The organism is Comamonas guangdongensis (assembly GCF_041079535.1).
GTDB lineage: Bacteria > Pseudomonadota > Gammaproteobacteria > Burkholderiales > Burkholderiaceae_C > Comamonas > Comamonas guangdongensis.
Genome location: NZ_JBFYGN010000005.1, coordinates 1 through 57,341 on the forward strand (window position 1 = coordinate 1; position 57,341 = coordinate 57,341).

General features: G+C 60.6%; 54 protein-coding genes and 1 pseudogene (1 of these 55 running past the window's edge). 27 read left to right on the top strand and 28 right to left on the bottom strand.

The features are described 5' to 3' along the window. Positions 1–234 precede the first annotated feature (234 nt). The 4 genes from AB6724_RS05555 (at position 235) to AB6724_RS05570 (ending at position 5,017) form a co-directional block, all read left to right on the top strand. A complete protein-coding gene (locus tag AB6724_RS05555; protein ID WP_369337510.1) occupies positions 235–1,644 on the top strand; it encodes an aminotransferase-like domain-containing protein in 1,410 nt (469 codons plus the stop codon). Between the two features lie 181 nt (positions 1,645–1,825). Continuing rightward, entirely contained in the window at positions 1,826–2,962 is a 1,137-nt protein-coding gene (locus tag AB6724_RS05560; RefSeq protein ID WP_369337511.1) for an acyl-CoA dehydrogenase family protein, read from the top strand. 73 nt (positions 2,963–3,035) lie between these two features. Next, positions 3,036–3,740, top strand: a complete 705-nt coding sequence (locus tag AB6724_RS05565; RefSeq protein ID WP_369337512.1) for a c-type cytochrome — start codon at positions 3,036–3,038, stop codon at positions 3,738–3,740. Next, positions 3,740–5,017: a c-type cytochrome gene (locus tag AB6724_RS05570; RefSeq protein ID WP_369337513.1), complete on the top strand. Its 1,278-nt coding sequence runs from the start codon at positions 3,740–3,742 to the stop codon at positions 5,015–5,017. Before AB6724_RS05565 ends, AB6724_RS05570 begins: the two co-directional genes overlap by 1 nt. A 184-nt stretch (positions 5,018–5,201) precedes the next feature. Here AB6724_RS05570 and AB6724_RS05575 read toward each other — a convergent pair whose 3' ends face one another. Continuing rightward, complete coding sequence (locus AB6724_RS05575) at positions 5,202–6,767, bottom strand: MFS transporter (protein WP_369337514.1); 1,566 nt, start codon at positions 6,765–6,767, stop codon at positions 5,202–5,204. A 134-nt stretch (positions 6,768–6,901) separates the two neighbouring features. Between AB6724_RS05575 and AB6724_RS05580 the strand changes: the two genes are divergently transcribed. Continuing rightward, entirely contained in the window at positions 6,902–7,846 is a 945-nt protein-coding gene (locus AB6724_RS05580) for a LysR family transcriptional regulator (protein ID WP_369337708.1), read from the top strand. 1,416 nt (positions 7,847–9,262) lie between these two features. Here AB6724_RS05580 and AB6724_RS05585 read toward each other — a convergent pair. Then, positions 9,263–9,412, bottom strand: a complete 150-nt coding sequence (locus AB6724_RS05585; protein WP_369337515.1) for a hypothetical protein — start codon at positions 9,410–9,412, stop codon at positions 9,263–9,265. 75 nt (positions 9,413–9,487) lie between these two features. On the opposite strand from AB6724_RS05585, the gene AB6724_RS05590 reads away from it, so the two are divergent. Continuing rightward, positions 9,488–10,402: a lytic transglycosylase domain-containing protein gene (locus AB6724_RS05590; protein ID WP_369337516.1), complete on the top strand. Its 915-nt coding sequence runs from the start codon at positions 9,488–9,490 to the stop codon at positions 10,400–10,402. A gap of 6 nt (positions 10,403–10,408) precedes the next feature. On the opposite strand, the gene AB6724_RS05595 is transcribed toward AB6724_RS05590, so the two are convergent. Continuing rightward, the gene (locus AB6724_RS05595; protein ID WP_369337517.1) at positions 10,409–11,407 is read right to left on the bottom strand and encodes a DNA-binding protein; all 999 of its coding nucleotides are present in this window, start codon (positions 11,405–11,407) and stop codon (positions 10,409–10,411) included. Positions 11,408–11,910: 503 nt separating this feature from the next. Here AB6724_RS05595 and AB6724_RS05600 point away from each other — a divergent pair. After that, complete coding sequence (locus tag AB6724_RS05600) at positions 11,911–13,017, top strand: site-specific integrase (protein ID WP_369337518.1); 1,107 nt, start codon at positions 11,911–11,913, stop codon at positions 13,015–13,017. Between the two features lie 97 nt (positions 13,018–13,114). On the opposite strand, the gene eda is transcribed toward AB6724_RS05600, so the two are convergent. The 6 genes from eda to AB6724_RS05630 all read right to left on the bottom strand — a co-directional run bounded on the left by eda (position 13,115) and on the right by AB6724_RS05630 (position 19,273). Continuing rightward, positions 13,115–13,750: a bifunctional 4-hydroxy-2-oxoglutarate aldolase/2-dehydro-3-deoxy-phosphogluconate aldolase gene (gene eda / locus AB6724_RS05605; protein WP_369337519.1), complete on the bottom strand. Its 636-nt coding sequence runs from the start codon at positions 13,748–13,750 to the stop codon at positions 13,115–13,117. After that, a complete protein-coding gene (gene edd, locus AB6724_RS05610) occupies positions 13,741–15,582 on the bottom strand; it encodes a phosphogluconate dehydratase (RefSeq protein WP_369337520.1) in 1,842 nt (613 codons plus the stop codon). The genes eda and edd overlap by 10 nt, the downstream gene beginning before the upstream one ends. A 154-nt stretch (positions 15,583–15,736) precedes the next feature. After that, the gene (locus AB6724_RS05615) at positions 15,737–16,738 is read right to left on the bottom strand and encodes a TRAP transporter substrate-binding protein (RefSeq protein WP_369337521.1); all 1,002 of its coding nucleotides are present in this window, start codon (positions 16,736–16,738) and stop codon (positions 15,737–15,739) included. Positions 16,739–16,856: 118 nt separating this feature from the next. After that, complete coding sequence (locus tag AB6724_RS05620; protein WP_369337522.1) at positions 16,857–18,137, bottom strand: TRAP transporter large permease; 1,281 nt, start codon at positions 18,135–18,137, stop codon at positions 16,857–16,859. A 24-nt stretch (positions 18,138–18,161) separates the two neighbouring features. Continuing rightward, positions 18,162–18,671 carry a TRAP transporter small permease gene (locus AB6724_RS05625; RefSeq protein ID WP_369337523.1) on the bottom strand — a complete coding sequence of 170 codons (510 nt, stop codon included), beginning with the start codon at positions 18,669–18,671 and terminating at the stop codon, positions 18,162–18,164. 17 nt (positions 18,672–18,688) lie between these two features. Beyond that, positions 18,689–19,273 (bottom strand): gluconokinase, encoded by a 585-nt coding sequence (locus AB6724_RS05630; protein WP_369337524.1) that lies wholly within the window; start codon positions 19,271–19,273, stop codon positions 18,689–18,691. 255 nt (positions 19,274–19,528) lie between these two features. On the opposite strand from AB6724_RS05630, the gene gntR reads away from it, so the two are divergent. Then, positions 19,529–20,611: an HTH-type transcriptional regulator GntR gene (gntR, locus tag AB6724_RS05635; protein ID WP_369337525.1), complete on the top strand. Its 1,083-nt coding sequence runs from the start codon at positions 19,529–19,531 to the stop codon at positions 20,609–20,611. 81 nt (positions 20,612–20,692) lie between these two features. Here gntR and AB6724_RS05640 read toward each other — a convergent pair whose 3' ends face one another. From AB6724_RS05640 to scpA, 8 genes are all read right to left on the bottom strand, one after another. Continuing rightward, on the bottom strand, positions 20,693–20,986 hold the full coding sequence (locus AB6724_RS05640; protein WP_369337526.1) for a YciI family protein: 294 nt from the start codon (positions 20,984–20,986) through the stop codon (positions 20,693–20,695). Between the two features lie 18 nt (positions 20,987–21,004). Further along, the gene (locus AB6724_RS05645) at positions 21,005–21,457 is read right to left on the bottom strand and encodes a YiiD C-terminal domain-containing protein (protein WP_369337527.1); all 453 of its coding nucleotides are present in this window, start codon (positions 21,455–21,457) and stop codon (positions 21,005–21,007) included. 16 nt (positions 21,458–21,473) lie between these two features. Continuing rightward, the gene (locus AB6724_RS05650; RefSeq protein WP_369337528.1) at positions 21,474–21,938 is read right to left on the bottom strand and encodes a VOC family protein; all 465 of its coding nucleotides are present in this window, start codon (positions 21,936–21,938) and stop codon (positions 21,474–21,476) included. A gap of 75 nt (positions 21,939–22,013) precedes the next feature. Next, positions 22,014–22,826 (bottom strand): YdcF family protein, encoded by an 813-nt coding sequence (locus AB6724_RS05655; RefSeq protein WP_369337529.1) that lies wholly within the window; start codon positions 22,824–22,826, stop codon positions 22,014–22,016. A 160-nt stretch (positions 22,827–22,986) separates the two neighbouring features. After that, positions 22,987–25,035, bottom strand: a complete 2,049-nt coding sequence (gene accC, locus AB6724_RS05660; protein WP_369337530.1) for an acetyl-CoA carboxylase biotin carboxylase subunit — start codon at positions 25,033–25,035, stop codon at positions 22,987–22,989. Positions 25,036–25,190: 155 nt separating this feature from the next. Continuing rightward, entirely contained in the window at positions 25,191–26,726 is a 1,536-nt protein-coding gene (locus AB6724_RS05665) for an acyl-CoA carboxylase subunit beta (protein WP_369337531.1), read from the bottom strand. Positions 26,727–26,808: 82 nt separating this feature from the next. Then, positions 26,809–27,813 carry a methylmalonyl Co-A mutase-associated GTPase MeaB gene (gene meaB, locus AB6724_RS05670; RefSeq protein ID WP_369337532.1) on the bottom strand — a complete coding sequence of 335 codons (1,005 nt, stop codon included), beginning with the start codon at positions 27,811–27,813 and terminating at the stop codon, positions 26,809–26,811. Between the two features lie 37 nt (positions 27,814–27,850). Next, entirely contained in the window at positions 27,851–30,028 is a 2,178-nt protein-coding gene (gene scpA / locus AB6724_RS05675) for a methylmalonyl-CoA mutase (protein ID WP_369337533.1), read from the bottom strand. Between the two features lie 122 nt (positions 30,029–30,150). Between scpA and AB6724_RS05680 the strand changes: the two genes are divergently transcribed. The 4 genes from AB6724_RS05680 (at position 30,151) to AB6724_RS05695 (ending at position 36,504) form a co-directional block, all read left to right on the top strand. Then, positions 30,151–30,786, top strand: a complete 636-nt coding sequence (locus AB6724_RS05680; protein ID WP_369337534.1) for a GntR family transcriptional regulator — start codon at positions 30,151–30,153, stop codon at positions 30,784–30,786. Between the two features lie 153 nt (positions 30,787–30,939). Further along, the gene (locus tag AB6724_RS05685; RefSeq protein WP_369337535.1) at positions 30,940–32,484 is read left to right on the top strand and encodes an MHYT domain-containing protein; all 1,545 of its coding nucleotides are present in this window, start codon (positions 30,940–30,942) and stop codon (positions 32,482–32,484) included. A gap of 80 nt (positions 32,485–32,564) precedes the next feature. Next, positions 32,565–34,502, top strand: a complete 1,938-nt coding sequence (locus tag AB6724_RS05690) for an AMP-dependent synthetase/ligase (protein ID WP_369337536.1) — start codon at positions 32,565–32,567, stop codon at positions 34,500–34,502. Positions 34,503–35,337: 835 nt separating this feature from the next. Next, complete coding sequence (locus tag AB6724_RS05695; RefSeq protein ID WP_369337537.1) at positions 35,338–36,504, top strand: GGDEF domain-containing protein; 1,167 nt, start codon at positions 35,338–35,340, stop codon at positions 36,502–36,504. A 78-nt stretch (positions 36,505–36,582) separates the two neighbouring features. On the opposite strand, the gene AB6724_RS05700 is transcribed toward AB6724_RS05695, so the two are convergent. Genes AB6724_RS05700 through AB6724_RS05710 form a run of 3 tightly spaced genes read right to left on the bottom strand, consistent with a single transcriptional unit; the run spans position 36,583 to position 38,302 of the window. Further along, positions 36,583–37,371: an anti-sigma factor family protein gene (locus AB6724_RS05700; RefSeq protein WP_369337538.1), complete on the bottom strand. Its 789-nt coding sequence runs from the start codon at positions 37,369–37,371 to the stop codon at positions 36,583–36,585. A gap of 13 nt (positions 37,372–37,384) precedes the next feature. Continuing rightward, positions 37,385–37,912 carry an RNA polymerase sigma factor gene (locus tag AB6724_RS05705; RefSeq protein ID WP_369337539.1) on the bottom strand — a complete coding sequence of 176 codons (528 nt, stop codon included), beginning with the start codon at positions 37,910–37,912 and terminating at the stop codon, positions 37,385–37,387. Continuing rightward, the gene (locus tag AB6724_RS05710) at positions 37,913–38,302 is read right to left on the bottom strand and encodes a COG4315 family predicted lipoprotein (RefSeq protein ID WP_369337540.1); all 390 of its coding nucleotides are present in this window, start codon (positions 38,300–38,302) and stop codon (positions 37,913–37,915) included. Positions 38,303–38,983: 681 nt separating this feature from the next. On the opposite strand from AB6724_RS05710, the gene AB6724_RS05715 reads away from it, so the two are divergent. The 14 genes from AB6724_RS05715 (at position 38,984) to AB6724_RS05780 (ending at position 51,220) form a co-directional block, all read left to right on the top strand. Continuing rightward, positions 38,984–39,292, top strand: a complete 309-nt coding sequence (locus AB6724_RS05715) for a hypothetical protein (protein WP_369337541.1) — start codon at positions 38,984–38,986, stop codon at positions 39,290–39,292. Positions 39,293–39,401: 109 nt separating this feature from the next. Then, complete coding sequence (locus AB6724_RS05720) at positions 39,402–40,058, top strand: FABP family protein (protein WP_369337542.1); 657 nt, start codon at positions 39,402–39,404, stop codon at positions 40,056–40,058. Between the two features lie 110 nt (positions 40,059–40,168). Then, a complete protein-coding gene (locus AB6724_RS05725) occupies positions 40,169–40,579 on the top strand; it encodes a DNA breaking-rejoining protein (protein WP_369337543.1) in 411 nt (136 codons plus the stop codon). A 101-nt stretch (positions 40,580–40,680) separates the two neighbouring features. Further along, a complete protein-coding gene (locus tag AB6724_RS05730) occupies positions 40,681–41,361 on the top strand; it encodes a hypothetical protein (protein WP_369337544.1) in 681 nt (226 codons plus the stop codon). A gap of 1,179 nt (positions 41,362–42,540) precedes the next feature. Then, entirely contained in the window at positions 42,541–43,995 is a 1,455-nt protein-coding gene (locus tag AB6724_RS05735) for a KAP family P-loop NTPase fold protein (RefSeq protein ID WP_369337545.1), read from the top strand. Positions 43,996–44,312: 317 nt separating this feature from the next. After that, positions 44,313–44,657, top strand: coding sequence for a Rha family transcriptional regulator (locus AB6724_RS05740; protein WP_369337546.1), 345 nt, complete (start codon positions 44,313–44,315; stop codon positions 44,655–44,657). A gap of 60 nt (positions 44,658–44,717) precedes the next feature. Beyond that, entirely contained in the window at positions 44,718–45,101 is a 384-nt protein-coding gene (locus AB6724_RS05745; protein WP_369337547.1) for a hypothetical protein, read from the top strand. Positions 45,102–45,633: 532 nt separating this feature from the next. After that, positions 45,634–47,112 carry a metal-dependent hydrolase family protein gene (locus AB6724_RS05750; RefSeq protein WP_439329831.1) on the top strand — a complete coding sequence of 493 codons (1,479 nt, stop codon included), beginning with the start codon at positions 45,634–45,636 and terminating at the stop codon, positions 47,110–47,112. A 381-nt stretch (positions 47,113–47,493) separates the two neighbouring features. After that, positions 47,494–47,946: a universal stress protein gene (locus tag AB6724_RS05755; RefSeq protein WP_369337549.1), complete on the top strand. Its 453-nt coding sequence runs from the start codon at positions 47,494–47,496 to the stop codon at positions 47,944–47,946. A gap of 237 nt (positions 47,947–48,183) precedes the next feature. Then, entirely contained in the window at positions 48,184–48,636 is a 453-nt protein-coding gene (locus tag AB6724_RS05760; RefSeq protein ID WP_369337550.1) for a universal stress protein, read from the top strand. A gap of 51 nt (positions 48,637–48,687) precedes the next feature. Next, positions 48,688–49,140, top strand: coding sequence for a universal stress protein (locus AB6724_RS05765; protein ID WP_369337551.1), 453 nt, complete (start codon positions 48,688–48,690; stop codon positions 49,138–49,140). A 101-nt stretch (positions 49,141–49,241) separates the two neighbouring features. Continuing rightward, complete coding sequence (locus AB6724_RS05770; RefSeq protein ID WP_369337552.1) at positions 49,242–49,700, top strand: universal stress protein; 459 nt, start codon at positions 49,242–49,244, stop codon at positions 49,698–49,700. 1,165 nt (positions 49,701–50,865) lie between these two features. After that, the gene (locus AB6724_RS05775) at positions 50,866–51,015 is read left to right on the top strand and encodes a hypothetical protein (protein WP_369337553.1); all 150 of its coding nucleotides are present in this window, start codon (positions 50,866–50,868) and stop codon (positions 51,013–51,015) included. After that, positions 50,990–51,220 (top strand): hypothetical protein, encoded by a 231-nt coding sequence (locus tag AB6724_RS05780; protein ID WP_369337554.1) that lies wholly within the window; start codon positions 50,990–50,992, stop codon positions 51,218–51,220. Before AB6724_RS05775 ends, AB6724_RS05780 begins: the two co-directional genes overlap by 26 nt. A gap of 48 nt (positions 51,221–51,268) precedes the next feature. Here the strand turns inward: AB6724_RS05780 and AB6724_RS05785 are convergent, their stop codons facing one another. Together AB6724_RS05785 and AB6724_RS05790 are read right to left on the bottom strand one after the other, a co-directional pair. After that, positions 51,269–51,487 carry a hypothetical protein gene (locus AB6724_RS05785; protein ID WP_369337555.1) on the bottom strand — a complete coding sequence of 73 codons (219 nt, stop codon included), beginning with the start codon at positions 51,485–51,487 and terminating at the stop codon, positions 51,269–51,271. Between the two features lie 20 nt (positions 51,488–51,507). Beyond that, positions 51,508–51,738: a hypothetical protein gene (locus tag AB6724_RS05790; RefSeq protein ID WP_369337556.1), complete on the bottom strand. Its 231-nt coding sequence runs from the start codon at positions 51,736–51,738 to the stop codon at positions 51,508–51,510. 177 nt (positions 51,739–51,915) lie between these two features. On the opposite strand from AB6724_RS05790, the gene AB6724_RS05795 reads away from it, so the two are divergent. After that, the gene (locus AB6724_RS05795; RefSeq protein ID WP_369337557.1) at positions 51,916–52,404 is read left to right on the top strand and encodes a hypothetical protein; all 489 of its coding nucleotides are present in this window, start codon (positions 51,916–51,918) and stop codon (positions 52,402–52,404) included. On the opposite strand, the gene AB6724_RS05800 is transcribed toward AB6724_RS05795, so the two are convergent. From AB6724_RS05800 to AB6724_RS05825, 6 genes and pseudogenes are all read right to left on the bottom strand, one after another. Beyond that, positions 52,405–52,653 (bottom strand): type 1 periplasmic-binding domain-containing protein, encoded by a 249-nt coding sequence (locus AB6724_RS05800; protein WP_369337558.1) that lies wholly within the window; start codon positions 52,651–52,653, stop codon positions 52,405–52,407. Positions 52,654–52,708: 55 nt separating this feature from the next. Continuing rightward, positions 52,709–53,179 carry a Rha family transcriptional regulator gene (locus tag AB6724_RS05805; protein ID WP_369337559.1) on the bottom strand — a complete coding sequence of 157 codons (471 nt, stop codon included), beginning with the start codon at positions 53,177–53,179 and terminating at the stop codon, positions 52,709–52,711. A 296-nt stretch (positions 53,180–53,475) separates the two neighbouring features. Continuing rightward, a complete protein-coding gene (locus AB6724_RS05810) occupies positions 53,476–54,561 on the bottom strand; it encodes a hypothetical protein (RefSeq protein WP_369337560.1) in 1,086 nt (361 codons plus the stop codon). Beyond that, a complete protein-coding gene (locus tag AB6724_RS05815) occupies positions 54,551–56,077 on the bottom strand; it encodes a DUF3696 domain-containing protein (RefSeq protein WP_369337561.1) in 1,527 nt (508 codons plus the stop codon). Before AB6724_RS05815 ends, AB6724_RS05810 begins: the two co-directional genes overlap by 11 nt. 170 nt (positions 56,078–56,247) lie before the next feature. Further along, entirely contained in the window at positions 56,248–56,586 is a 339-nt protein-coding gene (locus tag AB6724_RS05820; RefSeq protein ID WP_369337562.1) for a Mor transcription activator family protein, read from the bottom strand. Positions 56,587–56,637: 51 nt separating this feature from the next. Beyond that, positions 56,638–57,341 (bottom strand): annotated as a pseudogene (locus AB6724_RS05825) (terminase gpA endonuclease subunit); it runs 532 nt beyond the window's last position.

Consider the following 57,341-nt stretch of genomic DNA (forward strand, 5'->3'; position numbering starts at 1 on the left):
GCCATGCAGGCGGATTGCCATAGTGCTTTCTCCTGTTCTGAGTTGAAGAATGCACCATGACTTCCTGGGACCGTACACTTAAGATGGCTATATGTCCGTTATGCTGAGTCACAGTACCGCCGAGCGGAGTTCACTGCGCTGGAGCTGAAATCCGGCCTCCAGGTCCCCAAGCCGGTTGCTGAAGGCCATGTGCGAGCAAACATTCTTGATTTACGACAGCGAAGGCGTGGGACGGTGAAGCGCTACGAACAATTGGCCGGCAATATCGCAGATTCCATTGCCAATGGAACGCTGCCTCCAGGCGCAAAGCTTCCATCGGTACGGCAGACCTGCGCCAGCCGCGGTGTCAACCCTTCCACCGTTTTCCAGGCCTACTATCTGCTCGAAGCCCGCGGCCTGGTTCAGGCTCGGCCACGCTCGGGCTACTACGTAGCTACTGGTGCGACCAGCGTACCCGAGCCCGACTATTCACGGCCGAGCGGGGAGCAACAGGACGTCGAAGTGTCGGAGCTCGTGTTCCAGGTACTGGCGCACATGCGCGATCGGGAGTTGGCACCGCTCGGTTCTGCGTTTCCTGATCCCTCGCTTTTCCCGCTCCAAAGACTGGCCATGGCTCAGAGCAAGGCCATGCGCAGGCTTGATCCATGGCGCACGGTTGAGCACCTGTCGCCTGGGTATCCGGAATTGCGCAGGCAGATCTCGTTGCGCTATCTGGCGACGGCTTTTGCCATCGACTCGACCGAATTGGTAGTCACGAATGGGGCCATGGAGGCCCTCAATCTAAGCCTGGAAGTGGTAACCCGGCCCGGAGACCTGGTGGCAGTGGAGTCTCCGACGTTCTATGGCGCGTTGCAGGCACTGGAGCGACTCAATTTGCGCGCGATCGAGGTACCAACCCATCCGCGCACAGGTGTGGACGTCGCAGCATTGGCCGCCATACTGGAGAGACATCCGGTGAAAGCATGCTGGTTCATGCCGAACTTTCAGAACCCTCTGGGTAGCCTGATGCCGGACGCATCTAAGGAATCACTGGTAAGACTGCTGGCCGAGCGCCAGATCCCATTGATCGAAGACGATGTGTACGGAGAGCTCTACTTCGGGATGCACAAGCCGCGACCCGCCAAGGCATGGGACACCCAAGGACTGGTACTGCACTGCAGCTCGTTCTCCAAGACACTGGCGCCAGGCTACCGCATTGGTTGGGTGGCTGGAGGCCGCTTCGCGCCGGCCATTGCTCGACGCAAATTGATGAGTTCGCTGACGGCTGCCGTGCCTTCGCAGGAGGCATTGTTGCTTTACCTGGAGCAAGGCGGTTATGACAGGCATCTGCGAAGCCTGAAGGGGCGGCTGCAAGGTAATCAGGCCGTTGCTTTGCGCTGCATCGCCAATCACTTTCCAGCGGGAACGCGTGCATCGCCACCCGAAGGAGGGTATTTCCTATGGATCGAGTTGCCGGCGAGCATCGATGCGCTGGAACTGCACCGCCTCGCGCTATCCCAGCGGGTCAGCAGCGCGCCAGGCCATCTGTTTTCTGCCGACCACCGGTTCAAGCACCATCTTCGCATCAACTTCGGGCAGGCGGATCCCTTGGAGCTGGAAGCGGCTCTCAAGCTATTGGGGCGACTTTCGGTCTCCCTGGTGTAGCGGTCTTCGCCCCCGGAAGTCGATTCCAGCGCAGCGCTGATATGGGCAAATCAGCGAAATCTGCTGCTTTCTTTCCAGGCGGCTTCCGGCCACAGTGGCACAACTCGGCGAGGCACGCGCTGCCTTGAACTCGCCATTCGTCACATCTGCAGCCCAATAGCTGCTTACATCGCGATACTCTATGCCCGGCCCTGCCACGACCTCATATCCGGAATTCAATCCCACCTCGAAAGCCCTCAAGGCGCAGAGCCGTCGAGCCTTCGCTGAGCCTGCCGACTGGCTGAAGGAACTGGCAGAGCCTCTGGATCAAGGGCCGCCAGCCACCGATTTACTGCAGAAATTTGCTTCTGAGGGACTGACAGGTATTGGCGTTCCGCAGGAGTTTGGAGGTGACGGCGGCTCCTGGGCCGACGCGGTCGAATCCATTGCCGAGCTGGCGGAGCAGTCGCTGACGGCTTCTTTTGTCCTCTGGAGCCACAGAACCTATATCGAATGTGTTGTCCGCAGTAACAACCCCGTCCTGCGCGCCAGGGAGCTCCCGACGCTACTGGCGGGAGAGTGGGCAGGGGCGGTTGGCATGTCCAATGCCATGAAGTTCGTCTGCGGGTTCGAGCCACTGGAGGTCATGGCCAAGCCGGCGGAGCAGGAAAGCGGGCTCGCGTGGCGCGTGAATGGCGTCCTCCCCTGGGTCACCAATCTTCGGGCAGGTGGCTTCAGCGTCGCAGCTGCGGCCCAACCCGCAGCACCCGGCCCGGTACCGGTATTTGCCTTTCGCTCCGATATGCCGGGCGTTTGCCGAGGCCAGGATCTTGCATTGATGGGCCTTCGGGGTAGCGACGTTGCCGAGATCCAGCTGGCTGAGGTCCCTGTTGGGGTCGAGAACAGACTGCATGACAACCTGACCGTCTGGCTGCCACAGGTGAGGCCCCAGTTCCTGGGATTTCAGTGCGGCATGTCCATAGGTCTGGCGAGGGCCAGCATTGCCGCGGCCCGCGAGCACGCAGGCCGCCGCGCCGTGCTTCAGTGGCCGCTGACCGAACTGCACCGAGACCTCGAAAGCGATGCAGGGAGGCTGCTCTCTGGCTTGCAGCGCGGCATATTCAGCAGCGACCCGGCGGCCTTGTTCCGTTTGAGGATCGCGCTCGCGCGTCATGTGCAGCAGGCCCTGTACCTTGAACTTCAGGCCTGGGGTGGCCAGGCCTATCTGGAAGGCAAGGCGCCCGGGTTTGCGCGGCGCTGGCGCGAGTCGGCGTTCATCCCGGTGATCACGCCAAGCCTCGCGCAACTCGAGATGCAACTGAGTCTGCTCAAGCAATGAGCATCTGATATGGTCTAAAGCGAAAAAACTGCCTCTTCCCGGTGCCAGGTTGGCACGCAATGATCAGCAGGTCATGCCCAGTCATACCCTTCGACTCATCGCTCTCCCGGTCGCGATTTTCTGCGCAGCGGGTTCGGCATTTGCGCAGCCGTCACAGCCAGACATGGAGCCGCGCGTGGCTGCATGTACCGCCTGTCACGGAAAAGAGGGGCGAGCCACCAAGTCTGGATATTTCCCGCGCCTGGCAGGCAAACCAGCGGGCTATCTTTTTGAGCAGTTGCGCAACTTTCGCGATGGACGTCGTCAGCAGATCTATATGAATGGACTGCTGGCGAATTTGTCAGACGCCTACCTGCGCGATATGGCCGAGTACTTCGCGGGTCTGGACTTTCCGTATCCACCGCCAGAACCGTCATCGGCCCCTGGAGAGCAGTTGGCCCGTGGCAAATCCCTCATATTCCACGGCGATCCGTCACGCGAAATCCCTGCTTGCGCGAGCTGTCATGGCGAGGCTCTGACCGGTGTCCAGCCTGGGATTCCCAGCCTGCTTGGCCTACCGCGCGTATATGTGGCGGCCCAGCTTGGGGCCTGGGTTGCGGGCCAGCGTCGCGCGATGGCTCCCGATTGCATGGCCGATGTGGGGCGCAAGCTCACGAGAGAGGATATCCACGCCGTGGTCAGCTGGCTGGAGGTGCAGCCCGTGCCGCAGGATAGCAGGCCGGCGCCATCCCCTCCGGGGAAGCTGCCTGCGCCCTGCAGCGCCATGGGGGGCCACTGATGAAGGCGAACCGCAGGCATATCTACGTGCTGCTGGCGTTTGCCACGGTGTTGGCGGTGCTCGCCGCGGTGGTGGTCATGCTCAATACGCTCGGCGAAGCGAGGATCGCCGATAGCGCCAAACCGCTCCCTGCTTCTCAGCAGTTGATTGAGCGTGGCCGTTATCTGGCACTGGCGGGCAACTGCGCGGGTTGCCACACGGAGCGCGGAGGCGCTGCATACGCAGGTGGACGGAGCATCAGCACGCCCTTTGGCATCATCTACACCAGCAACCTCACGCCCGACCCACGTGCTGGAATTGGCTTGTGGAGCGCTGATCACTTCTGGCGAGCCATGCACAACGGCCGCTCACGTGACGGGAGGCTGCTATATCCCGCGTTTCCCTATACGAGTTATACCCAGGTCACGCGGGAGGACTCGGATGCGATCTACGCCTGGCTGCAGACTTTGCCACCGGTTTCTCAGGGCAATAGGGCTCATGCCTTGGATTTCCCATACAACACGCAAGCAGCTCTGGCCGTATGGCGCGCGCTTTTTTTCCGCCCTGGCGCGTATGAGGCGCAGGCTCGGCGCTCGCCGGACTGGAACCGAGGTGCCTACCTTGTCGGAGGACTTGGCCATTGCATAGCGTGTCACGGATCGCGCAACGTCCTTGGGGCAACAAACAGCGGACGAGGCCTAGGTGGTGGTCCCATACCTGGCCAGAGCTGGTATGCGCCAGCGCTCGATGACCCGGCGGAGGCTGGCACATCGCATTGGCAGACCAGCGACATCGTCGCGCTGCTGAAAACAGGCATTACAGCTAGCGCAACGGTATCGGGCCCGATGGCCGATGTGGTCTATCAAAGCACTCAGTACCTCGACGATGCCGACTTGCATGCCATAGCCGTGTACCTCAAGGACCTGCCCGACCATGCCCAGGCCAGGCAGGAGGCAATACCGGTGCAAAGCGGCTCAGCCCTCATGCAGCGTGGCGACAAGGTCTATTCCAAGCAATGCGCCTCCTGCCACGGAGAGCAGGGCGAAGGGAAGGTTGGCATGTTTCCGGCCCTGGCCGGTAATCGCGCCGTCAAATTGGGCAATCCGGCCAATCTCATACAGATGGTTCTCTTTGGCGGATACGCGCCATCCACAAAAGGCAATCCGCGACCCTACGGCATGCCGCCATTCGGGCACGTGCTCACCGACGAAGACGTCTCCGCGGTACTGACCTATGTGCGTGGCAGCTGGGGAAACAATGCTCCGGAAGTCTCGCTGCTCCAAGTCGTGCGACGTTGACGTCTGTATACAGGCCTTCCAGCCGATGGATTAACCATGTCGGGAATCAGTATCACCAACGGCTGTTGATGATGCTGATTCTGTTTTATTGAATGCTGCGCCTCAGCCATCGTTGATTGGTGGCGCATTTCAAGCTCTGCTACAGCCCGGCGTTCTTGCCCGCGCCCTTTGGCCGCCGCAAGGTTCACCGGACCTTTCTGCCACCCGAAAAGAGAACAAAGCTGCCCAGTGCCAGCAGCCACACGGCGATGGCGGCATAGAGCATCACGCCGCCAAAGCTGTGTACCAGTGCCTCGCGGGCAATGTCTGCTAAAGCCTGTGCCGAAGTGGCGGCACCGGCGCCTGCCTGCAGGGCTTGCAGATTGCCAGAGGCAATGCCGTTGGCCATCTCGCGTAGCGATGCGGCATCGACGGGACCGCTCAACACAGCTTGCAGATGCTGCTGCACACCACGCACCAGCAGAAAGCCCATCATCGCGATATTGATCGACAGCGTGATCATGCGGGCGCTCATGTCTATGCCCGACGCCATGCCGGCGCGTGCGCTGGAGACCGAGCCCGTGGTGGTATTGGTCACCGGGGTGTTGGTGATGCCCAGCCCCGCGCCGGCAATCAGGCAGCCCGGCAGCACGTAAAGCCAGTGGATGTGGGCAAGCTGGCTGCCAGCGAGCATCAGAACGAATCCAAGTCCGATGGCGAACAGCCCCAGCGGAATGGCGATACGCGGACCATGGCGCATGGCGATGCGTTCACCAACCACCGGGAACACCAGCGTGGGAAGCGTGTAGGCCAGCAGCGAGACACCAGCGGCCGCGACATCCTGACCCAGCGCACTCTGAAAATAGATGGGCAGGTAGATGATGAATGCCCAGAAGCTGAAGTTCATGCCCATGGAGCCCAGCAGCGCGCCTGAGAAATTGCGCACCCGAAAGACGGAGAAGTCGAACATGGGATGCTGGACACGCAGTTCCACCCATAGAAAGGCTGCAAAACTCAGCAGACCTGCGGCGATGGCTGCCAGCGCTGGCATGCTGCCAAAACCGCTGTCGGAGCCTTGTGTCACAAAGAAGGCCAGGCCGAACACCGCGAGAGACAGCGTGACGATGCCCGCAAGGTCCAGCGTACCGGCCTCTGGGTCACGCGACTCCTGTACGGCGATGGCGGCCAGAAAGAAAGTCAGCGCGGCAATGACAACGTGTACCCAGAACACCCAGCGCCAGTCCGCCAGGGCGACGATCATGCCGCCGATCAGAGGGCCAAAGCCCAGGCCTATACCGAGCATGATTCCCCAGGTGCTGAAGGCTCGGCTGCGCTCGGTGCCTTGCGGGAACTGGTGCGAGAGGACGGACACCAGGCAAATCAGCATGGCGCCGCCGCTGGCGCCCTGAAATACGCGGCTGGCAATCAGCAAAGGCGTGTTCCATGCCAGGCCGCACAGCAGCGATGCAAGTGCGAACAGGGCTGTGGAGATCAGAAAGACCCGCTTGCGGCCAAATCGGTCCGCCAGTGTTCCGGTGGCCATGAGCACCGAGACGCAGGCGATGGTGTAGGCATTCATGATCCACTGAATGCCCTTGAAGTCGCTGTGCAGCACGGACTCCAGTGTGGGCAGGATTACCGGCACGCTTGAGATTTCAAGGCTGAACATCAGCGCGGCCAGACAGACCGACAGCAGCGCGATGCGGTTGCGCCGGGCCGGAGCCAGATTCAGGCGGCTTGTGTTCAATAGATCGATGTCATTCGAGGGCATGGTTGCACACTCCAGAAAAAGGGAAGCGGCGTTCTTGCGTAGAACGTTCAATGCGAGTCTATGGGAATAAAATTCCCGAATTCGAGCGATAAATTCCCGGTTTTGACGCCTGAAAGGAATCAATAGAGATGACTGTGCAAGACCCTCTGGAAGGTGTCTCCACCTTTGTACAAGTGGTGGAGGCCGGTGGTTTCGCCCCCGCCGCCGAGCGGCTTGGCGTGACGCGCTCTGCCGTGGGCAAGGCCGTGGCCAGGCTGGAGGCTCGTCTGGGGACGCGGCTTTTGCAGCGCAACACGCGCAGCCAGGCCCTGACCGAAGAGGGGCAGATCTACTACGAGCGCTGCACCCGTGCACTGAAGGAACTGGATGCCGCCGAGGCGGACCTGGACAGCGGCCGCATGGAGCCCAGCGGCCGCCTGCGGGTCAGCGTGCCCGAAGGCTTCGGGCAACTGTGCGTGGCCCCCATACTGCTGAATCTGACGCGTCTGTATCCGCAGCTGAACATCGATCTGTCGTTTGGCGACCGTACGGTGGACCTGATCGAGGAGGGCTTTGACCTGGCCATACGCATAGGTCCGCTGCATGACAGCGGCACCTTGTCCGCGCGTCTGCTGGGCACCCAGCACATCAGCATCGGAGCCTCCCCGGCCTATCTGGCGCGCCACGGCACGCCCAGGAGTCTGGAGGAGCTCGATGGCCATGCCGTCATAGGCTATTCGCGCTCGGGAGTCGTCGCACCGTGGAATGCTTTGCCTGCGGCTGGGCGAGGAGGCAACTCAGGCCACCGCCCGCAAGTGCTCTCCCAGATCAGCATGGACGATATCCAGGCCATTGCCGCAGCTGCCGTGGCGGGCTATGGCATTGCCTGGGTACCCTGCTGGCTGTTGAGCAGCTATGTCAAGCGTGGTGAGCTGGTACATATCCTGCCCGGTTACCGTGCCCGTTCCTACGAGATTCATGCCCTCTGGCCGCAGACACGGCAATTACGCCGCAAGCTGCGGGTGGCCATTGACGCACTGGTGGCCGAGATCCCGGCTTTGCTGAATGCCGATGATGATGCTGCGCCATTAGTTCGATGACGAGATCCGTTCCCATTCTTTGAATAGAAGACGCATTGAACGACGCTGCCCAGCAAGACCTGGTGACGGCCAATCATCAGCTGGTCAGCGTAAATGCTCCTGCTTGGTTTCACATCAAAGCAATGGCTCCAAAGATAATTTCTCCAAAGCCTAGATTCATCAAGCTTGATTAGCGAATTTGGGTCCGCTCACGCTTGCGTGCGCGGATTTTTGGTGGTGCGGAGTGCGCAGGGGAGGGTGTCGTGGGGCACTATGATCCAGGGAACTGGCAACGGGAAAATCCGTTCACTAGTGGACGTAATAAAATGAGCTTTTTTACAAAGCTCTTTCTCGCGATTGTCGTGCTTTTGGTAGGCACACTTGTATACAGATATCAGTCAGAGATATTGCGCTTTTTAGTTGGGCCTCCTCGGGCGGCTCCTCAACGACCTGCGTTTCGGCCGCCACCAGAGCCGGTGGCTGTTGCTCCGAAAGTCTTGGTACCTGAAAAGCCTCGCACCGAAGCCGCAGGCCAGATCTATCAGTGTGGGAATACCTACAGCACTACACCCTGCGAGGGTGGTAAGCAGATTGTGCAGCCAAGCGGCGGGCCAAGCTCGAGGGAGATTTATCTCTGCAAAGACTTTCAAGGCAGCCTTACATGGGAGAGCGTTCCTTGCTCAGCTAACGGGCGTTTTATAGATCGCATTGCGCGTGTTCCGACCAATGTCTCTTGGGAGGAGCAAGTGGCAATTGCGAGACAACAACGGGATAGGGCGCACGCAATTGCCGCTGAGCAAGTGGTCCCAGTCGCAACTCGTCCCACCGGGGGCAAAGCGAATGCTGGTGAGTGTCAAGCTCTAGATGAGCGTGTGAGTTGGCTGGATTCTTTGGGGCGAATTGGCGGTGGCGGTTACACCACGGATTGGATTCGTGACGAGCGTCGAAAAGCTCGCGACCGACAATTCAGGATTGGTTGTTAGCCAATTTGGAAAATTGGAGCGTTTGCGGGCGCGGTTTTATGGGCTGCAAGCTCCTTCTCCATGCTCAAGATTTGCTTGACAAGCCTATCGTTTTTGCGCCGGAGAGATTCGGCTCTTGCATAGTTCCCGGCTGCATGGTTATGAGCGACTGTATCGATGGTCGCGATACCCCAACGGGACTCCCAAAAAAGGGCTAAATGAACGGCGCGAGGAGCTTGTCCTTCGCGCCGATATTTCTTGATGGTTGAGGGCTTGAGGTCTAGCAGTCTGGCGAGCTGGTTGTCGTCGTAGCGAAGAACGTCAAGGATGTAGCAGAGTGAAGGCAAATGCGCAGGGTAAGGTGCCCTAAACATCACCGTCAATTCGGCATGCAACACCTTGGAGAGGTTGAGGCCAAAGGACGTACTGCTACAGCTATCATAGCACTAACGATTAAACATAATATACATCGTATCTAGTTAAACAGAAGCTCGGTATCCGGCGCCATGACCGCGATACCCGCCTCCAGCTTGCCCGTAGCTTCCGTGTCATGTACCGGAATCTGGCCATGGATCTGCACGCCTGCACGTAGTCGCGGCTGGTATTCCTTGAAATACTCCGCCATCGGCCAGCCATCAACGCAGGCCAATGTTCTTAAGTATTTGGAATCGGAACCATACCGTACTACAGTGGCAAATCCATGAAGACCAGAATCCTGCCGCTGCTCTCCCGGACTTCCGTCGCGATCATGCTGTGCACCGGCATGAAGCTGGTTTTCGCCCAGGGCGAGGATGGGCCGCCGAACTGGGATGACGAGCCTCCGGTGCTATCCCGCTGGATAGAGGAAGCTTATAGGGCCGAGCGGAGCCACCTGCCACGGCGGGCGGCGCAGCGCTATTGCGCGGCAGCGCGCTATGGCAGCCTCGAGGCGCAATACCGGCTGGGTCGCTTGCTATTGCTCGGGCGGGACGCGGTGGCGGACCCCGCCACCGCCACCACGCTGCTGGCCCTGGCGGCTCAAAGAGGTCACGAAAAGGCGCGGGTGCTGCTGGCAGGCAGGATGCCGGGTGACCGCCTGCCGGAGTGCCTGACCACGGGGGAAACCCCGGCGATGGAGCTCAAGGAGTCGGCCCAGGAAGTGGTTCCACACGAGGTGGTCGAGCGCTATGTCAGCGCCCTGCCTAAGGAAAAGCGGCGCATGGCGAAGTTGGTACAGCGTCTCGCCCCCCGGTTTGCCGTGGATCCACGGCTGGCACTGGCCTTTGTGCGCTCGGAATCGAACTTCGACGCCGGCGCGCTCTCACCTCGCAACGCGCAAGGCCTTATGCAGCTGATTCCCGAGACGGCCGAGCGCTTCGGTGTGCGCGATGTCTGGAGCCCGGAGCAGAACGCGCGCGGCGGCCTCGCCTATCTGCGCTGGCTGCTCAAACGATTCGAGGGCGATGTGGCCCTGACCTCGGCCGCATACAACGCGGGCGAAAAAGCCGTGGAGCAACACGGCGGCGTGCCCCCCTATCCCGAAACGCGCGAATACGTGCGGCGCATCCTCGGCTTCTACCGCGCCACACAGCACGAGCAGCCCAATCAATCCGAGCCGGCCGCCACCCGCCCCTAGGGCTTGTCAGCGCTGCGTGCGGCGATCGCGTACGCGCAACATGGATCGGCGTGCGGCCGACGGATTGGATTTGCGCGCACCCGCAGGAGACAAGGCCGCCGCTTCCTGCGTGCCGCTCCCCGCAGCCAGCCGCTGCTGGGCTTCCAGCAGGCTCTTGATATCGGCCGCACGTTCTTGCGCCAGGGCTGCGGCGTTCTGGGCCGCCTGCAGCTGAGTGTGCAGATTCAGGATCTCCTGCTCCGAGCGTTCAAGGCGCGTCTGCAGTTCCTGGTGCCTGGTTTCCGCTTTTCGTTCCTGATCCTGGGCAGACTTCTTGGCGTTGGCCAGCTCCTGGCGCGCGCGATCGACCTCGTTGAGCATATGGCGCTCGTTGCCCGCGTATTGCTCGGCCATTCTTTGACGCTCCAGCGCCGCGGCCTGAATCTCTTCGCCGTGCTTTTGCTGCAGCGCTTCTTTCTGCCTGGATGCCTGAGCCAGAGCTTCACGCAACTCTTCCATGCGGCCATCGCGGTCCTGCAGCTGTAGTTGCATCTCGTCGAGCCGGCGCGACAGATCCTGGGCCTGGCCCTGGGCTAGCTGCAGCGCCTGGTGCATGGCTTCCTTCTGGGCCTGCATCGTGGCTTCGCGCTGGGCCAATTGCTCCTTCTGGAGCAATTGCTCGGCTTCCGCAACCTGCAACGCGGCTTCGCGCTGGGCCAGGGCCGCAGTGGCGGACTGCTCGGCCTCTTCCTGGGCCGCACTCCATAGCTGCTGGGCCATGTGCAGCACGGGATCGGGCACCGACGCGGTGGCGGAGGGACTTTGCTCGCCGGCCACGCCCAGCCGCCTGCCCAGAGTCGCAAACCAGTTTTCCAGCATCGGGCTGACGGTATTGGGTGAGCCCCGCCCTATGTGCTGGCGCACTCTTTCGATGGTCGGGCGCAGGCCCTGAGCGATCAGGGCATCGGCCGCAGCCCAGACATCGGCTTCCTGGATGCCTCGGGACGTGGTTTTCGGCATATTCATGTGAACTATCTTTTTTACTGACGATAAGTGATTGTTATCGTGATTTATTTATTGATTATGTAATACATCAAACATAGCATGTATTAAATAATACATATGATGTTTTCATACAAATGGATTTGCTACATTACAGCCACTTTGGCATGAGGTGGCCGTCGGAAGTCCGGTTTTTTAGGGGGCAGGGCAAGAATTGGCGGGAACTCACAAGTGCAGCGCGAACTTGGTGCTTGCGCTTGGGATCTGTGCGATATCGATGCGGCCAAGCGGTGCTGGCCCTACCGCCTCCAAACACATGCTTGGCGCTTGGCGGGAACCTGTTGCCAGAGCCCGCGCATTCCTGCTTCCGTGCCGATTCGCACGCCTGCGCGATGGAGCGGATGGAGCCAACGGCATGACGCATGGCGACAAATGGGCCATGTCTGCCCGCCACGCGCATGGGCCTGAATTGCCTACACCGGCCCAGATGAGGAGATATGCGGAGTTGGAGCGGCGACAATCACGCCATGCCTTCCGATCAGCTACTGCCCTCTTCCCTGAGCGGCGACGTCGATACCGCCTTGCCGCTGCGCAGCCTCGCCTCCTCGCTGCCTTCCTCGGCCAAGGAAGCCATACGGGAGCTGATGCGCGAAGGCGAATCCAGCCATACCCGATCCAGCTACCAGAGCGCGATGCGCTACTGGGCGGCCTGGCATGTGCTGCGCTATGGCCAGGCCATGCAACTGCCCCTGCCGGTGCCGACGGTGCTGCAGTTCATCGTCGACCATGCCCAGCGCCAGAGTGCCAATGGGCTCACCCATGAAATGCCCGAAGAAATAGACCAGGCCCTGGTCGAGGCCGGCTACAAGGGCAAAAAAGGCCCGCCGGCGCACAACACCCTGGTGCACCGCATTGCCGTGCTGTCCAAGGCGCACCAGGTCCATGGCCTGGTCAACCCCTGCCAGGATGGAGCGGTGCGGGAGCTGATGTCGCGTACCCGCAAGGCCTATGCGCGCCGCGGCGAGCAGGCGCAGAAAAAGGATGCCTTGACCCGGGATGTGCTGGAACAGCTGCTGGCCACCTGCGACCACAGCCTACGCGGGCTGCGCGACAGAGCCTTGCTGCTGTTTGCCTGGAGCAGTGGCGGGCGCCGCCGCTCCGAGGTGACGGGTGCCGACATGCGCTATCTGCGTGCCGTCGGGCCCAACGATTTCATCTACACGCTGGCGCATTCCAAGACCAACCAGTCGGGCCTGGATGCACCGGAGAACCACAAGCCCGTCACCGGTCGCGCCGCTGCGGCCCTGAGCGCCTGGCTGGCCGCCGCACAGATCCACGAGGGGCCGATTTTTCGGCGCATACGCAAGGGCGGCCATGTGGCCGAGCCGCTGACTCCCGCGGCCGTGCGCAATATCGTGCAGCAGCGCTGCGCCCTGGCCGGCGTGGACGGCGATTTTTCGGCGCATTCGCTGCGCTCGGGCTTTGTGACCGAGGCCGGCCGCCAGAACGTGCCGCTGCCCGACACCATGGCGCTGACCGGCCACCACAGCGTCAATACCGTCATGGGCTATTACCGCGCCGACACGGCCTTGCAAAACCGCGCTGCCCGTCTGCTCGACGAACCCGAGCCTTGAATTCGATAGCTGCCAGCGCTGATCTATCCATGATTTCAGGCATATCTCTGCCTGAAAGCATTGATTGATTGGCGTCAGCAGCTATCAATGCATAGGCTCAACCACGCAGTGCCACAGCCTCGCGGGCCAGGGCCGTGATATGTGCCCAGTCGCCGTGCTCCAGTGCGTGCGTAGGCACCAGCCAGGATCCGCCCACGCAGACCACATTCTTGAGCGACAGGAAATCGGCGGCATTCGCCGGCGAGATGCCTCCCGTGGGACAGAAGCGCAGGTCGCCGAACGGCCCCTGCCAGGCCTTGAGCATGGCCGGGCCGCCGGCCTGCATGGCGGGAAAGAACTTGAGTTCGTTGAAGCCGTCGGCCTGAGCGGCCATGATCTCGCTGCTGGTGGCCACGCCTGGCAGCAGGGGCAGCCGCAGATCCCGGCAGGCCTGACCCAGGGCCTGGGTATAGCCGGGGCTGACGGCAAAACGCGCGCCCGCGGCTTGTGCGGCCCAGGCATCGGCGGCATTGCGCACCGTGCCAGCGCCGACGATGGCTTCGGGCACGGACTTGGCGATGGCGGCGATGCAATCCAGGCCCTGGGGCGTGCGCAGCGTCACCTCCAGCACGCGGATGCCGCCGGCAACCAGGGCCTCGGCCATGGGCACGGCGTGCTCCACCTTGTTGAGCACGATGACCGGGATCACCGGCGCATCCTGCATGATGGCCAAAGCCGTGAGTTCTACAGCCATGTGCAGGCCCCCTCTTCCGCGCTGAGCGCATGGCGCCGGAATCCGGCAAACAGTTCGCGTCCAAAGCCCTGGCCGTTGGCCAGCCGCAGCGCCTGCGGCATGGTGGCTGCTGGGCGCTGGCTCCATTCGTCTTCGTCGACCAGCACGGCCAGCGTGCCGCTGGTCGCATCCAGCCGCACCAGGTCGCCGTCCTGCACCCTGGCCAGCGGACCGCCCGCACTAGCCTCGGGCGAGACATGGATGGCCGCGGGCACCTTGCCGGAGGCGCCGCTCATGCGTCCGTCCGTCACCAGCGCCACCTTATAGCCCCTGCCCTGCAGCACGGCCAGCGGCGGCGTGAGCTTGTGCAGCTCGGGCATGCCGTTGGCGCGCGGGCCCTGCCAGCGCACCACGCAGACCACGCCGCCTGAGGCGTTTTCCTCGCATAGGCGATCGAGCTCGCCGGCCTTGAAGGCCTGTTGCAGCGCTTCCTGCGAGTCGAAGACGCGCGCCGGCGCCTCGATCACATGGCGGTCCTCGGGCACGGCGCTGACCTTGATCACGCTGCGACCCAGGTTGCCGGCCAGCAGCTTGAGGCCGCCCGTGGAGCTGAACGGCGCATCGGCCGGGCGCAGCACTGACAGATCGCCGGACTCGCCCGCGTCCTGCCAGACCAGTTGGCCGGCTTCCACGCGCGGAATGCGGGCGAAGGCCTGCGGCCCCTCATTACGCACGGTGAGCACATCGCCATGCATGAGCCCGGCTTTCAGCAGCTCGGCGATCACATAGCCGGGGCCGCCTGCGGCCTGGAACTGGTTCACATCGGCACTGCCGTTGGGATAGACGCGCGCCAGCAGCGGCACCACGCCCGAGAGTTCGGAAAAATCGTTCCAGTCGATGACGATGCCGGCCGCGCGCGCCACAGCCACCCAATGGATCAAGTGGTTGGTGGAGCCGCCCGTGGCCAGCAGGGCCACCATGGCGTTGACGATGCAGCGCTCGTCCACCACGCGGCCTATCGGTGCGAAGCGCTGGCCTTTGGTGATCTCCAGCACCGTGCGCATGGCCTCGCGCGTGAGCAGCTCGCGCTCGGCATCGCCGGGGTTGATGAAGGCCGTGCCCGGCACATGCAGGCCCATGGCCTCCAGCAGCATCTGGTTGCTGTTGGCCGTGCCGTAGAAGGTGCAAGTGCCTTCGCCATGGTAGGCGGCGGACTCGGCGGCCAGCAGTTCCTGGCGACCCACCAGGCCCTGGGCCGCCTGCTCGCGCACCTTGGCCTTGTCGTTGTTGGACACGCCCGAAGTCATGGGGCCGGCCGGCACGAAGACCATGGGCAGGTGGCCGAAATGCAGGGCGCCAATCAACAGGCCCGGCACGATCTTGTCGCACACGCCCAGCAGCAGCGCCGCATCGAACATATCGTGCGACAGCGCAATCGCCGTGCCCTGGGCAATGGCGTCGCGGCTGAACAGCGACAGCTCCATGCCCGGTGCGCCCTGGGTCACGCCGTCGCACATGGCCGGCACGCCGCCGGCTACCTGGGCCGTGGCGCCCTGCCTGCGGGCTTCGTCTTTGAGGATGTCTGGATAGCGCGCCAGCGGCGCATGGGCCGAAAGCACGTCGTTATAGGCCGTGACGATGGCCACGTTGGGCGCCTTTTGCTCGACGATGCGGATGCGGTCCGCGCCCGGCAGGCCGGCGAAGGCGTGGGCCACGTTGGCGCAGCCCATGGACTGGGCGCCGGGCGGGCGCGCAGCCATGGCGTCCACCTGCTCCAGATAGGCGCTGCGCGTGGCGCTGCTGCGTTCGCGGATGCGGCGCGTGACCGCTTCAACAATGGGATGGAGTTTCATATCCGTTATTCATAGTGCAAGCGCAGCGCACGCAACTGGCGCGGTCCAACTCAGAGACACCGCGCAAGGGCCGCCCCGCCGCGCCGGTGTCGTCCCCCTCCCGCGTAGCGAGAGAGGGGGAAGGCGCGGTAGCGCCTCAGGGGGGTGTTGCGCATCAGCGCAGCTTTTTCAGTTCATCCTGGGTCTGCTTCCACAGGTCCTGGCCCACGCCGCTGGCCACCGAGGCGTGCACGCTGGTCAGCTTGGCGCGCATGCGGTCGGCTTCGGCTGCGGACAGCTCGTTGACCACCATACCCTTTTGCTTGAGGTCGGCCAGGGCCTTGGCGGCTTCGGCGCGGGTGTCCTGGCGCTCGAACTCGCGGCTCTTTTTGGCCGCGTCCATCAGCGCCTTCTGCTCGTCCTTGGACAGGCCGTCCCACCACTTCTTGCTCACGGTGAGAATCCAGGGGCTGTAGACGTGGTTGGTCACCGTCAGGTACTTCTGCACCTCATAGAACTTGCTGGACAGAACGGTGTTGTAGGGGTTCTCCTGGCCGTCCACAGCCTTGGTTTCCAGCGCGGTGAACAGTTCCGAGAACGGCAGCGGCACGGCATTGGCGCCCAGGGCCTTGAAGCTGTCGAGGAAGACATTGTTCTGCATCACGCGCAGCTTGATGCCGTTCATGTCCTCCAGCCTAGCCACGGGGTGCTTGTTGTTGGTCAGGTTGCGGAAGCCGTTTTCCCAGTAGACCAGGCCCACCATGCCCTTGGGCTCCAGCGTGGCCTTGATGCGCTCGCCCACGGAGCCGTCCAGCAGCGCATCGGCCTCCTTGGCGTTGTTGATCAGGAACGGGGTATCCCACAGCGCCATCTGGGGCGCGATGCCGACCAGCGTGGCCGTGGAGCCCACCATCATCTCCTGGGCACCGCCGATCAGCGCCTGCTGCATCTGCGTGTCCGAGCCCAGCGAGGCATTGCCGATGGCCCGCACCTTCATCTTGCCGCCCGTGGCCTTCTCCACCTCCTTGGCGAAGAAGCGTGCGGCACGGCCCTGGTTGGAGTCGTCCACCAGGCCATAGCCGAAGCGCACGATGCGCGGCTTGAAATCCTGGGCCTGCACCGCGCCTGCGGCTACGAGGGCGGCCAGCGCGCCGGCCAGAGCAAATTTGAGTCGCATACCTATCTCCTTGGTTTATTTAGAGGGCAAACAGTGGGCAAAGCGCCCCGGGAAACATCGGTCTTTTGGCAGCTGCTGCTCGTCCGGAAAGCGGCTGCTGCTATGGGTATGGAAGCGATCAGTGCATCCACTGGAGCGGGCCGGTCACGATCTGCGGGAACAGCACCAGCAGCACGGCCAGCAGCACATAGGCCATCAGAAAGGGGTTGGTGCCCTTGATCACCGTTTCCATGCGCAGCCGGCCCACGCCGGCCACCACGTTCTGCACCGTACCCACGGGCGGGGTGATCAGGCCGATACAGCCCACATAGATGAACATGAAGCCGAAATACACGGGATCGATGCCGGCCTTGACGGCCAGCGGCGCGCACACGGGGCCGAAGATCAGAATCGTCGGCGTCAGGTCCATGGCCGTACCCACGACGAGCAGGAACAGCATCATCAGCGCCATGAAGGCCGTGGGATGGCCGAGCACGCCCGAGAAGGTGTCGGCCAGCATATTCGGCAGGTCGGCCAGCGTGATCATGTAGGCCGTCACCGTGGCCGCGCCACACAGGAACATGACCACGGCCGTGGTCTTGGCCGCGGCCAGGAACACTTCGTAGAGCCTGGCCCAGCTCATCTCGCGGTAGATCACCATGGAGACGAACAGCGCGTAGACGGCGGCCACCACAGCGGCCTCGGTGGGCGTGAACACTCCGCCCTTGAGGCCGCCCAGGATGATGACCGGCATCATCATGGCCCAGAAGCTCTTGGCCAAGGCCTTGAGGCGCTCGCCCCAGCTCACGCGCCGCCCCTGAGACAGCTGGTACTGGCGCGCAATCCACCACCAGGCAAAGACCAGGAACACGCCCATGATGAGCCCGGGCACCACGCCCGACAGGAACAGCTTGCTGATCGAGGTATTGGTCGTCACGCCGTAGATCACGAACGGCATGGACGGCGGGATGATGGGTGCGATGATGCCGCCCGAAGCCAGCAGGCCCGCGCTGTAGCTGTCCGGGTACTTGTGGTCGCGCATCATGGGCAGCAGGATGGTGGCCAGGGCCGCGGTATCGGCGATGGCCGAGCCGCTCATGGACGCCAGCAGCACGGCCGCGCCGATGGCCACATAGCCCAGTCCGCCGCGGATATGGCCCACGAAGGCACTGGCCAGATCGATGATGCGGCGCGACAGGCCACCGGCATTCATCAGCTCGCCGGCCAGGATGAAGAACGGCACGGCCAGCAGCGGGAAGTTGTCGAAGCCCGCCTGCAGGTTCTGGGCCAGCAGCTGGGAGTCGAAGAAGTCCAGGTGCCACATCAGCGCCACACCGGTCAGCACCAGCGCCTGGGCGATGGGCATACCGATCACCATGCCGCCTATCAGCACGAACAGAAAAATAAAGGTCACGACCATGGTGGCTTGTCCCTCTCCAATGCCTTATTCGATATCCAGAGCGCTTGCATCGCGCTCCACGGGCGAGCCGCGGCGCATGTCGCGCGCGGCCACCACCAGCAGACCCACGGCCAGCACCAGCGTGGCGGCGGCCCCCAGGGCCAGCGGGTAGCCGAGCACCGTGCTGTAGCTGGACAGCCCGGCCTGCACCTGGGCCCAGGAGCCCCACAGCAGCAGCAGCATGCAGAGCACCACCAGCAGCTGAGACACCCAGAACAGCACTTTTCGCCCCATGGGGCCCACGCGCGAGGTCACGAGGTCAAAGCCCAGGTGGCTGCCCTCGAAGGCCGCGACGATGGCGCCTACGGCCACCAGCCAGACGAACAGCAGGCGCGAGATTTCCTCGTACGAGACGATGCTGGTGTTGAACACATAGCGCAGCACCACGTTGACGAACACGGCGACGACCATGCCGGCCAGGGCCAGCACCATCAGCGCCTCGGCCATGCGCTGCAGACGTGGCTTGGAAGTGGCGGGAGTTTTTTCCGAACTCATGTTGAACCTCCTGATGCTCAGGATTGGGAAGAAGAAAGAGAGGCGGCCGCCTCGCCTGGCAGGCCGGCCAGCCAGGCCGTGACGCGCTCCACGATGTGCGCCAGCGGCAGCGTGGCGTCCAGGCCCAGCACGCGGGGCTCGCCGTCGGGGCGCTCCAGCGTGGCGAACTGGTTGGCCACCAGCTCGGGCGAGAAGAAATGTCCGGCGCGCTCCTGCACGCGCTGCAGCGCCGTGTCGTAGTCGAGATCGAGAAACACAAAGCCCACGCTGCCTTCCGCAGCGTCCTGGCCGGCGCGCAACTGGTCGCGGTACTTGCGCTTGAGGGCCGAGCAGGTCAGCACCACGCCTGTGGCCGCTTCGGCCCTGGCGGCATCGGCCAGCAGCCGGGCCAGACGCGCCAGCCAGTCGGCCCGGTCCTCGTCGGTCAGCGGCACGCCCGAGCGCATCTTGGCGATGCTGGCCTCGGAGTGATAGGCATCCCCCTCGTGCAAGGCCCAGCCCAGCGAGGCCGCGAGCTGCTGGGCCACGCTGGATTTGCCGCAGCCCGATACGCCCATGACGATCAGCGTCTGCGGCGGCGTTGTTTGGTTAGCGCTATCCATAACCTTGAAAAAAGAGGCAGCGAACACGGTCCGTGCTGCTACCTGGTTGAAAACAGGGCCCATGCGCTTGGCTCATGGGCTGGCGACTGCTGGGCTCTTCTTTCCGGAAGCCTGACACTCTAGAAAAAGAAGCGCTGCCCGGTTTGGCTGCACTGAATGGGGGTTACCCTCTCACTGCGTCACAAAGCTGCGGCAATCGCTTGGTTAGCGCTATCATAACTGTGCTTCCCTACCTCAAAAGACTAGGACAATCCCTTGGACAGCAACGCCTCGCCACCCTCTTCACCCCGCTCCGCGGCCCGCGGTCGCTCGCCCCGTGCCAGCGGCCGCGTCACGCTCAGCGATGTGGCGCAGGCGGTGGGCGTGAGTGCCATGACGGTGTCGCGCGCACTACGCGGCGAGCGGCGCGTGGACCCGCTGCTGGTGGAGAAGATCCACGCCGCAGCCGAGCGCATGGGCTATGTGCCCGACCCAGCGGCCCGTGCCCTGGCCTCGCAGAAAAGCACCCAGGTGCTGGTGCTGGTGCCGCTGCTGTCCAACACCTTGTTTGTGGATCTGATCGAATCCATCCACAAGGTGCTGTTTGCAGCCGGCTACCACGCGCTGATCGGCGTGACCCACTATGACCGTGCCGAAGAGGAGCAGCTGCTGCGCACCTATCTGCCGCTGCGGCCCGCGGGCCTGCTGCTCACGGGCTTCGACCACAGCCCGGCGGCCCGGAAATTGCTGGCCGACAGCGGGATTCCCTGCGTGCACATGATGGAACTCAGCGCCGTGGATCAGCCATCCCAGCTTGCAGATCAAACGCCCTGCGTGGGGTTTTCGCAGGCCGAGGCCGGTGTCGCCATCACGCGCCACCTGCTCGAGCGCGGCCGCCGGCGCATTGCCTTCTGCGCGGGCCAGCTCGATGCGCGCGTGATGCAACGTGCGGCCGGCTGGCGCACCGTGCTGGAGCAACAAGGCCTGTACGACCCGGCACTCGAGCTGCTCTGGCCCCGGCCCACCTCGATGGCCCTGGGCGCCGAGCTGCTGACGCAGGCGCTGCAGCGCGACCCGGCCATAGACGCGCTGTTCTTCTGCAACGACGACATCGCCCAGGGCGCGCTGCTCGAAGCGCTGCGCCGCGGCATCCCCGTGCCCGAGCGCCTGGCCATCACGGGCTTCAACGATCTGCCCGGCAGCGACCAGATGCTGCCGCCGCTGACCACCGTGCGCACACCGCGCGGTGCTATCGGCGCCGAATCCGCGCAGATGCTGCTGCAGCTGATACGCGGCGAGCTCGTGGCCACGCCGCGGCTGGACCTGGGCTATGAACTCGTGGTCCGGCAAAGCAGCTAGGCGATACCGCAAGACTCATGGCGTCTTGCGCCTTGCCGCCAGGCGCTGGCAGCCAGTGCGGCTCGAAATGCCGGCGCTGCCTTAAAGCAGGACCTGGCGCCCGGGAAAGGCCTTGCCCCAGGTTCTGAGCTCATAGTTGCGCGCACCGTGGATGAAGTACGGGTCCTGCTCGATCAGCTCCACGGCCCGCTCACGGCTCGCCACTTCAAAGACCCAGAGCCCGCCCATGTAGTCGCCTTCCGGCTGCAGGCGGCAGCCGCCGGCCAGCACGATTTCATCGCGGTAGCGGTCCAGAAAGGCAAAATGCGCGGTCTCGAATCGCGCACGCACCTCCAGCATCTTCGACGTGTCGGTAAAGATGGCGATCCAGCGCATGGATTGATCCTTTCTTCGTCAGCCCAGGGCCACGAACTCGCCCACCAGCCGTCCGGCCGCGGCGCCGTGCTCGTCGCTGAGCACCGAGGCCACGGCAATGCGCGCCTTGCCCTTGCGGGCCAGCATGCGCGTGAACTGCGACCATTGCTGCGGCTCCAGCAGGGCCGAACGGGCCTGGAACGCACCGGCAATGGGCTGCTCATACTCCATGGTGTTGCGCTGTATCACCAATCGGCTGTCCAGCCCCTCGGCTCTGAGCCGCTGATGCAGCAGCGACCAGGCCGCGAGAATGGCCAGCGCCGAGGCGCTGCCGCCAAAGACCGTATCCCGGTGGTTGATGTTGGGCGCCAGCGGCGCTCGCAGCCAGACGCCGTCGAGTCCGGTCGACACCACCTCCACCGCCATGGCGCGCGACAGCGGAATGTGCTCGTGCAGATAGCGTTCGAGTTCGCTTGCGGTCAGTGCAGCCATGCCAGCCTTTCTGCGCTCAGCCCAGTGCGGCGATCACATCGGCCGGCGCCTGCACCAGCTCGATCAGCACGCCCTCGCCCGCAATCGGAAATTCCTCATTGCTCTTGGGGTGCAGAAAACAGATGTCGTAGCCGGCCGCACCCTGACGGATGCCGCCGGGCGCAAAGCGCACGCCCTGGGCAGTCAGCCATTCGACGGCCTTGGGCAGATCGTCTATCCACAGGCCTATATGGTTGAGCGGCGTGGCGTGGACCGCGGGCTTTTTGTCAATGTCCATGGGCTGCATGATGTCCACTTCCACCTTGTTCGCGCCCTTGCCCATGGCCAGGATGTCCTCGTCCACGTTCTCGCGCTCGCTCTGGAAGGTGCCGGTCTGCTCCAGGCCCAGCATGTCCACCCACAGCTTTTTCATGCGCTGCTTGTCGGTGCCGCCGATGGCGACCTGCTGAATGCCCAGAACCTTGAAAGGACGCTTGCTCATGATTGACTCCTTGCTGTTTTGATGGCTGACGGCGCATTTAGATCCAGCGCTGCAGCGGGTTTTCATTGAAATTCTTCAGACCTCGCCCAGAAGCCAGCTGCTGACCATGGCGAAGTATTCGCGCAGCCAGGCATTGAAGCGCGTGGCCAGGGGCGTGGGCGCGGCCACGGGATAGGCCTGGGCCAGGCGCTGGCGTTTCGCAATCTCCAAGGCGCGCATCAGGTGGAAGTCGCTGCTGACCATGGCCCAGGGCGCATCGGCACCCACGCCGCGCTCGGCCAGCAGCGGCCGGCTGAGCTTGAGGTTGAGCTCGGTGCTGGTGCTGAGCTTTTCGAGCACCAGGCGCTGGGGCGCTATGCCGTGGCGCTGCTCGAGGTAGCGGGCCATGACCTCGGCTTCGGACTCCTGCTCCCCCCAGTCCACGCCGCCGCAGACCGCAATCAAGGCCGCGGGCTGCAGCTTTGCCAGCGCCGCCGCCGTATCCAGACGCTCGGCCAGCACGGGTCGCGGCTGGCCGTTCAGCGTGCCGCTGCCCAGCACCACGATGGCCTGGACGGGCGGCACCTGGGCCGGCTCCAGGCCCAGACTGAACAGGCGGCTCCAGAACCACAGCAGGCTGATCAGCCACAGCGCCGCCGCGCCCCAGCCCAGGGCCCAGATCCGCGCATGCACGGGCCTGGCTGCGCGCCATTGCTGCAGGGCGCGCCACTTCCAGGCCATGCAGATGCCGGCCGCACCCAGCACGGCCGGCACGATCACACCCAGATTGAAATGACCCAGCAGCATCAGCACCGCGGCATCGCCCAGCAGAACCAGGCCCGCAACGGCCAACCATGCCGGAGCCAGCCGGGTTTTGCGGGGAAAAGAGGGTTCCGCTTTGAAAAGCATAGCTATCTGCGCTGTCTGGGCGAGGGTTCTAGATGGATCCTATTTTAGGCGCCGGACATGGGAAAGCCCGCAGAGCACAAGCCCGGCGGGCTTTCTGCTTCAGGGCCGCGGCCGCGCACCGATATGCCAGCTGGTGCGCAGGCCGTGGCCCTGAAAACCATCACTCGAATTCCAGAATGATGTCGTCCACGGCCAGGGAGTCGCCCTTGCTGGCGCTGATCTTGCTGACCACGCCGTCCTGGGCCGCGAAGAGGATGTTCTCCATCTTCATGGCTTCGATGACGGCCAGCTTTTCGCCGGCCTGCACCTTCTGGCCCGGCTGCACGGCCACGTCGACCAGCAGGCCGGGCATGGGCGAGAGCAGGAACTTGGACAGATCGGGCGGCGCCTTGTAAGGCATGAGCTGGTGCATCTGGGCGCCCTTGGGCGACAGCACCAGCACATCGGCCTGGGTGCCGTTGTGGATCACGCGCAGAGCCAGCGGGTTCTTGGCCGTGCCGCGCTCGATCTGGCAGGTGAAGGCCTTGCCGTTGCAGCCGCCGTGCACCACGAGATCGCGGATGTCCGAGTTGCTGCGCATCTCGTAGCTCTTGCCGTTGACCACTACCTTGCAGACCCGGGCCAGAGCGTCGAAATCGGTGACCTCGCCGTTCACATACTGGTTCTTGCCTTCGGCGCCCAGCACCACGGCCGTGTAGCACTCGCCCACCTGCACATTGTGGCCCTGCATCTGGCCGGTGATGGTCGAGGCGCGCGCGCGGTAGCGGCGGTTGCGGAACAGGGCCAGCGCCACCAGGAAGTCGGGATCGTCGTGGGGCACGTCCTCGGCATGGAAGCCGTGGCTGTAGTGCTCGGCGATGAAACCGGTGTTGAACTGGCCCGAAACGAACTTGGGGTGGGCCAGCAGCGCGGCCTGGAACGGGATGTTGGAGCTGATGCCGCGGATGGCAAAGCCGTTGAGGGCTTCGCGCATCTTGGCGATGGCTTCGTTGCGGTCCCGGCCGTGCACGATGAGCTTGGCGATCATCGAGTCGTAGTACATCGGGATCTCGCCGCCTTCGTAGACGCCGGTATCCACGCGCACACCCTGCAGATGGGCGGTATCGGCCTGCCACATGGTCTGGGCCGGAGTCGCAAAGCGCACCAGGCGCCCCGTCGAGGGCAGGAAGTTGCGGAACGGATCCTCGGCGTTGATGCGGCACTCGATGGCCCAGCCGTCGCGCTTCACATCGGCCTGGCCGAAGGACAGCTTCTCGCCGGCCGCCACGCGGATCATCTGCTCGACCAGGTCCAGGCCGGTGATGCACTCGGTCACCGGGTGCTCCACCTGCAGGCGGGTGTTCATCTCGAGGAAGTAGAAGTCCTGGTCCTTGCCGACCACGAACTCCACGGTGCCGGCGCTCTGGTACTGCACGGCCTTGGCCAGGGCCACGGCCTGCTCGCCCATGGCCTTGCGGGTTTCGTCGCTGATGAAGGGCGAAGGCGCTTCCTCGATCACCTTCTGGTGGCGGCGCTGGATCGAGCATTCGCGCTCGTTCAGGTAGACCACGTTGCCATGGCTGTCGCCCAGGATCTGGATCTCGATGTGGCGCGGCTCCTGCACGAACTTCTCGATGAAGATGCGATCGTCGCCAAAGCTGTTGCGGGCCTCGTTCTGGCAGCTGGCAAAGCCTTCGAACGCTTCCTTGTCGTTATAGGCCACGCGCAGGCCCTTGCCGCCGCCGCCGGCCGAGGCCTTGATCATCACCGGATAGCCGATGCTCTTGGCGATTTCCACGGCCGCTTCAGGTCCGGCGATGGGGTCGTTGTAGCCGGGAATGGTGTTGACCCGCGCTTGGTTGGCCAGCTTCTTGGAGGCGATCTTGTCGCCCATGGCCGCAATCGAATGCGCCTTGGGGCCGATGAAGGCAATGCCCTCTTCTTCGCAGCGCTTGGCGAAGGCTTCGTTTTCCGAGAGGAAGCCGTAGCCCGGGTGCACGGCCTGGGCGCCGGTCTGTTTGCAGGCCGCGATGATGCGGTCGGCCACCAGATAGGACTCGCGGCTGGGCGCGGCACCGATGTGCACGGCCTCGTCGGCCAGCTTCACATGGCGCGCGTCCTTGTCGGCATCGGAATAGACGGCCACGGTCTGGATGCCCATCTTGCGGGCGGTGGCGATCACTCTGCACGCTATCTCGCCACGGTTTGCGATCAGGATTTTCGTAAACATTCTTCTTATCTCCCTCAAACAGCTGGGCGCGCAGAAATCCACTTCGTGGATTGCGGCTGGCAATTTTTTGAAACGTCTGCTGCGCGGCCGTTTTCGCCGCGGTTGGCAATCAGAATCTTGGTAAACATTGATGTATCTCCTGGTTCTTCTTGTTCTTACAGGGGGATGTTGCCGTGCTTGCGCCAGGGGTTGTCCAACTGCTTGTTCTTGAGCATCTCCAGCGAGCGGCAGATGCGCTTGCGCGTCTCGTGGGGCTGGATCACATCGTCGATAAAGCCGCGTGCGCCGGCCACAAAGGGGTTGGCAAAGCGTTCTTTGTATTCGGCTTCGCGGGCGGCGAGCTTTTCGGGGTCGTTCTTGTCTTCGCGGAAGATGATTTCCACCGCACCCTTGGCGCCCATCACGGCAATCTCGGCATGGGGCCAGGCCAGGTTCACGTCGCCGCGCAAATGCTTGGAGGCCATCACGTCGTAGGCGCCGCCATAGGCCTTGCGCGTGATGACGGTGATCTTAGGCACCGTGGCTTCGGCATACGCATACAGCAGCTTGGCGCCGTGCTTGATGATGCCGCCGTACTCCTGTGAAGTGCCGGGCATGAAGCCGGGCACGTCCACGAAGGTGACCACGGGAATGTTGAAGGCATCGCAGAAGCGCACAAAGCGCGCGGCCTTGATGGAGGACTTGATGTCCAGGCAGCCGGCCAGCACCAGGGGCTGGTTGGCCACGACGCCAACGGTCTGGCCGGCCATGCGCGCGAAACCGATGATGATGTTCTTCGCGTACTCGGGCTGCAGCTCGAAGAAATCGCCGTCGTCCACGGTCTTGAGAATCAGCTCCTTCATGTCGTAGGGCTTGTTGGCGTTCTCGGGCACCAGCGTGTCCAGCGACATATCGGCGCGGCCCACGGGGTCGGTGGTCTCGCGCACCGGGGCCTTTTCCTTGTTGTTCAAGGGCAGGTAGTTGTAGAGACGGCGCAGCATCATCAGCGCTTCGACATCGTTGTCGAAAGCCATGTCGGCCACGCCGCTCTTGGTGGTGTGGGTGATGGCCCCGCCCAGCTCCTCGGCCGTGACTTCCTCGTGGGTCACGGTCTTCACGACTTCGGGGCCGGTCACGAACATGTACGAGCTGTCCTTGACCATGAAGATGAAGTCGGTCATGGCCGGCGAATACACGGCGCCGCCGGCGCTGGGGCCCATGATCATGGAGATCTGGGGCACCACGCCCGAGGCCAGCACATTCTTCTGGAACACGTCGGCATAGCCGCCCAGAGAGGCCACGCCCTCCTGGATACGTGCGCCGCCCGAGTCGTTGAGGCCGATGACGGGAGCGCCGACCTTCATGGCCTGGTCCATCACCTTGCAGATCTTCTCGGCATGGGTTTCGGACAGCGCGCCGCCGAAGACCGTGAAGTCCTGGCTGAACACAAACACCAGACGGCCGTTGATCATGCCGTAGCCCGTGACCACGCCGTCGCCGGGAATCTTGGTGTTTTCCATGCCAAAGTCCGTGCAGCGGTGCTCCACGAACATGTCCCATTCCTCGAACGTGCCGTCGTCCAGCAGCAGCTCTATACGCTCGCGCGCCGTCAGCTTGCCTTTCTTGTGCTGTGCGTCGATGCGCTTTTGTCCCCCACCCAGCCTGGCGAGTTCTCGCTTGGCTTCCAGCTGCTTCAGGATATCGTCTTGCATGCTTGTCCTCTAACGTGATTTGGGTTGTTTGTCTCGCAAATGTCTTGTGCTGCGATGCTATGGTTAAGTGAGCTTTCAGCGCCTACTGCATTTGGGCTAGAAGTAGATTTCTTGCGGCAGTGCTGGCCGCGATGCGGCCCGCTGCCACATCGGCCTGTAGGGCCGGCAGCATGGCCTTGACCTGCGGGTGCTGGCGAAACGCCTGCTTGAGGCCGAAGTCGATGCGCTCCCACATCCAGGACAGGGCCTGTTTCTCGCGGCGCAGGGCCAGGCGGCCGTTGCTGGTCTGCATGTCCTTGAAGCTGCTGACCGCAGCCCAGAAGCCATCCACCCCCTGGCCCAGCAAGGCGCTGATCTGTAGCACGCGCGGCTGCCACAGCGCACCGGTATTGGCGTGGTCGGGGTTGCCGTGCATGCCCAGCAGGCGCAGGCTCGATGTGATCTGGGCCTGGGCGCGCGTGGCCGCATGGGGGTCGATGTCGGCCTTGTTGATGACCACCAGGTCGGCCAGCTCCATCACGCCCTTCTTGATGGCCTGCAGGTCGTCGCCCGCATTGGGTAGCTGCAGCACGCAGAACATGTCGGTCATGCCGTGCACGGCAATCTCGCTCTGGCCCACGCCCACGGTTTCGACGATGACCACGTCATAACCGGCGGCTTCGCAGACCAGCATGGCTTCGCGCGTCTTTTCGGCCACGCCGCCCAGCGTGCCGCTGCTGGGGCTGGGACGAATATAGGCCTCGAGCCGCATGGACAGTTGCTCCATGCGGGTCTTGTCGCCGAGGATGGAGCCGCCCGAGACGGTGCTCGACGGATCGATCGCCAGCACGGCCACGCGCAGACCCTTCTCTATCAGATACAGGCCCAGGGCCTCGATGAAGGTGGACTTGCCGACGCCCGGCACGCCGCTGATGCCAAGGCGAAATGCCTTGCCCGTATGCGGCAGCAGAGCGGTGAGCAGGCCGTCGGCCTGTTCACGGTGGTCGGCCCGGGAGGATTCCAGCAAGGTAATGGCCTTGGCCATGGCCCGGCGCTGCACAGCGGGGTTGCCGTGCAGGATGCCGTCTTGCATTTGCTCAGGGGTCACGTCGCGATCGCCTTTGCTATCAATGCTTGCCGGCCGATCAGAGACCGTTGGCCTTCTTGATCTGCTCCAGCACGTCCTTGGCGCTGGCAGGGATGGGGGTGCCGGGCCCATACACGCCCTTGACGCCCGCGTTGTAGAGGAAATCATAGTCCTGGGCGGGGATCACGCCGCCGACGAAGACGATGATATCGTCGGCGCCCTGCTTCTTGAGCTCGGCAATGATGGCCGGCACCAGGGTCTTGTGGCCGGCGGCCAGGGTCGACACGCCCACGGCATGTACGTCGTTCTCGATGGCCTGGCGCGCGCATTCTTCGGGGGTCTGGAACAGCGGCCCCATGTCCACGTCGAAACCCAGGTCCGCAAAGGCGGTAGCGACGACCTTGGCGCCGCGGTCGTGGCCGTCCTGGCCCAGCTTGGCGATCATCACGCGGGGGCGGCGGCCCATGGCTTCCGAAGCGGTGTTGATTTCCTGTTTGAGCTTGTCCCAGCCTTCGGCCGAGTCATAAGCGGCAGCATACACACCGGTCACCTTTTGTGTGTCGGCGCGGTGGCGGCCGAAAGCCTTTTCCATCGCGTCGGAGACTTCACCCACCGTGGCACGCAGGCGCACGGCCTTGATGGACAGATCCAGCAGATTGCCTTCGCCGGACTCTGCTGCTGCCGTAATGGCCGCCAGCGCAGCTTCCACCTTGGCTGTATCGCGTTTGGCCTTGATGTCCTTGAGGCGGGCAATCTGGCTGTCACGCACCTTGACGTTGTCCACTTCCAGAATATCAACGGGGTCTTCCTTGGCCAGCTTGTACTTGTTGACGCCGACGATGACCTCCTTGCCCGAATCGATGCGGGCCTGCTTCTCGGCGGCGGCGGCTTCGATCTTGAGCTTGGCCCAGCCGCTGTCCACGGCCGCGGTCATGCCGCCCATGGCATCGACTTCCTCGATGATGGCCCAGGCCTTGTCGGCCATTTCCTGGGTCAGCTTTTCCATCATGTAGGAGCCGGCCCAGGGGTCGATCACATTGGTGATGTGGGTCTCTTCCTGAATGATCAGCTGGGTGTTGCGCGCGATGCGGGCCGAGAACTCGGTGGGCAGGGCAATGGCCTCGTCCAGCGCATTGGTGTGCAGCGACTGGGTGCCGCCGAACACGGCGGCCATGGCTTCGATGGTGGTGCGCACCACGTTGTTGTAGGGATCCTGCTCGGTCAGCGACCAGCCCGAAGTCTGGCTGTGGGTGCGCAGCATCAGGCTCTTGGGGTTCTTGGCATCGAAGCCCTTCATGATGCGGCACCACAGCAGGCGAGCGGCGCGCATCTTGGCCACTTCCAGGTAGAAGTTCATGCCCACGGCCCAGAAGAAGGACAAACGGCCCGCGAAAGCGTCCACATCCATGCCCTTGGCGATGGCGGTCTTCACATACTCCTTGCCGTCGGCCAGCGTGAAAGCCATTTCCAGCGCCTGGTTGGCACCGGCTTCCTGCATGTGGTAGCCCGAGATCGAGATCGAGTTGAACTTGGGCATGTTCTGGCTCGTGTACTCGATGATGTCGCCGATGATCTTCATCGACGGCTTGGGCGGGTAGATATAGGTGTTGCGCACCATGAACTCTTTCAGAATGTCGTTCTGAATCGTTCCGGCGAGCTGGTCCTGGGACACGCCCTGCTCTTCGGCGGCCACCACATAGCCGGCCAGCACGGGCAGCACGGCGCCGTTCATGGTCATGGAGACCGAGACCTTGTCCAGCGGGATCTGGTCGAACAGCACCTTCATGTCTTCCACCGAATCGATGGCCACGCCGGCCTTGCCCACGTCGCCCGTCACGCGCGGATGGTCGCTGTCATAGCCGCGGTGAGTGGCCAGATCGAAGGCCACGGAAACGCCTTGGCCGCCGGCGGCCAGCGCCTTGCGGTAAAAGGCATTGGACTCCTCGGCGGTAGAGAAACCCGCGTACTGGCGGATCGTCCAGGGACGGCCTGCATACATGGTGGCCTGGGGGCCGCGGATATAGGGAGCAAAGCCCGGCAGCGTGTTGGTATGGGCCAGATCGGCCGTGTCTTCGGCCGTGTACAGAGGTTTGACGGTGATGCCGTCGGGCGTGAGCCAGTTCAGATTGTTGACGTCTCCACCGGGAGCAGCCTTGTTGGCCGCCTTGGTCCAGGCCTGCAGATCAGCAGCGGGGAATTCGGTCTGGCCCTGTGCCGTCGGGTTCTCTTGGCTCATGTTGTCTCTCGTATGCGGTGCGCGCAGTGAAGTTGGAATTGCGGTGAACTACCTAGATGAGGCGTAGTGTACATTATTCATAATTATGAATTCAAAATATCCAACGCATACAATTGCGCGTAATGACAAATAAAACGCTTACACCCCGTGCGCTATATGAGCAGGTCGCCGAGCAGTTGCGCCAACGCATCTTCCAGCGCGAGCTCGAACCCGGCTCATGGATCGACGAACTCAAGATTGCCGAGGAATACGGCATCAGCCGCACGCCGCTGCGCGAGGCGCTGAAGGTCCTGGCCGCCGAAGGCCTGGTGACCATGAAGGTGCGCCGCGGCGCCTATGTGACCGAGGTCTCGCGCAAGGATATTTCCGACGTCTACCACCTGCTGAGCCTGCTGGAGGCCGATGCGGCCGCCGAGGTCGCGGGCAAGGCCACGGATGAGGACCTGGCCCGGCTGGCCCACACCCACGACGAACTCAAGCGCCAGACCGCCGATGCCGAGCGCTTTTTTGCGCTCAACGAGAGCTTTCACATGCAGATTCTGGACATTGCGAACAACCGCTGGCGCAACCAGCTGGTGGCCGATCTGCGCAAGGTCATGAAGCTCAACCGCCACAAGTCGCTGTTCAAGCAAGGCCGTATCGAGGATTCGCTGGCCGAGCACGAGGCCATCATGCAGGCCCTGCTGCAGCGCAATGCCAAGGCCGCGGCCGACGCGGTGCGCCTGCACTTCGGCAACGGCCTGGAAGCCGCTATCTAGGCCGGGCCGCCTTTCAGCAAGTCACTTTGTGGCGTAAGCGCTACTCCTACAAATAGGGATAATCTCCTACACTCCATCGGGCGTTAGTTACCAATTTTGTGTGATGCTCAAACCGTAGCTGTTTGTGCCTCCTTCATCTGATTGGAATACATCATGCAGTCTCACTTTTTCTGGAGCGAGACTCCCGGAGCGGCTCTGGTCCACGGCGAATATGATCTGGGACTGGTGCTGCTGTCCTTGGTCGTCAGCAGCATCGCCTCCGGTCAGGCTCTGAGGCTGGCCGCCTTCGCCCGTCTGGCCATCACGCCCCAGTTGCGCCGCTGGGCCATCGCAAGCGGCTCGCTGGCCCTGGGCACCGGCATCTGGGCCATGCACTTCATAGGCATGCTCGCCTATTCGGCCCATACCGCGGTGCATTACGACCTGCCGCTGACCCTTTTGTCCATACTGCCCGGCATAGCGGCTTCGGCCGTGGCCCTGAGCCTGTTGGCCATGCCCGAGCTGGACACCCGGCAGCTGGTGCTGGGCGGCGTGATCGTCGGTGCCGGCATTGCCACCATGCATTACAGCGGCATGGCCGCCATGCATATGGAACACGCGCCGCAGTACTCACCGCTGTGGTTTGCGATATCGCTGCTGATCGGCGTGGTCCTGGCCATGCTGGCGCTGTGGGTGCGCTTCGGCCTGGCCCGCTTCGCCGAGACGCCTTCCCTGGCGCGCCATTCGCTGGCCGCCATCATCATGGGCGGCGCCATCGCCGGCATGCACTACACGGCCATGCTGGCGCTGCGCATTGCCGTGCCCGAGCACGGACAGGACGCAGCCCAGCTGCATGGCGAGAACCATCTGACCCTGGCGCTGCTCATTGCGCTGCTGACCTTGAGCATAGGCGGCCTGATTGCCCAGGCCAACGGCCTGCTGCACTACCGCATGCAATGGCAGAAAGTGGACATGGACGAGGCGCGGCTGCGCGCCCTGGTGCAGATGGCCGCCGACGCCATCATCAGCATCGACACCCAGGGCCATATCCAGGAATACAACCCTGCCGCCGAAGCGATCTTCGGCTGGAGCGCCGCCGAAGCCGTGGGCCAGAACGTGAAGATGCTCATGCCGGCAGCCCTCGCCAATCACCATGACCACTATGTGCAACGGCACGAGCATGGACAGATGAATGCCCAGCCACCGCTGCGCAACAAGATTTCCGAGGTGCTGGGCCAGCACAAGAACGGGACGCTGATCCCTCTGCGCCTGGCGCTGAGCCAGGCCGAAGCGCGCGGCCAGCGCATGTATGTGGGCGTGCTCACCGATCTGAGCGAGCGCAAGAAGACCGAGCGCCAGCTGCACATCGCGGCCACGGTGTTCGACCATTGCTACGAAGGCGTGGTGGTGCTGGACGCCAACCACCGGGTGGTGGACATCAACCCGGCCTTCGCCCGCATGACCGAGCTCTCGCGCCAGAGCGCCAAGAACAAGGACTTTGCGGCCCTCTTCTACAGCGAGGAGACGGAAGCCAGCCTGGCCACCATGTGGACCGATGTGGGCCGCACCGGCCATTGGCAGGGCATCTGGAAGATGCGCCACAAGGATCTGCAGCAGGAAGTCTCGATCACCGCCGTGCGCGACGAGCAGCACCGCCTGCATCACTACATCGCCATCTGCTACCACTCCATCAAGCAGGAGCAGGCCCTGGAGCTCTGAGCTGGAGCAGAGCCGCGCCCGGCCACTGACGCTATCATCTCTGCAGCAGGCCAGGCCTGCATGTACAGAAAGAGATGCATATGAATCCGGTCAACGCGCTTGAAATGGAAATCTCGTCGGCAGGCATGGGCGAGGCACACACCCTGGCCGAACTGCTGGCCATGCGCGTGCGCGAAACACCTGATGGCGAGGCCTATCGCGAGTTCGACGAGGCCGCCAATGCCTGGCGCAGCCTCAGCTGGGGTCAGACCGCCGAGCGCGTGGCCCAATGGTCCAGGGCGCTCATGGCCTCGGATCTGCCCGCGGGCGCCCGCGTCGCCATTCTGCTGCCCAACGGGCTCGATGCCATGTGCATAGACCAGGCCTGTCTGCGCTGCGGCCTGGTGCCCGTGCCCCTGCATGCCATAGACAATGCCGGCAGCATTGCCTATATCCTTGCCGACTCCCAGGCCTCCTTGCTGGTGCTGGCCTCGGCGCAGACCTGGGAGCGCATCTGCGCCACGGGCCAGGACCTGCCGCGGCTGCAGGCCGTGATCCTCGCCCACCAAGGCCGGCAGACGGAGGGTGAACTCCGCCCCGCCATCGGCGCCGACGCAAGCGCCGAGGTCTTGCGCCTCTCGGCCAAGCCCTTGATCGAGCGCGATGCCTGGCTGCAGCAGTCGCGCCAGGCCGCGTTGCCCGCGCCGCCTCGGGCCTCGGACCTCGCGGGCATTGTCTACACCTCGGGCACCACGGGCAAACCCAAGGGGGTGATGCTCACGCACGAGAACGTGGTCAGCGACGTGCATGCGGTGATGCAGCGCGTGAAAGCCTATCCCGAGGATGTTTTTCTCTCGTTTCTGCCCCTGTCCCACACTTTCGAGCGCACCACGGGCTATTACTTCGCGGTCGCCACCGGCTCCTGCGTGGCCTATGCACGCTCGGTGGCCCAGCTGGCCGAGGATATGAAGAGCGTCAGGCCCACGGTCCTGATCTCCGTGCCGCGCATCTACGAGCGCATCTATGCCAAGGTCCAGGAAACCCTGGCCCACTCGCCGCTCAAACAGCAGCTGCTCCGCTCCGCCGTCACCAAGGGCTGGCAGGCGTTTTGCCGCAAACAGGGCATCCATGGCGCGGCGGCGCAGACCCAGGGCGCCGAGACTTCGGGCGGCTGGGCCGCCCATCTGCCCTGGTTTGTGCTGCAAACCCTGGTGGCCAAGCCCTTGCTGGCCCAGTTCGGCGGTCGGCTGCGCGTGGCGGTCAGCGGCGGCGCCCCGCTCTCGCCCGCAATTTCCCAGTGTTTTCTGGCCCTGGGCCTGCCCATGATCCAGGGCTATGGCATGACGGAAACCTCGCCCGTGGTCTGCGCGAATGCGCTCGACGACAACTGGCCCGAGACCGTGGGCAAGGTTCTGCCCGGCGTCGAGGTCCGCATCGGCGAAGACCAGGAGCTGCAGGTGCGAGGCTCCATCGTCATGAAAGGCTACTGGAACCGGCCCGAAGACACGGCCAGGACCTTTACCGCGGATGGCTGGCTCAAAACCGGCGACCAGGCCGCCATCGAAGACGGGCGGATCCGCATCAAGGGACGCATCAAGGAAATCATCGTCACCTCAACCGGCGAGAAGGTACCGCCCAATGATCTGGAGCAGGCCATCATGGTGGATCCGCTGTTCGAGCAGGTCTTTGTGGTGGGCGAGGATCGCCCTTTCATCGCCTGCGTGGCGGCGGTCAACGCCGGCGAATGGAACGATCTGGCCCGCTCCCTGGGACTTGACCCCGCGCAGGATGCGAGCCTGCAGCACTCGGCGGTCGAGCGCGCCGTGCTGGCCCGCATCGAGAAACAGACCGCCTCGTTTGCCCGCTATGCCGTACCGCGCGCCATCCATCTGGTGCGCGAAGCCTGGACCGTAGACAACAGCTTGATGACCCCGACCCTCAAGCTCAAGCGCAAGAACCTGATGGCCCACTATGAAGCCGCCATCGAGCAGATGTATGAGAAGCCTGCCGACCGCTGGAAGAGCCGCAACGGCATCTGAGTTTTCCTGAAGTGCTTGGCTCCTTCCCCCCTTCCATTGATGACAAGGGGCCAGGCGTTCCATTTTCAGATCGATCTGATCAATACATGTAAGTTACATTAAATGATTGGAGCTAATTTGTTTGCAACCGACTCCTGCCGGTACTGCCAAGGCTGTTCGCCCTTTATACCGAGAAGCAGCTGGCATATGGTGCGCCTTTAAGCCCTTTTACCTGCAGCAAGGAGCTGCAGTAGGAAGGCCGTCCTCGTCCCAGCATTCCACGCCCCCGCAACCGCTCTATGGGCCGGTGCGGCACCGGTGACACAGCCGCATACCCACGCATAAACCGCCGCAGCTCTGCTTCAGCCCAGCGTGCCACTCCCCCTGCCCCCTTCGATTCTTGACCTATGCTTTTAGGTACAAACCCAATCGCTTGTGACTTCTGACGGTGAAAGCCCAGTCCCAAGCAGATCGCCGGCCCTGCTCCGCTTTGTCAAAAAAAGCGGCTCGCATGGAAGGCTCGAAGCTTTCATGGCTGGACAAGGTTTGGGCAGATCCAGAGAGCGCTGAGCGCCATCAAATACTGCCAACAACCCCAAGCAGGCCTGTTTTCCGACAAACCAGACTAAAGCTCGACTTCAGCAAGACCGCCAATTGGCTACCGACAAACAGCCATCTTTCTCTTGCCAAGGCAGATCACAAAAATAAACTGCTAGCAATGCAACTGCTTGCAAACTCATGTGTCCAGCAGTTTCTTGAGTGGCATCAATAGTTCGTCATGTAAACCGGGCACGATGGCTCAAGTCAGCACAGCCCGTTTCGTTGTTCGTGATTTGAATCGTCGGCATCCACGCAAATGTCAGTCGCCAACGGCCACTTCTTTGTGCTCGCTCCCTCCATGGCCATCCTTTTTCTGGCGGGCCTGCTGGGGATTTGCTGGCTGAACCAGCGCCAACAGCGCTTTCTGCTGTGGCAGAGTATGGCCTATTCGTCGGCCGCACTCCCCATAGGCTTCCAGAGCTTCGCCACCCTGGACGAGCTCAACCGCTATGCGGTGCTCATCGGTGCGTGCTATCTGCTTGGCGCCTGGTGTCTGGCCAAGAGCTGGGCCGAGCGCTGGCAGGTTTCCACGCGGCCGCGCGTCGCGCTGCTGATAGGCGCGGCGACCTTGGCTGCGCTGCTCTACCACAGCCACATTGATCAGGATGTCTGGGTCCGCGTGCATTCGTTCAGCATAGGTTCTGGCCTTGTCCTGCTGCTGCCGATTTCCGAGCTGCTCAAAAAGGAACGTTCGAAAGACTGGCTGGACGAAACGCTGTTCTGGTCCAGCCTGATATTCACCGTTTTCACCATCGCGCGGCCTTCGCTCATAGCGCTGCTGGGCTACACCGATCTGCGCGCCTTCGTGCGCTCCCCATACTGGCTGATCACTTTGATGAGCATCCTGCTGTTTGCGCTGCTCTTCACATTCCTGATGGGGGCCATCGCCTTCAGGGAAAGCGTCCTGCAACTGCGCAAAGAGCGCGACTGCGATGCGTTGACGCAGATTCTCAATCGCCGCGCCTTCCATGAAGCCGCCCAGTTGCTGCTAGCGGACAGGCGCATGTACCCCGTTGCCGTGCTGGCCGGTGACATAGATCACTTCAAGCACATCAACGACAGCTGGGGCCACGACAGAGGCGACCAAGTTCTGCAGCTGGTGTCTGCCACGCTGCAGCGCAACGTACGCAGCCACGACCTGGTGGCACGTTTCGGCGGAGAGGAATTTGTGCTGCTATTGACACGGATCGACCTGCAAGGCGCCGAAGATCTGGCGCAGCGCATCCGCTCTCAACTCAGTGCCGACAACTCCCTGCTGCAAGGAGCCCGCCTGACCATCAGCTTTGGCATTGCCCCGGTCACCGGCCCGGATCAGCTCGATAGCGCACTCAAGCAGGCCGACGAGCTGCTGTACGACGCCAAAAAAGCAGGGCGCGATCGCGTGCATACCGCAGGAATCCTCTATCCGGATCTGTCGCTATAGAAGCCAAGCCCCCCAGGCATGCTCACAGCACCGACAGCCATGGCTTTGATAACGCCAGGGGCAGAAGTTGAACGTCTACTACTCCAACTGCCGGTAGATGGCATCCGCCAACAGCTGCAGCCGCTCGCGCGGCAGGGCCGCGCTCAGGGCGTAGCCCTGCTGTCCGTCCATCCAGTAAAAGCCATGGGTGCTTCCCTCGCTCGCCCATTGGAAAGCAACCGGTGCGGCCTGTGCCCCCGGCCTGGCCAGCACAGACACATACAGCGTCACACGCTGGCCTGCATCATCCTCATACATAAACTGCGCGCGTGCCTGTCCGCCCTCTCCCGGCAGCAGCCGACCGCCCATCAGAAGGAAGCCCTGGGCCTCAAGCACGGGCGCCTTGAGCCGAACACCCAGCCGCTTGGACAGCCATTGCACCAAATGCGCCTGCTGCTGCGCGGTCACCTCAACCGGGTGACGCTGCTCGGGCACATAGACTGCGTGGGCCGCCGCCGCTTCGCGCACAAACAGAGGCAACCGAGCCTCCGCCCTCACCGGAGGAATTGCGGCCCGGCCATGCCCGACACCGTAGCCCACCCCCAGGCCCACGCTCAGCATGAGTCCGGCGGCCAGGGCATGCGGCCACTGCCACTGCAAGGACGCCCTCCTTTGCAGCGCACGGTGCAACTGCTGCGGCACGGGCTCGTCCAGCACCTGCACATGCAGCGCCTGCAAACCTGCGGTCTGAGCCTGCAAAGCGGCCATGCGCGCCGCTTCATCAGGGTGTGCGGCCAGCCATTGCGCCACGGCTGCGGCGCTTTCGGGCGAAAGCTCACCATCCATCCAGGCGTGAAGCATGGATTCATCGGGACGGCGGGTTGACATCAAGCGCACTCCTTCATTTGACAGCCCTCAACACGGTCGTTGCGGCTCTTTCTCCTTCCATCAGGCGCCGCAGCTGCTCGCGCGCCCGCGACAGGCGGGACATCACGGTGCCGACGGGCACTCCCAGCATCTGCGCGGTCTCGCCATAGCTGAATTGCTCCATCCCGATCAACAGCAGCACTTCTCTGGCCTGTGGTGCCAGCATGGCCAACGCGCGCTCCAGATCCAGCTGCAGAGCCAGCTTTGCCGTGGGGTCGTGAACGGGATCCATGGTTTCGTCAAGCTCGACCGTGCGGTGCCGCGCCGACTGCTGCCATTGATTGGCGTACAGGTTGTGCATCAAGGTCAGCAACCAGCTGCGTAGCGCTTTCTGCACCTGGTCCGCGGACGCGGCGGCCGGCGGCCGCCACAACGCCCATTTCTGGCAAGCCCGCTCCAGCGTGTCCTGCACCAGGTCGTCCGCCAACGCCGCATCGCCCGCCAGCGCGCGCGCATAGCGCCGCAGGCGGGGAATGTGGACGATAGCCGCGTCGATGTTCACTCAGGGCTTGGCCGCATGCCAGTTGTTGTTGAAAAAGCCATCGCCCATCTTGTCGCCGGGCTTGGCATCCTTGGACCAGTAATAGAGCGGACGGCCTTTATAGGCCCATTGCCGGCTGCCGTCGTCGCGCATCACCACGCTCCAATCCCCGATGGCGGAAGCATCCGCTGGCGCCATCAGCGGCGGCCAGTTGGCGGTGCAGCCCCCGTTGCACACGCTCTTGCCGGAGCCCGCGGCGTCCTTGTCAAACACATAAAGCGTCATCTGATTCGGACCCACCAGCATGCCGTTCAGGGTAGTGGCCGGGGATTTCGCAGGCGCGACGGCAGCGGTGGAACAGGCCGCAAGCAGGGCTGCGGAAAGGATCGAAAGAGAAGCGATGCGCATCATGAGGTCTCTCCTTGGTGTTGATCTGCAGTAAACAGTCCGGGCGGCTGTTTTATTCCATGGAATTTTCCAGTCATCGATTGCAGCGCGGTTCCGCCGACGTCCGGCACCGGCCGCAGTGCGACTCGGCTCTATGCTGCCAAACGGCCGCGCAGCACTCAGCTTGCCTGGGATTGGTGGTTTTATAAATCCCCGGTCACGCAGTCCCGCGGTCATGCGCTCTTGGATCGCGCCGAACAAGCGCCCCGAGGGCATGACCTGCCAAGCGTTCGGCATGCGCTACCCGACTCCGCGCAGCGTAGTTCGCAACGCATAGCGCCATCTCCGATGATGGATGGGCTCCACAAACACGCAATGCATTGATTTCAAAGACGATTTTCACAAATCAAAGATGGCTTGTAGCACTCACGTAGCACCGCCAGCCAAAAACAGCCACGATGTCACAAGGCGTCGTGGCTTTTCTGTCGGTACCCCGGCAACCACTATCGGCAAGCCATCTTCCTCCCCATGGCGACAGCAGTAAGGAAAAACCCCTTGCACATCATGCTTCGGACTGCTGATCCCGCGACAGCAAAACCGCCTACACGGCAAGAAATCAGCGCTTGATACAAATAGGTACCGGCTGCAAAACACTGTGACTTGCCGGTTTTGGACAAGCGATTTCTGCGTTACGGAGTGCTGATCATGAGAAACCACGCCACCCAACCCAAAAGCTCCAACCGCGCCTATGTGCGCCTGCACGGCTATGTCGCCCGGCAACAGGACTGGGACGCCTTCACCAAAGCCTACCGCGTGGTGCTCGAATCGGATGCCGGCGAAGACGTCAGCCTGTGCGCGGTACAGGTCTTCGACGAGCTGGGCCAGCCTGCAAGCCTGGGCCCCGACATTCCCAACAAAATCATGCTCTCAAGCCGCAAACCGCCAGCCATGACCGTCTGGACCGAGTTCTTCAACGACGGCAAATCCAGCTGGCGCAGCATCTCCTGCCGCTAAGGCAGGGCCTCAAGGTGACGGCCGTCAGGGTCGCCACCTTCCACGGCCGGTAAACTGGGCCTCACCAGATCTCAACGTGAAAGCCCATCTGAAAGCCCGACCACCCGCCATGGAAAACTTTCCCCAAGACATCTACACCGAGCCCACGCCCGATGTGAACACCCTGGCCAACCTCGGCCCCTTCAGCGGCATGGCCGGCATCTGGACCGGCAGGCGCGGCCTGGACATCAACCCCAAGGCCGACGGCCCCGAAAAACAGGCCTTTATCGAGCACATGGAGCTGCAGCCCATCGATGCGCAAACCAACGGCCCGCAGCTCTTCTACGGCCTGCGTTACCACACGCGCATCGTCAAGCCCGACGACGTGGAAACCTTTCACGACCAGGTCGGCTACTGGCTGTGGGAGCCGGCTACCGGCAACATCATCCTCACCCTGACCATTCCGCGCGGCCAGACCGCCATGGCCACGGGCAAAACCACGGCCGACGCCACCAGCTTCACCCTCAAGGCCGTGCGCGGCTCCACCGTCAACGGCATCTCCAGCAACCCGTTTCTGGAGCACGCCTTCAGAACCGACGCCTACACCATCACCGTCACCAAGCACGCGGACGGCACCTGGTCGTACGAGCAGGAAACCACACTGACCATCCCCGGCCAGAGCGAACCCTTTGCCCACACCGACCGCAACACCCTACACAAGATCGGCGAGCCCACGCCCAACCCCACGGCACTGGCGGCAATGAAGACACAGGAAGTTTCCGCCTGAACGGGCGGCAGCCCATCGACACGGCCGCGCCTTGCGGCTTAATCTCCCAGCTGTCGACACAAGCAGACCGCCCCGGCAAGGCGGCGTGCCATCCTTCCCAGGAGAGTTGCATGAAACGCTTACACCCCATGCTCGCAGCCGCCCTCCTGTACGGCTCTCTCATTGGAGGCATTGCCATGGCCCAGTCCAGCAGCAGTTCACAGTCCAGCGCAAGCAGCGTCAACGGCAGCAGTTCCTACAGCGGCCAGATCACCGGCAATGGCATCACGCAATACGGGCTGGACACCCGGCCCCAGCAGCAACTGACCGTCAAGCTCAACACCGACAACGCCAACACCCGCATGGATGTCGTCAAGGACGGCTCTGCAGATCCGCTGTGCCAGGCCGCCACCGCCCCAAACATCTGCAGCTTCCGCACGGAACCCGGCGCAAGCTACCGCGTGCAGGTCTATCTGACGCGCGAAGCGGCGCAACGCGGTGAAAGCGCCCGCTTTACCCTCACGGTCGAGCAAGGCAGCTGACAAAGGCCGCGGCTGCGGGCACGGCTCGCAGAACGACTCATATTGCCGCTGACACGACGTTGCGTTAGCCTGCGGGCTCCACTATTGCTCAGGAGCCTGCCATGCCCCGTCGTTTGGTTCTTTCTGCCAGAACCGCCCTTGCGACTGCCGCTCTGGTCGTTGGCTGCGGCGCCATGGGGGCATCGGGCGGCAACCCCATGAGCTTCTTCATCACCAGCACCAACCCCGGCAAGGGCGGCGACCTGGGCGGACTGGCCGGGGCCGACCGCTACTGCCAGTCGCTGGCCGCAAGCGTGGGCGCAGGCAACAAGACCTGGCGCGCCTACCTGAGCAATGCGGCCCTGAACGGGCAACCGGCCGTCAATGCGCGCGACCGCATCGGCAACGGCCCATGGCGCAATGCCAAGGGCGTGGTCATTGCCACCAGCGTGGCCGATCTGCACAGCGCCAATGCCAAGGTCGGCAAGGAAACCTCGCTGACCGAAAAGGGCGAGGTCGTCTCGGGCTTTGGCGACGAGGTCAACCGCCACGACATCCTCACCGGCTCGCGCCCTGACGGCACCGTGGCCGTGCCCGAGCCCGGCAAGGACACCACCTGCGGCAACTGGACCAAGAGCGACGGCGGCTCTGCCATCGTGGGCCACCACGACCACAAGGGCACCAACCCAGACCCTGTGGCCAATGCCTCGTGGAACTCATCGCACGGCACGCGCGGCTGCAGCGTCGACCAGCTCCAACTGACCGGCAGCGCCGGGCTGCTGTACTGCTTTGCGACCAACTGAGCTGGATGAAAGCGCGGGCCTCGGCCCGCTCGGACTCAAGCAGGGCTTTTGTGCCTTGCTTGAGCACCACGCCGCTCTCGATCCAATCATTCATCTTGAGTTCGTTCTGACCTCTTGATGAAAAACAAATTCAACATGCCATCGCTCCCACGAGTTAGGCGCATTTGACACACAAATCATCGCCTCTGAATTTAAACGGGTGATCAGAAGCGATATTTGATTTAGTCACGCGCAACAACAACTCTGAGAGGGACTGAATGGCTTCATGCGCTTACTGCAATACCAGGATTCTTTTTGGCGGAAAGCGAGACGGCGAACGTCGCTACTGCAATGAAAAATGTCAGCACCAAGGGCGACTTTCCGAAGCGGCGAGTCAGCTCTCCCCCGCCGACGTCAAGGCTTATATCTTTCGGGTTCACAAAGGCAACTGCCCCCGATGTGACGGCCCCGGCCCGGTGGATGTGCACACCTCTTACCGTGTGTACTCCGTGGTCATGATGACATCGTGGTCGAGCCGGCCGCTGGTGGCTTGCGCCCGATGCGGCACCAAGCAAAAACTTGGAGACACGGTCTTCTCATTGTTTCTGGGTTGGTGGGGCCTGCCTTGGGGAATCTTGATGACCCCCGTGCAACTCACCAGAAATCTGATTGCCTTTGGCAAGACCCCAGACCCTGAGACGCCCTCGCCCGCGCTGGAGCAAGTGCTTAGAAGCCATTTGGCAGCCCAGCTTATTGCCAATCAGCAACAAGCGGCGCTATCGCAAAGCGCCCAACCTGGCAGCAGGTAGTGAAGTCGCGGCACCGAAGCTGCCGTTGAAATCTGGTTAGCGCCGAAAAAGCGGCTGCTAACGCACAAAGGCAATGCAGCTCTCTACATTGCCTTTTTCTTTGGTTTATTACAGTTGCCCAACATCGCACTGCGGGTCGGGGTTAATTCTTTAGTAACTTATTTTTACAGATAATGCAGCGCATGCATTTTCTGCTTATCTTGACTACGCAGCATTTTTGCTGCCAGCCACCGCTATGACTCAAGCCATAGCGCAGCCCATCTATCGCTGCGGCAATACCTATTCTCAAGAGGCATGCAAGGGCGGCAAAGTGGTGGAAGACAAAACCACCACCCTGCACAGCGGGCACTCGGGAAGCACCGTTTATCTGTGGTAATCGTTTTTAAGAAATATGACTACTGAAGAAAATCCTTGGGCAAAAGATTTATTAAATCGATCAAATGTTGCCGACTTCATTTATTCTGTCGTAAAAAGCAACGACCTCTCCAATGGAGATGACAACGCTCTTATCTTTAGTATTGATGGTGAATGGGGCTCAGGAAAAACTCACTTTATAAACTGTTGGATGAAAGACCTGTCCTCAAAAGGTCATCCAGTACTCAGGTTCGATGCTTGGGAGCACGATCTTAGCGAAGAGCCATTTGTTGCCCTAATGAGTGAATTCAAAAAAGCAATTCCCGAATGGACAGATAAAATAACAATCGATAAAATCGCAGTCAACTCAATCAAAGAAAAATCCTCTGAGCTTTTAAAGTCCGCCGCATCGGCTTTTATTCCAAGTGTGAAGCAACTAATAACGCACCAAGTAAAAAAATATGCTGGCGATCAGTTCCTTGAAATAATCAACGGTGGTGAAAATAAAGATAGAGACGATGAAAATTCCCCAAATTTAACAAAGGACTCTCTAAAAATAATAGAAAAAGAATTTAAAAATCAGCTCGACTCGCATCAAATAAGACAAAAATCCATTACCGCACTAAAGGAAAATCTTTCTCAAATATCAAGTCTACTTTCAAAAGAAGAAAATATTTCCAATCCTATATTTATTTTTATCGATGAGCTTGACAGATGTCGTCCACTTTATGCCATCAAGCTACTAGAGACCTTAAAGCATATCTTCAACGCTAACGGTTTCTGCTTCGTTGTCGCTACAGATCAGTCGCAGCTTTGCGAGTCCATAAAGGCAGTGTATGGCTCTGGATTCAACTCCAGAATGTATCTAAAACGGTTCTTCAGCTTCGACTTCACTTTACCAGCACCCAGAAGGCTAGAGTTCATTAAGATTCTTAGTAAGAATTTAGAAGAAAAATTCAAATTCAATGAATTTAATCACCTTCCGCTGCTTGAAATAGTTGATAACGAGCGACCTCGCATACATATATCCTTCGCATATATATTTGATAAAATATCCTCTTTTTTCGATTTAAGCCTTCGCAGTATTCGTCAAATTTATAATAGATACATAATAATCAGCAATCTCTACCGCAACAAGTCTCAACACGAAACATTACAAAATACATTTCTAATATGGTGTTTATGTTTAGCTCACAGAGACAATGATGACTTTATAAAATTCAAAAACGAACAAAAAAGCGAATATTTAGAATTATCAAGAAAGATAAATTTTGCATACTACTACGATGGGTTTGTTAATAGAGAAACAACCATTATCAGTCTTTACGAAATAATAAGCACATACAATATCTTAAGAAAAAGGAAGGCCTCCCATACTGAAATAAATGATGGATGGGATTCAAACATCTATAGATATTCTTTCACAGGAATATCACCTTCGTACGACGATTACATTGATCTATCCCTGATGTCTCTCAATTACAAGATCTAGTCGAGAGATTTAAAGAACTCCCCCCTGTCATCCGACTTCTAGTACACTAGCAACGCCTCGCAAGAGGTGGAGCGTAAGAACTCCAAGAGCAGGCGGGAAAACCGCATCCGATAACTGGCGGTTTTTTTTGCGCCCGGACATTGCACGCCTGCACTCTTGCAGACGGTTGGTTTATGGCCGGGAGGGCGACGGATACAAGACCCGAAAGGGGAAGAAGTCCGCCTAGCTTGCTCTAGGTTCTTAACCTCCCGGCCACCTCGTTGGCGGCGCGTAAGAACGCTCCAGCGAGGCTTTCAAGTCTCAGCAAGGAGCATCTCATGTCGCAACCCGCATTGGCCTCTGCGCCTACTCTGACCGTCATTGACGGCAAGCCCACAACTCTGAGCACCGAGCTTGCTCACCACTTTGGTAAGAACCATCGTGATGTGCTTCGAGCCATTGAAAACCTGCTCCCGTCCCTGACACCCGAGCACCTGCGCAATTTTGCGCAGGTGTCTGTTGAAATCGAAGGCGGCCAAGGTGCCAAAGCCGCATACCCAGCCTACCGCCTGACCCGCGACGGCTTTACGCTGCTGGCCATGGGCTTTACCGGCAAGAAGGCACTGGCCTTCAAGCTGGCCTATATCGACGCCTTCAACCGTATGGAGGCCGCGCTGCACTAGCCTGCGGACACGCAGCGCATAGAGCTGGCCTTTTCTCTGGCCGCAGAGGCCGCGGCGCAGGTGCATCGCACGGTGTTCAATGCGGTGATGCAGGGCGATGCAGACGAGTGGCAGCACAGCCGCTACTTGCTGAATCTAAACTACGACAGCCAGGGCCGCCCCACCCTGCCCCATGCCCAGCCGATTGCGACGGACCAGATGGTGGTGTCCTTCAGCAGCCTGCCTCAGCGCATTGCCGACGGCGAGATCATGAGCGCGACCGACGCGCATCTGGCCACGCTGGCAACGGCCTGCACCCAGCGGCTGACCCAGCGTGCCCAGCACCGTGAAATGCAGGTCACGCTGCCGGTGTACCCCGGCCAGCGCCCTACATCTGCACCTGCCCTGTCCGCCAAGCAGCCCCCTGCGCCCGATGAAGGCCTGCTGCGCATGACGTTCCGATAGGCGGCTTTTGATGGCCGGACGCGTCTGGACATACCCAAGCCCCCTCTGAGGGGCTTTGGTTCAGGCCTCTGGGGTGGAAGGCCAGAACAACTCGGACTTCAGGAAAGTAGTAAGGCAAAGCGAGTACCGCTCCCAAGAGTACGCAACCCAAGGTCGATGTGGAGTACTCCAGGCCGGACAGCACAACCGGCAGATTGAAGCATGCGACGACCCACGACGCAGCAGAAGACCACAGGGTAAGCCACTGCGAACTGATCTGCATGGCGTCGCACGGTCGCAAGGCATTGCGGGCATTTTGCTGGGCATCGAAACCCAGCGCGTGCTGGTGAACAGCAGCATTCCGGTGCTGGTGTATCGGCCCGTTTTAGCTTGCTCTCAAAATGCAATCAACTCCCCGGCACCCTGGTTCGAGGGGGTGTTTTTCATGCACCGTCCGTCGTGTAGCATAGGTGCATCAAGTTGTGAGCTGATGCTTCCATTTGTCACGCCTGCCGCGGCGTCTTTGTTCATTCAGCAAAAAGGGAGAACGCAAATGAGTAACGCAATCGCTACCGACGCCGACCTGGCCTGGAAGACTGGCCCGATTCGCCCCAGAGCCTGCACCTGCGGCAGTGTGGTGTGTCAGTTGCTGCATGAACGGGTCATGACCGATATGTCCCGCCGCATGTTTGTAGGCGGGGTGGCCGCCATGATGGCGCCGTTCGTAGGCCTGCATGCGGCAGAGCCCGGTGCCGGCGGCACGCCAAAGCAAGCCGACCGTCCCGTGTTGCTGACCAATCTGCGTCTGTTTGACGGCACGGGCAAGGCGGTGCGCCAGGGCGTGCAGGTGCTGATTCAGGGCAAAGTGATTGCAGCCCTTCCCTCTGCCGGCGAAAAGGTGGAAGGTGCCCAGGTGATCGATTGCCAGGGCAAGCTGGTGATGCCGGGCATGATCGATACGCACTGGCACACCATGCTGGCAGCCATGCCGCAGATGACGGCCATGACGGCAGATCTGGGCTATCTGTACATCTCCGCCGCGCAGGAAGCGCAGCGCACGCTGATGCGCGGCTTCACCTCGGTGCGCGACGCTGGTGGCCCTGCCTTTGCGCTCAAGCGCGCGATTGACGAAGGCATCGTGCCGGGCCCGCGCATCTATCCCAGCGGAGCGATGATTTCTCAGACCTCGGGCCATGGCGACTTTCGCCTGCGCAGCGATATTCCGCGTGCAGCGAACGAGCCGCTGAGCATGGTGGAGCAAATCGGCGTGGCCATGATTGCGGACGGCGAGACCGAGGTGCTGCGCCGCGTGCGCGAACAACTGATGCTGGGCGCATCGCAGATCAAGATGCTGGCCGGCGGCGGCGTAGCATCGCTGTACGACCCGATGGACAGCACCCAGTTCACCGAGAAGGAGTTGCGTGCCGGCGTAGAGGCCGCCGCCGACTGGAACACCTATGTGATGGCCCATGTGTACACGCCCAAGGGCATCAAGCGGGCCATAAAGTCAGGCGTCAGAAGCATTGAGCATGGCCAACTGGCCGATGAAGAGAGCGTGAAGATGATGCGTGACGAGGGCGTGTGGTGGAGCTTGCAGCCGTTTTTGCAGGACGAGGACGCCAACCCCTACCCCGATGCCGCACGCCGCGAAAGCCAGTCCCGCGTGACTGCGGGCACTGCGCGCGCTTATGAAATGGCTCAGAAGTACGGGATCAAGACGGGCTGGGGCACGGACATTCTGTTCAGCCCCAAGGGCACGGCCACACAGGGCCGGCAACTGGCCAAGCTGACACGCTTTTACGACCCGATGACGCTGCTGAAGCAGGCTACGGGCACCAATGGCGAACTGCTGGCTCTGTCCGGCGAGCGCAACCCCTACCCCCAGCCGCTGGGCCACATCGCCCCCGGTGCGTTTGCAGATATTCTGGTGGCCGAGGGCGACCCAACGGTGAATCTGGACTTCTTGAGCAACCCGGAACAGAACCTGCGCCTGATCATGAAGGACGGCAAGGTGCACAAGAACACGCTGTAAGGGAGACAAATGACACAGCAGACCAAGACCGCCGCAGCGGCGCTGCTGGTGCCCAGGCGCAGAACAAAGAAGCAGCCGATGCATAGCACTTTCAACTCACTCCCTATTTGTGGATGACAGGTCTGGACGGCAGCGCGAAAGACAAGCCGCACGGCCCAATCTGCCTCAGATAGTCTGCTTTTGATAGCTGCCGGCGCTTGAGGGACATGCGCTGGCGGCATTTTCTGCGCCATGCCGGTGCGACTTTGATTTTCATCAAGAAACGTCAGCAATACCCCTACAAAGCGTTGCCCCCGCCCGCGTGCGGTGGGAATATGCATTCGACAGCGATTCGGATTCTTTTGGAAACAATGCGCGCTTTGCCGCGCCAGGAGACTGGATATGTTCAAGCATGTGCTCATCCCCACGGACGGTTCGGAACTCTCGCAGGCCGCGGTCCGCGCGGGCATACAGCTGGCCAAGGAGCAAGGCGCCCAGGTCACCGGCCTGTATGTGATGCCGGACTACCGCGCCCTGATCTATGGGGCAGACGCGCTGGTGACGTACAACTCGTCCGAGTTTGAAAAGAGCGCCAACAAGGATGCTGACACCGCCCTGCAGTTCATCGAGAAACTGGCCCAGGAAGAAGGCGTGCCCTGCAAGACGGACCGCTCGACCAGCATGTCCGTGTTTCAGGCCATCATCAAGCAAGCGCAGACCAGCGGCTGCGACCTGATCTGCATGGCCTCCCACGGCCGCAAGGGCATCAGCGGCGTGCTGCTGGGCAGCGAGACCCAGCGGGTGCTGACCCATAGCAACATCCCGGTGCTGGTGCACCGCCCCGCCCTGGCCTAGGGCTGCCCTGGGAGTCATTTTTTGATAGCTGCCAGCGATTGCTGGATAAGCGCTAGCAGTACTAACCCCTGATTCAATCGATCTCATGGTTCGGCGGCCGCGCGGTCTTGGTGCCGCCCGATGCAGGCCGGGCCCGACGGTTGAATCAGTACGTTGCTCATGCAGGTATTGCACAGCATGCGAGCCTTGGCATAGATTGGATCGAGCCCGCTATTCAGGCGCACAAGGAAGCTGAATATGTTCAAACATCTGCTTATTCCCACAGACGGCACGCAACTCTCGGAGGCCGCGGTCCGCACAGGCTTTCAGCTTGCCAAGGAGCAAGGCGCCCAGGTCACGGGCCTGTATGTGATGCCGGATTACCGCGCCCTGATCTACGGCGTGAATGCGCTGATGACGTACAACGCCGACGAGTTCGAGAAAAGCGCGAGCCAGGAGGCCGACGTCGCCCTGCTGTTCATGGAGCAGCTGGCCCAGCAGGAAGGCGTGCAGTTCAGGCCCGTGCGGGTGACGAGCATGTCCGTGTTCCAGGCCATCATCAGGGAAGCGGAAAACAGCCATTGCGACCTGATCTGCATGGCCTCGCACGGGCGCAGGGGCATCAGCGGCATTTTGCTGGGCAGCGAAACCCAGCGGGTGCTGACCCACAGCCACATCCCGGTGCTGGTGCACCGGCCGGCCCTGGCCTAGACGGGCCGCCTGCCAATTTTCGATTCATTACCGCACGCAAGAAAGCTGTACATGCTCAAACATCTGCTCATCCCCACGGACGGCTCGGAGCTGTCGGAGGCCGCGGTCCGCGCGGGCATCCAGCTGGCCAAGGAGCAAGGCGCCCAGGTCACGGGCCTGTATGTGATACCGGATTACCCCGTGATCTATGGAACGGAAGGCATGCTGAGCTTCAACGCCTATGAGGAACTGGAGCGAAGCAGCCACAGAGCTGCAGACACCGCGCTGCAGCTGATCGAGCAGCTTGCCCAGCAGGAAGGCGTGCCTTGCAAGACCGTCAAGGTGGTCGATATCTCCGCCTATGAATCCATCGTCAGGCAGGCCAAGACCAGCGGTTGCGACCTGATCTGCATGGCCTCCCACGGGCGCAAGGGCATCAGCAGCGTGCTGCTGGGCAGCGAGACCCAGAAGGTGCTGAGCCACAGCAGCATCCCCGTGCTGGTGCACCGGCCGGCCCTGGCATAGGACGCGCCCCGGAAGTCGTATTTCCGCAGCTGCCGGCGTTCGTTCAGGAGGCGCTGGCAGCCATTTTTCTCGGTTCCATCAAGTACAGGAAAGCTCTGCCCATGTTCAAACACCTGCTTATTCCCACCGACGGCTCGAAACTCTCGGAGGCCGCGGTTCGCGCAGGCATCCAGCTGGCCAAGGAGCAAGGTGCCCAGGTGACCGCCCTGTTTGTGATGCCCGACTATCGCGCCATGGTCTATGGGGCACGGACGCTGATTGCCTATGACCTGACGGAGTTCGAAAAAGGCGCCCAAGCGGAGGCCGATGTCATTTTGCAGTTCGCACAGGATCAGGCCAAGGCCGCAGGCGTGCAGTGCAAGACCGTGCGCGTGACCAGCCCCTCGACCAGCGAAGCCATCATCAAGGAAGCCCGGGACGGCCACTGCGACCTGATCTGCATGGCGTCCCACGGCCACAAGGGCATCACCAGCATTTTGCTGGGCAGCGAAACCCAGAAGGTGCTGACCAACAGCAATATTCCCGTGCTGGTGCACCGGCCGGCCTTGGGCAAGCACTGATAGCGCCTTCCATCGAAGGGGCTGATGCACTGCACAATCGAAAGCAGAAATAAAAGCTGTTACTCACGGTGCACTTGCTTTAGGATGACATCTGATGAGCGCGAACTGCTGTGGATGCAGTCAGACCCGACTGACACGGGATTTTCCAAGCCACCCTTATGGGTGGCTTTTTTATGGCCGACCGGCGGAGTCATGCGACGCGGCCATGCAAGCCGATCGAGACCTTTGAGAGGGGTGAGCCTTGCGGCCCTGAGCTGCGGGCACACGCCTGGGCGCCTGACCCCTTCCTAAACCCTAGAGCGCATTGTTTGCCTGGCACGCATCGGGCAAACTGCTTCGCCATCCAGCTTTCTTTGCCGGGCCCAGGGCATCCACCCTCCCTTTCAATCACTTCCCCTGGCGTGCCCCCACAAGGCACCGGCTCTTTATCCCTTACAGGCCCGCAGACGCGGGCCTTTCTTTCTTGGAGCCGCGAACACCACCCAGCAAACCGTAGGTTTGCGATTGAGACAAGGCGCGAAGCCGCAGGCAGTACAAAAGTACGACAAGGCGAAGCAACGACGTATCAAGGGTGGTATTTGCGGGTCTTAATAGCCCCGGCTGCGCCCGCCATAGTAGGGGTCCCTTCCGCCATAGCCCGAGCCGGGCCCGGGCCGCATGCTGCCTTGATCCTCATGGCCGTCCTGGCCGCGATCCCGGTCATGCTCATGATCCCGGTCTCGATCTCGGTCGCCATCCCGGCCTCTTTCGAACTGGTGAGAACCGCGGCCAGAATCGCGCCCGTAATCAGGCGGCGGCACGACACAACCGGCCAACGTCAAAGCAGCCGCAGCCAGTGCAAGTAGCGCTTTCATGGCAACCCTTTCTGCAAGTGGTTACATCAGCCTAGTCCGCCTGACGAAACCCCTTGTAAACCGATGTTCCCCTGGCTTCGATGCAAGGCTGTTTCTCTGGCGGCCTGGTCAGCGGAAGCTGCTGCGGTGCCCAAACGTCTGGATCCGGCGACATGCCGGCCGCGAGCCTGTGGCCGGGCAGCGGTGACACCAACTGAAACGTTTGGCGGGCCGCGTTTTCACCGGACAGTCATATTCCCTGTCAACAATCTGACGGTGTGAAACGTTAGACAAACACGAACCCATTTCAAACCGTCTTTCAAGGAGTAGCCATGACTTATCTGTACGCCGCATACCCAGAATTCAAAGCGACGCAAGAGGTTGTGACTCAGATGCCGGACCCGCGCTCCCCCGAGGAAGTGCTGCGGATGCTGTCGCAGAATCCTCCTCCCGAAGGTGAATACAGCGCCGACGCCTTCTGACCCGCCAACCCAGCCGCCCACCGAGGCGGCTTTTTCATGGCGGCGCGGACGACGCAGGCCCCGGCTAGGGCTGCTGCGCAACCAGCCGCCGCTCGATCTGCACCTGCCGCTTCAGGGCGTCGACCTGGGCGTCTCGTCTTTCGACCAGCCCGACAAGCTCGCCAACCACGCCCGCGCCTTCGCCAGCAAGGGCGGCGAGCGCTGAACCGGGAGCGCCACCACGTTGTCGCAGAGGTCTGCAGGCCACTCACCATCAGCTCGTCATTGCAGCCAGGTCGCGGGCACGGCTGGTCAGCGTGCCCAGCTCGGGCAGCAGGTCGGCATCGGCACTGCCCGCCATGGGCTGCCAGTCGCTCAGGGCCAGATCGGTGTGCGATGCGCCCTGGTAGGCAGACATGGCTGCCCCGCCCTTGAGCGGCGCTGCGCCCAGCGACGCCGCAAACGACGTGCGGCTGCGGCTTTGGCGTTGCATGCGTGTATTGCGGCCCATGCTTACACCAGGTAGATGGGCTTGCGCACGGCCAGGCCGTTGCGCTGGGCCAGTTCGTCAATGGCGCGGCGCAGCTGCGTCGTATCGGCATTGAACTGCACGGAGCGCGCGCCCACGCCGTCGGTGCTATGGCTGGCCTGCGTGGGGCCAGTCAGGCGCGCATCGATGGCGACCGGATAACTATCGTGCCGGGCGGTGAGCTGTTCGGTGGTGAGGTGGCTGTAAAGACCCATGCGCCGATGGTCGGCGAATGGCTGCGACAAGTCACTGCGACATATGTCTCTAAATCATGTCGCAGCTGTCTAGAGCTTGTACAGAAACAACATTAACAATCAAATTGATAGCAAAAAGGGAAGAGCAGCGGCTATACCAGTAATATTCGCTTAATCAAACAATCAACGGAGGGAGCAATGTCAGGATGGATTTCCATAGCTGTTAGCGTATTTTTTAGTGCATCGGCACTGCTCGTCACATTAGCCAAGCTCAAAGAGGATGAGCGCAAGCTGGTCCTAGAAAATCTTGGTCGATGGAGCAAAAAAACCAAGCGAATCCTGAATGCTTCTTTCTATGTGATCGGCATTTTGAACTCTGTCATTGGCTTAGTCATTGTTCTTGTTCTTACATCTTCTCCCGAAGTAACTCGCAAAGATTTAGGTGCAGCTGCATTGCACGCGTTTGCCATTCTTTTACTTCTCGGTGACCTGATCTGCACTCAAATTTTCAATCGGCTAGATAAGCAAGCTGAGGAAATTCAGGAGCTTAAATCTCAGCTAAAGCTATGGCAGCAGACTCCGCTTCCTTTAGCTCCAGTGGTCGCACTAGAAACTACTATCCAAAAGGATTCGGTAAAAAGTGCTGCTAGCCCTTTTATTGAAAGCGCTAGCAGCTATCAAAACTGATTACTTGAAAGTCATCAGCAGCGTGCCGGGTGGCAGACTGGCGGCGGGCTTCGGGGTTGGATAGACGGGTTGGGTCACCTGCTTTTCACGGTGCTGGGCCCGTTGGGTGAGGCGCTGGGTGCAGGCCGTGGCCAGGGTGGCGAGCTGGGCATCGGTGGCAGACAGGATCTCGCCGCTAGCGATGCGCTCGGGCAGCGCGTTGAAGGAGACGATCATCTGGTCGTCGCCAATGGGCTGGGCATGGGGCACGCTGGGCTGGCCTTCACGGTCGTAGCCCAGGTGGCATGGCGCCAGTCGGTGTTGTCTACGGCCATGACGGCGTCGAACACGGCCTGTGTGACCTGGCCGCCGCCTGGGTGGCCAGACGTTGGGCAAGATGGATGCGCTGCGGGTCTTGCGCGGGCTTTTGCAACCCGGCTTCCATGCGGTTGAAGGCGGCGATATAGGCCAGCTTCCAGCGCAGTGCCTCTTTGCCGGTAAAGCCCATAGCCAGGAGCATGAAGCCTTCGCGGGTCATGCGGTAGGCTGGTGTCGAAATTGGCGCACCACCGCTGGGATTGGTTCGAACATCGACCGTCTCCTCAAAATTGAGGGGGTGGTCTTCCGAAGCCATTTCACGAATCAAAGCACGGATAGCACGCAACACGTTGTCATGGCGTTTGCCAAAGAACTGTGCGACTTGAAGACTTGTGGTGGTGACGATGCCGTTATGGATGGAAAGCTCGGGGCGAGCAGAAACGACATCTACAGACGAAGCAGTGGTGATGTTAGCCATGACAGGCTACTACGGAACAAGTTGTCAACCCATCCCCACTGCCGCCAAACAGAGGTGATGGACCGTGCAGGGTTGGCGGACCGGCAACAGGCACCGGCACACCCTCGCGGGTGTCCCCACACGACCCACCGTAAAGCGAAGCCATGTGCACGCAGACATGCTCTAGAAAGCAAAAAGCCGCTGACCATCTTTGTATGGCGCGGCCGCTGCGCCTGTTGATTTCCGGGCCGCCAAGCCCAGATCACGCTTACGGGCGTGATGCAAGAAGTATACAGGAACTAAATTTTTTCCAAAATTCAGTACCTAGCTTTTGGCAGAGCGACTCCCCAATCGAATACAGTTTTACCAATTGCTAGCCACTGTGTAGAGTTCTCAGAAACTTTCACTCTTTCATACTGTTTATTTATTGTAATTTTTTTACAAAACTCCAAAAATATATTTGCAATTGTTTCACTTAATGGTGAAATCATTTGGCAACTACAATTGTCTCCGCATTCGTCTCCACACATTAAATTAGAAATATTTTTCCTTCTAACAAACTCTTTCCAGTATGCAGATTTATTTTGATCAGCATCCTTAATCAATTTAAATTTCGTCCCAAGCTTTAAATCACAATAAAGGAATGGCTCTAGATCATCACCTATTCGGATCTTGACTGCATTCAGCCTTTCATGCAAGTCAACTGCACCTGCATCACTATTTATAGCATCAGCGATCAATCCCAAAGGCAATACATTCTCTAATTCTCGCGCAGGAACATCAAGGTGTTCGGCAATCCAGACTCTTTGCTGAGCAACAGCATTACATCGTCGACTGACAATATTAGAGTTCGCACCGGGATAATCTTTATCCGTATCAGTAATCGCAAGACAAAAATAGTTCTTCTCGTTAATAGCATCTTCAAAAGAAGGAAGAATCTGAGATCCGCCTGCACCTAGCGCCGTTAGATTTATATCTAAAGTCTTTAACTTTGAATTGATTTTATAATGCTTTGCAGCTAGAAGGTAAATGTTTGCATCGTCAAGATTCTCTGCAAGCAAGCAGCCCATTTGAATTTGATTACTCTCAAAAAATGAAAATGATATAATCCACTCACCATCTTCATATTTAAAAACATCACTTTCAAATATAAGTATTAACCTTACACCAATATTAGGCCTGATTGAACCCAACTCGGAAAGCCTAGAACTCACCTTTTTAAATATTGATTTAGAGACGCCGCCAATGTCTTGCTTACATAGCCAGTTTAGTGTTTTATTTTTAGCATAGAAAACATGTTTTCCATGAAACACAGACAGAGCAATAGATTCAATAACAGCACATTGCCGTAGATTAGCACTCTCCATATTCTCTGAAACCGAGTCATCAATCTCAATCCACATTATTAAACTCCGGCTCAAAGAATCCGAATGGCCAGTTCTGAAGAACCCCCTCTTCATCAAAATTTGAAACGTTTACTTTCACTGACTTTTGTTGATCCTCTGATGGCTCAAACAGCAAGATACTCACATCTTCTGCACTCAACTTCCCCTGTTCAACGAGCTCACCAAGTCTATTTACAATATGTGGACTATGAGTTTCAATAATCAGAGAAACATCATTGTTATTATTTTTCTTACTTGGCTTAACAGCAGCTGCAAAAACATCTGCCAGTCGAGATTGATATTCTGGATGAAGATGAAGTTCTGGCTGCTCAATGACAACGGCAGATGCTTTATTAGTTCTAGAATTATTTACCATCCACAGTTGCGCAGCAATTGGCAATACCTGCGATATACCGAAACCCATATCCGCAATATTATATGAATCAGCGTCGTCTTCGCCCTTCGCCATGACCATAATCTGCCCACCCTCGCGCTTGGCGGATACGCTTATTTTCAATATTGAGCCTAAAAATTCCTGGAAGTTCTTTAACAAAGAAGAGCTCAAACTATCCAAAAACATTGGAAGATTTCTCCCCTCTGGATCAATTTCCTGAACTGACAAATCTTGCCTTCTATAATATCTCTCTGCCGTTGCACGAAGCGGCTTCAAATATTTGACCGAAGAAAAATAATCTTTCATTGCCTCATCGACTATTTCAACAAGTTTGAAGCAATTATCAAGAACAAAATCTCTTTGCAGAGACCTTGCATAATCAGCCTTAGTGGCAAATTCTTCAGGTGTTTTAACTCTACTCTTGGTCAGAGAATCTGCAACAGCATCAACCCCAAAAAAACCAAACTTAGAAATTGCCCTTTGAACTGCGGGCTTTATCTGAGAAGCCCCTTTTGATAAGGAAGTTCTAACAAGGAATGTTCTATCTTTATGGCGTCTCTCTGTTGCAAAAAACATCAAAGGAAGTACATTACCCTGCCGGGTAAAAACTTTGATGTTCTCAGGCAAATCAATAGTTTCCCCATTAAAAATTAAAGACTCAAATTTATCTTCTTCATCTTTGAAGACAATTTCAAAAGAAACATCCCCTGTAGAAACTTGAAGCCTTTTAGTAGTTACAACATCCCCGCCTATCAATGTCAAAACCACTTTCACATCGCCTACAGCGAAAAGCCTCTCCCCATATATCCTATACTCAGATGTTTGTTCAAGCCTATAACTATATGGATCGAATCTCTCAAAATCGTAATTTATTGAGAAATTAAATCCAAGAGAAATTTCCTTCTCACCTCTGCTTATTGCTTGCTCCAACGAGCCAAAGTCAACATAATCACCAAACCAGAGGATTGGAGACCTCTTCTTAGATTCAACACTTTGTCTCAAAAGTGGGAATATTCTCGCAAAGGTACTTTTACCTACACTATTTTTACCAAGAAGAACCGTTATCTTCGATATTGGAACCTCTCCAACATCTCGTAAACTTCTAAGATTTTGAATTTTAATATTTTTAAGTATCGCCATTGCCTACTCCTGAAATCATATTGATACACTTGTATCATTGTATTTCATGTTATCACATAAATATATCCATTAGACCTACTTCGAGCCGGCATGGAACCTGCGCGCTAATTCGCATGTATTGAAAATCTCAGACTGACACGCATTTGTTGAGCCAAGCGTTCAAGTGCAAATCAGAAGCCAGTGCGCGGCAAACCTTCCACAATTCGGCGCACATGCCTGATGCTGAGGCCATAGATATGGGACAGCTCTCGGATATTGATGCCGTTAAAGCGCTGCCGAATTTCTTCTGCCATTTGTTTCTTTTTCAATCCGTGCTGAGTGGTCACATACACATAGCCCCCACCCAGCCGCTGCACATACCGGCGCACCAGCTCCTCAGTCAGATCCTCCACCCGCTCCACGCCATGGCATAGCGCGGCGGCGGCCAGTTCTTCGCGCAGCACGGCAATGGGGTCCAGCTTGTTGGGGCTCGATACCGAAGGGGTGGTGGTTGCGTCTTTGTCGTTCATTGTTTTGATAGCTGGTTGCGCTTGCTGTGCCTGCGTTTGCATTGGTTTTTATTAATAAAGGCTGATGGGGCTGAAAAGCTCTTCGTCCGCCAGCTGGCGCGACGGGCTGGGCCGTGCTGGCGTGCGTAGCGGCGCGGCTTCTTCGCCCTGCGACGGTGACTGGGCAACCTGGGCCGGGGCGGTGTTGAAGAGGTCTTGCGGGGGCTGCACGGTTTGCTCTAGCTGCAGCCAGCGGGCCTCGGGCCATTTGTGCACGCCCAGACACATGGCGGCGTACAGCGCGTAGTTGCGGCAATCCAGCACTTCATTGCGCGGGCGGCGCTTGACCCAGCGGTACACGTCCTTGCCGTTGACCTTGACCAGCACGCGCTGCTCTGCGGTGAGCTGTTCGTACCATTCGCGCGGCAGCTTCTGGCTGGTATGCACGTAGCCGGGGCCGGGCTTGTCGATGGCGAGCTGGCCCAGCAGCAGGTCTTTGGCGCTATCGACGCCCACCAGCCAGAGCTTGATGCCGTGCGATATCTTGCGGCCGCGGTAGTTGACTTCTTGCAGGCTGCTGGGGCCGACGATGTTGCGGTTGTCGTTGTTGTCGCCCTTGATGGCGCGCAGGCCGGCAAGCTGCCCTTGCGCGCTGCGCACCCAGTTGTAGACGGCCTGGGTCTGGTCGGACGAGTCGATGCTGATGGCACTCAGCCCCAGGCTGCCGCCGTGCCAGGCTTGCACGTAGCGCTGCTGCAGGTATTGGGTGACGGGCT

Bases quoted from the DNA above. Each gene is read 5' to 3' on its own strand.
- AB6724_RS05560 (WP_369337511.1), top strand. From the start codon at position 1,826: ATGCCCGGCCCTGCCACGACCTCATATCCGGAATTCAATCCCACCTCG.
- AB6724_RS05565 (WP_369337512.1), top strand. From the start codon at position 3,036: ATGCCCAGTCATACCCTTCGACTCATCGCTCTCCCGGTCGCGATTTTC.
- AB6724_RS05570 (WP_369337513.1), top strand. From the start codon at position 3,740: ATGAAGGCGAACCGCAGGCATATCTACGTGCTGCTGGCGTTTGCCACG.
- AB6724_RS05575 (WP_369337514.1), bottom strand. From the start codon at position 6,767: ATGCCCTCGAATGACATCGATCTATTGAACACAAGCCGCCTGAATCTG.
- AB6724_RS05585 (WP_369337515.1), bottom strand. From the start codon at position 9,412: ATGGCGGAGTATTTCAAGGAATACCAGCCGCGACTACGTGCAGGCGTG.
- AB6724_RS05590 (WP_369337516.1), top strand. From the start codon at position 9,488: ATGAAGACCAGAATCCTGCCGCTGCTCTCCCGGACTTCCGTCGCGATC.
- AB6724_RS05595 (WP_369337517.1), bottom strand. From the start codon at position 11,407: ATGAATATGCCGAAAACCACGTCCCGAGGCATCCAGGAAGCCGATGTC.
- AB6724_RS05600 (WP_369337518.1), top strand. From the start codon at position 11,911: ATGCCTTCCGATCAGCTACTGCCCTCTTCCCTGAGCGGCGACGTCGAT.
- eda (WP_369337519.1), bottom strand. From the start codon at position 13,750: ATGGCTGTAGAACTCACGGCTTTGGCCATCATGCAGGATGCGCCGGTG.
- edd (WP_369337520.1), bottom strand. From the start codon at position 15,582: ATGAAACTCCATCCCATTGTTGAAGCGGTCACGCGCCGCATCCGCGAA.
- AB6724_RS05615 (WP_369337521.1), bottom strand. From the start codon at position 16,738: ATGCGACTCAAATTTGCTCTGGCCGGCGCGCTGGCCGCCCTCGTAGCC.
- AB6724_RS05620 (WP_369337522.1), bottom strand. From the start codon at position 18,137: ATGGTCGTGACCTTTATTTTTCTGTTCGTGCTGATAGGCGGCATGGTG.
- AB6724_RS05625 (WP_369337523.1), bottom strand. From the start codon at position 18,671: ATGAGTTCGGAAAAAACTCCCGCCACTTCCAAGCCACGTCTGCAGCGC.
- AB6724_RS05630 (WP_369337524.1), bottom strand. From the start codon at position 19,273: ATGGATAGCGCTAACCAAACAACGCCGCCGCAGACGCTGATCGTCATG.
- AB6724_RS05640 (WP_369337526.1), bottom strand. From the start codon at position 20,986: ATGCGCTGGATCGCCATCTTTACCGACACGTCGAAGATGCTGGAGGTG.
- AB6724_RS05645 (WP_369337527.1), bottom strand. From the start codon at position 21,457: ATGGCTGCACTGACCGCAAGCGAACTCGAACGCTATCTGCACGAGCAC.
- AB6724_RS05650 (WP_369337528.1), bottom strand. From the start codon at position 21,938: ATGAGCAAGCGTCCTTTCAAGGTTCTGGGCATTCAGCAGGTCGCCATC.
- AB6724_RS05655 (WP_369337529.1), bottom strand. From the start codon at position 22,826: ATGCTTTTCAAAGCGGAACCCTCTTTTCCCCGCAAAACCCGGCTGGCT.
- accC (WP_369337530.1), bottom strand. From the start codon at position 25,035: ATGTTTACGAAAATCCTGATCGCAAACCGTGGCGAGATAGCGTGCAGA.
- AB6724_RS05665 (WP_369337531.1), bottom strand. From the start codon at position 26,726: ATGCAAGACGATATCCTGAAGCAGCTGGAAGCCAAGCGAGAACTCGCC.
- scpA (WP_369337533.1), bottom strand. From the start codon at position 30,028: ATGAGCCAAGAGAACCCGACGGCACAGGGCCAGACCGAATTCCCCGCT.
- AB6724_RS05680 (WP_369337534.1), top strand. From the start codon at position 30,151: ATGACAAATAAAACGCTTACACCCCGTGCGCTATATGAGCAGGTCGCC.
- AB6724_RS05685 (WP_369337535.1), top strand. From the start codon at position 30,940: ATGCAGTCTCACTTTTTCTGGAGCGAGACTCCCGGAGCGGCTCTGGTC.
- AB6724_RS05690 (WP_369337536.1), top strand. From the start codon at position 32,565: ATGAATCCGGTCAACGCGCTTGAAATGGAAATCTCGTCGGCAGGCATG.
- AB6724_RS05695 (WP_369337537.1), top strand. From the start codon at position 35,338: ATGTCAGTCGCCAACGGCCACTTCTTTGTGCTCGCTCCCTCCATGGCC.
- AB6724_RS05700 (WP_369337538.1), bottom strand. From the start codon at position 37,371: ATGTCAACCCGCCGTCCCGATGAATCCATGCTTCACGCCTGGATGGAT.
- AB6724_RS05710 (WP_369337540.1), bottom strand. From the start codon at position 38,302: ATGATGCGCATCGCTTCTCTTTCGATCCTTTCCGCAGCCCTGCTTGCG.
- AB6724_RS05715 (WP_369337541.1), top strand. From the start codon at position 38,984: ATGAGAAACCACGCCACCCAACCCAAAAGCTCCAACCGCGCCTATGTG.
- AB6724_RS05720 (WP_369337542.1), top strand. From the start codon at position 39,402: ATGGAAAACTTTCCCCAAGACATCTACACCGAGCCCACGCCCGATGTG.
- AB6724_RS05725 (WP_369337543.1), top strand. From the start codon at position 40,169: ATGAAACGCTTACACCCCATGCTCGCAGCCGCCCTCCTGTACGGCTCT.
- AB6724_RS05730 (WP_369337544.1), top strand. From the start codon at position 40,681: ATGCCCCGTCGTTTGGTTCTTTCTGCCAGAACCGCCCTTGCGACTGCC.
- AB6724_RS05735 (WP_369337545.1), top strand. From the start codon at position 42,541: ATGACTACTGAAGAAAATCCTTGGGCAAAAGATTTATTAAATCGATCA.
- AB6724_RS05740 (WP_369337546.1), top strand. From the start codon at position 44,313: ATGTCGCAACCCGCATTGGCCTCTGCGCCTACTCTGACCGTCATTGAC.
- AB6724_RS05750 (WP_439329831.1), top strand. From the start codon at position 45,634: ATGAGTAACGCAATCGCTACCGACGCCGACCTGGCCTGGAAGACTGGC.
- AB6724_RS05755 (WP_369337549.1), top strand. From the start codon at position 47,494: ATGTTCAAGCATGTGCTCATCCCCACGGACGGTTCGGAACTCTCGCAG.
- AB6724_RS05760 (WP_369337550.1), top strand. From the start codon at position 48,184: ATGTTCAAACATCTGCTTATTCCCACAGACGGCACGCAACTCTCGGAG.
- AB6724_RS05765 (WP_369337551.1), top strand. From the start codon at position 48,688: ATGCTCAAACATCTGCTCATCCCCACGGACGGCTCGGAGCTGTCGGAG.
- AB6724_RS05770 (WP_369337552.1), top strand. From the start codon at position 49,242: ATGTTCAAACACCTGCTTATTCCCACCGACGGCTCGAAACTCTCGGAG.
- AB6724_RS05775 (WP_369337553.1), top strand. From the start codon at position 50,866: ATGACTTATCTGTACGCCGCATACCCAGAATTCAAAGCGACGCAAGAG.
- AB6724_RS05785 (WP_369337555.1), bottom strand. From the start codon at position 51,487: ATGCAACGCCAAAGCCGCAGCCGCACGTCGTTTGCGGCGTCGCTGGGC.
- AB6724_RS05790 (WP_369337556.1), bottom strand. From the start codon at position 51,738: ATGGGTCTTTACAGCCACCTCACCACCGAACAGCTCACCGCCCGGCAC.
- AB6724_RS05795 (WP_369337557.1), top strand. From the start codon at position 51,916: ATGTCAGGATGGATTTCCATAGCTGTTAGCGTATTTTTTAGTGCATCG.
- AB6724_RS05805 (WP_369337559.1), bottom strand. From the start codon at position 53,179: ATGGCTAACATCACCACTGCTTCGTCTGTAGATGTCGTTTCTGCTCGC.
- AB6724_RS05810 (WP_369337560.1), bottom strand. From the start codon at position 54,561: ATGTGGATTGAGATTGATGACTCGGTTTCAGAGAATATGGAGAGTGCT.
- AB6724_RS05815 (WP_369337561.1), bottom strand. From the start codon at position 56,077: ATGGCGATACTTAAAAATATTAAAATTCAAAATCTTAGAAGTTTACGA.
- AB6724_RS05820 (WP_369337562.1), bottom strand. From the start codon at position 56,586: ATGAACGACAAAGACGCAACCACCACCCCTTCGGTATCGAGCCCCAAC.